General features: G+C 70.8%; 41 protein-coding genes (1 of these 41 running past the window's edge). 26 read left to right on the top strand and 15 right to left on the bottom strand.

The genetic code is table 11. From position 1 onward, the window contains the following. The 11 genes from ACZ60B_RS06015 to ACZ60B_RS06065 all read left to right on the top strand — a co-directional run. A protein-coding gene (locus ACZ60B_RS06015) for an MraY family glycosyltransferase (RefSeq protein ID WP_469384582.1) crosses the window boundary here: on the top strand, positions 1–1,003 show its 3' portion. It extends 410 nt beyond the left edge of the window; 1,003 of the gene's 1,413 nt are visible here — the last part of the coding sequence; its start codon lies beyond the left edge, outside the window; it ends in the stop codon at positions 1,001–1,003. Positions 1,004–1,305: 302 nt separating this feature from the next. Then, positions 1,306–1,752: a hypothetical protein gene (locus tag ACZ60B_RS06020; protein WP_450665032.1), complete on the top strand. Its 447-nt coding sequence runs from the start codon at positions 1,306–1,308 to the stop codon at positions 1,750–1,752. Between the two features lie 210 nt (positions 1,753–1,962). After that, on the top strand, positions 1,963–2,796 hold the full coding sequence (gene atpB / locus ACZ60B_RS06025; RefSeq protein ID WP_469384584.1) for a F0F1 ATP synthase subunit A: 834 nt from the start codon (positions 1,963–1,965) through the stop codon (positions 2,794–2,796). Between the two features lie 71 nt (positions 2,797–2,867). Beyond that, positions 2,868–3,098: an ATP synthase F0 subunit C gene (gene atpE / locus ACZ60B_RS06030; protein ID WP_103780068.1), complete on the top strand. Its 231-nt coding sequence runs from the start codon at positions 2,868–2,870 to the stop codon at positions 3,096–3,098. A gap of 42 nt (positions 3,099–3,140) precedes the next feature. After that, positions 3,141–3,689, top strand: coding sequence for a F0F1 ATP synthase subunit B (locus ACZ60B_RS06035; RefSeq protein WP_351602828.1), 549 nt, complete (start codon positions 3,141–3,143; stop codon positions 3,687–3,689). Then, complete coding sequence (locus ACZ60B_RS06040) at positions 3,686–4,507, top strand: F0F1 ATP synthase subunit delta (protein WP_450665034.1); 822 nt, start codon at positions 3,686–3,688, stop codon at positions 4,505–4,507. The genes ACZ60B_RS06035 and ACZ60B_RS06040 overlap by 4 nt, the downstream gene beginning before the upstream one ends. 142 nt (positions 4,508–4,649) lie before the next feature. Then, positions 4,650–6,242, top strand: a complete 1,593-nt coding sequence (atpA, locus tag ACZ60B_RS06045) for a F0F1 ATP synthase subunit alpha (protein ID WP_469384585.1) — start codon at positions 4,650–4,652, stop codon at positions 6,240–6,242. A 21-nt stretch (positions 6,243–6,263) separates the two neighbouring features. Next, a complete protein-coding gene (locus tag ACZ60B_RS06050) occupies positions 6,264–7,181 on the top strand; it encodes a F0F1 ATP synthase subunit gamma (protein WP_351602832.1) in 918 nt (305 codons plus the stop codon). Further along, positions 7,181–8,617 carry a F0F1 ATP synthase subunit beta gene (atpD, locus tag ACZ60B_RS06055; RefSeq protein ID WP_469384588.1) on the top strand — a complete coding sequence of 479 codons (1,437 nt, stop codon included), beginning with the start codon at positions 7,181–7,183 and terminating at the stop codon, positions 8,615–8,617. Before ACZ60B_RS06050 ends, atpD begins: the two co-directional genes overlap by 1 nt. A gap of 111 nt (positions 8,618–8,728) precedes the next feature. Continuing rightward, entirely contained in the window at positions 8,729–9,103 is a 375-nt protein-coding gene (locus tag ACZ60B_RS06060) for a F0F1 ATP synthase subunit epsilon (protein ID WP_351602836.1), read from the top strand. Between the two features lie 142 nt (positions 9,104–9,245). Continuing rightward, a complete protein-coding gene (locus tag ACZ60B_RS06065; RefSeq protein WP_385526710.1) occupies positions 9,246–9,692 on the top strand; it encodes a DUF2550 domain-containing protein in 447 nt (148 codons plus the stop codon). A gap of 144 nt (positions 9,693–9,836) precedes the next feature. Here ACZ60B_RS06065 and ACZ60B_RS06070 read toward each other — a convergent pair whose 3' ends face one another. Next, positions 9,837–11,663: a glycosyl hydrolase family 18 protein gene (locus tag ACZ60B_RS06070; protein ID WP_469384591.1), complete on the bottom strand. Its 1,827-nt coding sequence runs from the start codon at positions 11,661–11,663 to the stop codon at positions 9,837–9,839. Between the two features lie 241 nt (positions 11,664–11,904). Here ACZ60B_RS06070 and ACZ60B_RS06075 point away from each other — a divergent pair, with 241 nt between their 5' ends. Genes ACZ60B_RS06075 through ACZ60B_RS06090 form a run of 4 tightly spaced genes read left to right on the top strand, consistent with a single transcriptional unit; the run spans position 11,905 to position 14,718 of the window. After that, positions 11,905–12,600 carry a response regulator transcription factor gene (locus tag ACZ60B_RS06075; RefSeq protein WP_469384593.1) on the top strand — a complete coding sequence of 232 codons (696 nt, stop codon included), beginning with the start codon at positions 11,905–11,907 and terminating at the stop codon, positions 12,598–12,600. Next, on the top strand, positions 12,597–14,060 hold the full coding sequence (locus ACZ60B_RS06080; protein WP_469384595.1) for a sensor histidine kinase: 1,464 nt from the start codon (positions 12,597–12,599) through the stop codon (positions 14,058–14,060). The genes ACZ60B_RS06075 and ACZ60B_RS06080 overlap by 4 nt, the downstream gene beginning before the upstream one ends. A gap of 50 nt (positions 14,061–14,110) precedes the next feature. After that, complete coding sequence (locus ACZ60B_RS06085) at positions 14,111–14,518, top strand: hypothetical protein (protein ID WP_469384597.1); 408 nt, start codon at positions 14,111–14,113, stop codon at positions 14,516–14,518. Then, on the top strand, positions 14,518–14,718 hold the full coding sequence (locus tag ACZ60B_RS06090) for a hypothetical protein (protein ID WP_469384598.1): 201 nt from the start codon (positions 14,518–14,520) through the stop codon (positions 14,716–14,718). Before ACZ60B_RS06085 ends, ACZ60B_RS06090 begins: the two co-directional genes overlap by 1 nt. Positions 14,719–14,819: 101 nt before the next feature. Here ACZ60B_RS06090 and ACZ60B_RS06095 read toward each other — a convergent pair whose 3' ends face one another. Then, entirely contained in the window at positions 14,820–15,392 is a 573-nt protein-coding gene (locus tag ACZ60B_RS06095; RefSeq protein ID WP_152892818.1) for a cob(I)yrinic acid a,c-diamide adenosyltransferase, read from the bottom strand. A gap of 241 nt (positions 15,393–15,633) precedes the next feature. Between ACZ60B_RS06095 and ACZ60B_RS06100 the strand changes: the two genes are divergently transcribed. From ACZ60B_RS06100 to ACZ60B_RS06110, 3 genes are all read left to right on the top strand, one after another. Then, complete coding sequence (locus ACZ60B_RS06100; protein ID WP_469384601.1) at positions 15,634–16,482, top strand: 3-hydroxyacyl-CoA dehydrogenase family protein; 849 nt, start codon at positions 15,634–15,636, stop codon at positions 16,480–16,482. Positions 16,483–16,651: 169 nt separating this feature from the next. Then, positions 16,652–16,975, top strand: a complete 324-nt coding sequence (locus ACZ60B_RS06105; protein WP_152892817.1) for an STAS domain-containing protein — start codon at positions 16,652–16,654, stop codon at positions 16,973–16,975. 386 nt (positions 16,976–17,361) lie between these two features. After that, positions 17,362–19,899: an ATP-binding protein gene (locus tag ACZ60B_RS06110; RefSeq protein ID WP_469384603.1), complete on the top strand. Its 2,538-nt coding sequence runs from the start codon at positions 17,362–17,364 to the stop codon at positions 19,897–19,899. A gap of 95 nt (positions 19,900–19,994) precedes the next feature. On the opposite strand, the gene nucS is transcribed toward ACZ60B_RS06110, so the two are convergent. Beyond that, positions 19,995–20,666, bottom strand: coding sequence for an endonuclease NucS (gene nucS, locus ACZ60B_RS06115; RefSeq protein WP_469384604.1), 672 nt, complete (start codon positions 20,664–20,666; stop codon positions 19,995–19,997). Positions 20,667–20,918: 252 nt separating this feature from the next. Between nucS and ACZ60B_RS06120 the strand changes: the two genes are divergently transcribed. After that, positions 20,919–21,311 (top strand): SCO5389 family protein, encoded by a 393-nt coding sequence (locus tag ACZ60B_RS06120; protein WP_384726743.1) that lies wholly within the window; start codon positions 20,919–20,921, stop codon positions 21,309–21,311. An 84-nt stretch (positions 21,312–21,395) separates the two neighbouring features. Here the strand turns inward: ACZ60B_RS06120 and ACZ60B_RS06125 are convergent, their stop codons facing one another. Next, positions 21,396–22,424: an LLM class flavin-dependent oxidoreductase gene (locus ACZ60B_RS06125; RefSeq protein ID WP_469384606.1), complete on the bottom strand. Its 1,029-nt coding sequence runs from the start codon at positions 22,422–22,424 to the stop codon at positions 21,396–21,398. A gap of 221 nt (positions 22,425–22,645) precedes the next feature. On the opposite strand from ACZ60B_RS06125, the gene ACZ60B_RS06130 reads away from it, so the two are divergent. Continuing rightward, complete coding sequence (locus ACZ60B_RS06130; protein ID WP_450665049.1) at positions 22,646–22,975, top strand: ATP/GTP-binding protein; 330 nt, start codon at positions 22,646–22,648, stop codon at positions 22,973–22,975. Positions 22,976–23,047: 72 nt separating this feature from the next. On the opposite strand, the gene ACZ60B_RS06135 is transcribed toward ACZ60B_RS06130, so the two are convergent. The 7 genes from ACZ60B_RS06135 to mce form a co-directional block, all read right to left on the bottom strand. After that, complete coding sequence (locus tag ACZ60B_RS06135; RefSeq protein WP_469384608.1) at positions 23,048–23,917, bottom strand: ABC-2 transporter permease; 870 nt, start codon at positions 23,915–23,917, stop codon at positions 23,048–23,050. Beyond that, entirely contained in the window at positions 23,914–25,227 is a 1,314-nt protein-coding gene (locus ACZ60B_RS06140; RefSeq protein WP_469384609.1) for an ABC transporter ATP-binding protein, read from the bottom strand. Before ACZ60B_RS06140 ends, ACZ60B_RS06135 begins: the two co-directional genes overlap by 4 nt. A 135-nt stretch (positions 25,228–25,362) precedes the next feature. Further along, positions 25,363–26,133 (bottom strand): ABC transporter permease, encoded by a 771-nt coding sequence (locus tag ACZ60B_RS06145; RefSeq protein WP_469384610.1) that lies wholly within the window; start codon positions 26,131–26,133, stop codon positions 25,363–25,365. Between the two features lie 2 nt (positions 26,134–26,135). Next, on the bottom strand, positions 26,136–27,086 hold the full coding sequence (locus ACZ60B_RS06150) for an ABC transporter ATP-binding protein (protein WP_469384611.1): 951 nt from the start codon (positions 27,084–27,086) through the stop codon (positions 26,136–26,138). A gap of 301 nt (positions 27,087–27,387) precedes the next feature. Beyond that, positions 27,388–28,323 carry a coiled-coil domain-containing protein gene (locus ACZ60B_RS06155; RefSeq protein WP_152890884.1) on the bottom strand — a complete coding sequence of 312 codons (936 nt, stop codon included), beginning with the start codon at positions 28,321–28,323 and terminating at the stop codon, positions 27,388–27,390. Between the two features lie 355 nt (positions 28,324–28,678). After that, entirely contained in the window at positions 28,679–32,527 is a 3,849-nt protein-coding gene (scy, locus tag ACZ60B_RS06160) for a polarized growth protein Scy (protein ID WP_469384613.1), read from the bottom strand. Between the two features lie 210 nt (positions 32,528–32,737). Beyond that, a complete protein-coding gene (gene mce, locus ACZ60B_RS06165) occupies positions 32,738–33,178 on the bottom strand; it encodes a methylmalonyl-CoA epimerase (protein WP_152890879.1) in 441 nt (146 codons plus the stop codon). Positions 33,179–33,325: 147 nt separating this feature from the next. Between mce and ACZ60B_RS06170 the strand changes: the two genes are divergently transcribed. Together ACZ60B_RS06170 and meaB are read left to right on the top strand one after the other, a co-directional pair. Then, complete coding sequence (locus tag ACZ60B_RS06170) at positions 33,326–34,525, top strand: acetyl-CoA C-acetyltransferase (RefSeq protein ID WP_469384614.1); 1,200 nt, start codon at positions 33,326–33,328, stop codon at positions 34,523–34,525. A gap of 35 nt (positions 34,526–34,560) precedes the next feature. Then, complete coding sequence (gene meaB, locus ACZ60B_RS06175; RefSeq protein WP_469384616.1) at positions 34,561–35,514, top strand: methylmalonyl Co-A mutase-associated GTPase MeaB; 954 nt, start codon at positions 34,561–34,563, stop codon at positions 35,512–35,514. 75 nt (positions 35,515–35,589) lie between these two features. Here the strand turns inward: meaB and ACZ60B_RS06180 are convergent, their stop codons facing one another. The 4 genes from ACZ60B_RS06180 to ACZ60B_RS06195 form a co-directional block, all read right to left on the bottom strand. Continuing rightward, a complete protein-coding gene (locus ACZ60B_RS06180) occupies positions 35,590–36,066 on the bottom strand; it encodes a MarR family winged helix-turn-helix transcriptional regulator (RefSeq protein ID WP_152890872.1) in 477 nt (158 codons plus the stop codon). 92 nt (positions 36,067–36,158) lie between these two features. Continuing rightward, positions 36,159–36,911 carry an AIM24 family protein gene (locus ACZ60B_RS06185; RefSeq protein ID WP_469384641.1) on the bottom strand — a complete coding sequence of 251 codons (753 nt, stop codon included), beginning with the start codon at positions 36,909–36,911 and terminating at the stop codon, positions 36,159–36,161. 41 nt (positions 36,912–36,952) lie between these two features. Further along, positions 36,953–37,603, bottom strand: coding sequence for an AIM24 family protein (locus tag ACZ60B_RS06190; protein ID WP_469384618.1), 651 nt, complete (start codon positions 37,601–37,603; stop codon positions 36,953–36,955). A 1-nt stretch (position 37,604) separates the two neighbouring features. Continuing rightward, entirely contained in the window at positions 37,605–38,237 is a 633-nt protein-coding gene (locus ACZ60B_RS06195; RefSeq protein ID WP_450665107.1) for an AIM24 family protein, read from the bottom strand. A gap of 191 nt (positions 38,238–38,428) precedes the next feature. Between ACZ60B_RS06195 and ACZ60B_RS06200 the strand changes: the two genes are divergently transcribed. From ACZ60B_RS06200 to ACZ60B_RS06215, 4 genes are all read left to right on the top strand, one after another. Then, entirely contained in the window at positions 38,429–38,773 is a 345-nt protein-coding gene (locus ACZ60B_RS06200) for a DUF3817 domain-containing protein (protein WP_469384620.1), read from the top strand. After that, a complete protein-coding gene (locus ACZ60B_RS06205) occupies positions 38,770–39,063 on the top strand; it encodes an MTH1187 family thiamine-binding protein (RefSeq protein ID WP_392622482.1) in 294 nt (97 codons plus the stop codon). The genes ACZ60B_RS06200 and ACZ60B_RS06205 overlap by 4 nt, the downstream gene beginning before the upstream one ends. Positions 39,064–39,294: 231 nt before the next feature. Beyond that, positions 39,295–40,362 (top strand): right-handed parallel beta-helix repeat-containing protein, encoded by a 1,068-nt coding sequence (locus ACZ60B_RS06210; RefSeq protein ID WP_469384621.1) that lies wholly within the window; start codon positions 39,295–39,297, stop codon positions 40,360–40,362. Positions 40,363–40,417: 55 nt separating this feature from the next. Next, positions 40,418–41,488, top strand: a complete 1,071-nt coding sequence (locus ACZ60B_RS06215) for a methyltransferase (protein ID WP_469384623.1) — start codon at positions 40,418–40,420, stop codon at positions 41,486–41,488. The last annotated feature ends 104 nt before the right edge of the window (positions 41,489–41,592 follow it).

Below are 41,592 nucleotides of genomic sequence, written 5' to 3' on the forward strand. Positions count from 1 at the left end.
GCTGACCCAGTGGCAGGGCACCCTGCTGACGGTGGCGCTGGTCGTCATCACGATCAACGCGGTCAACTTCGTGGACGGTCTCGACGGTCTGGCCGCCGGCATGGTGTGCATCGCGGCGGCCGCGTTCTTCATGTACGCCTACCGCATCTGGTACTCGTACGGCATCGAGGCGGCCGCTCCGGCCACGCTGTTCGCGGCGATCCTGATGGGCATGTGCCTGGGCTTCCTGCCGCACAACGCGCATCCCGCGCGGATCTTCATGGGCGACTCGGGTTCGATGCTGATCGGCCTGGTGCTGGCGGCCGGCGCGATCTCCGTCACCGGGCAGGTCGACCCGGACGTGATGAAGCTGTTCTCCGGGTCCGAGCGCAGCGCCGTGCACCAGATGGTGCCGGTCTACATCCCGCTGCTGATGCCCCTGACCATCATCGCGATCCCGGCCGCGGACCTGGTCCTGGCGATCGTGCGGCGCACCTGGCGCGGCCAGTCGCCGTTCGCCGCGGACCGCGGGCATCTGCACCACCGGCTGCTGGAGATCGGGCACTCGCACAGCCGCGCGGTGCTGATCATGTACTTCTGGTCCGCCCTGATCTCCTTCGGCGCGCTCGCCTACTCCGTGAACGCGGCGTCCATGTGGATCGTGCTCGGCGTGGTCTTCTTCTGCGCGCTGGGCCTGGTGCTGCTCCTGCTGCCGCGGTTCGCGCCGCGCGCCCCGCGCTGGGCCGAGGCGTTCGTGCCGCCGCGCTACCGGCGCCGCAGGACCCGTGTCGTGGCCGAGGGGCAGGGGGCGCCCGGGGCGGCGCGGGAGGAGCGGGAGGAGGAGGCGGCGGACGTCGAGGCCGCTCCGGCCGGGAAGACGCCCGCGGAGGCCGCCTCGGACGAGGACCTGCCTGCCGAGGACGTGCCCGGGGACGGGGAGTTGGCGCCGGTCGCGGCCGGGATGCACGGGGCGTCAGGGGCCAACGGGGCGACCGCCATCGGCGCTCGCGCACGCGTGCGTTGACATCACAAGGTAAGAATCTGACTAGAGCATTGCCAAGTCGTGGGGGAGCAAAGCACCCCAATACCAGACATATTGGCCGTGTTTTTGCACAGACGCGCAGCGTCAGTCTCATGTGTGACAGCGAGCACACCTACCAGGTAAAGACCTCATCAAATAGTTTGTGATACGGTTCACGAGAACCCGGGATGGAGCCGAAGGACCGTAATGCGACGGTCCCTTGGCGGGAGGTCACCAGCACTCGACCCGGGACTACGCTCGTCCATGACGACACCCCTGCCCCCCTTGAAAGCGGAGTTGCCGCCATGCCGTCCAACGACGTCCGGATCCTGGCCCAGGCTGCTGTGCCCACGGCTGCCGTCGGCGCGATCGCCGCCGTCGTCAGCGGTGTGGTCGCGGGCGGCAAGGGTGCGGTCGGGGCGATCGTCGCGACGCTGATCGTGATCCTCTTCATGGGAATCGGGCTCTACGTCCTGCAGCGCACCGCCCGATCGCTTCCGCACCTGTTCCAGGCGATGGGTCTGATGCTCTACGCGGCGCAGATCCTGCTGCTGTTCATCTTCGTCGCGGCCTTCAAGCACACGACGCTGTTCAACCCCCGGGCCTTCGCGCTCACGCTCGTCGCCGGCACCCTCACGTGGATCGCCGCGCAGACGCGTGCTCACATGAAGTCCAAGATTCTCTACGTCGAACCCGATTCGACCACCTCTTCGAAGGGTGACGGGCCCGAAAAGCCGGGTCGCCAGTCGTGAGGGGTAGGGCCGGGATAAAGCCGCACGAGAGATCCTGCTATCGTCCGGTGCCAACTGCGGCATCGCGGGCGCGGGCATCCGAGCTGACGCCTGTTCGATCGCGAGGCGAGATGCCCCTCAGCCGCCCCCACATCCGTTACACCAGTCCCGTGCCGAACCGCGGCCCCGTGCCGCGCCGACACAACGAGGTTGCCGTACCTATGCGCCACGATGAAGGAGCCCGCGGTGAGTGCTGACCCGACGCAGACGCTCGCTTTCGACACGAGCTGTCACCTGTTCGACGGGTGTGGCTTCCCGGCTCCGGGCCTGCACTCGTTCATGTTCGAGCCGCTCTGGGGCGACACCGACGGCCTGTACTTCAACAAGCCGATGCTGCTGGCACTGCTCGGTTCCATCATCGTGGTGGGCTTCTTCTGGGCGGCCTTCGCCAAGCCGAAGCTCGTCCCGGGCAAGCTCCAGATGATCGCCGAGGCCGGCTACGACTTCGTCCGGACCGGCATCGTCTACCAGACGATCGGCAAGCGTGAGGGCGAGAAGTACGTCCCCCTCGCCGTCTCGCTGTTCTTCTTCATCTGGATGATGAACCTCTGGTCGATCATCCCCGTCGCCTCCTTCCCGGTGACCTCGATCATCGCCTACCCGGCGGTGCTCGCCCTGATCGTCTACGTCACCTGGGTCTCGCTGACGTTCAAGCGCCACGGTTTCGTCGGCTTCTTCAAGAACGTCACCGGCTACGACAAGTCGCTCGGCGCGGTGCTGCCGCTGTCGATGACCATCGAGTTCTTCTCGAACCTGCTGGTCCGCCCGTTCACGCACGCCGTCCGACTGTTCGCGAACATGTTCGCCGGCCACACCCTGCTGCTGCTCTTCACGCTCGCCAGCTGGTACATGCTGAACGGCATCGGCATCGCCTACTCGGCCGTCTCGTTCGTGATGGTCATCGTGATGACCGCCTTCGAGCTCTTCATCCAGGCTGTCCAGGCGTACGTCTTCGTCCTCCTGACCTGCACCTTCATCCAGGGCGCGCTCGCCGAGCACCACTGAGTCGCTCCCTCACCCAAGAGACATCCGGTGGCCAACCCCCACCGGTCACTGAAAGAGAAGGAAGAACCGGCATGTCCGCTCTCCAGACCCTCGCTGCGGTTGACGGCAACCTCGGCTCCATCGGTTACGGCCTCGCCGCGATCGGCCCGGGCGTCGGCGTCGGCATCATCTTCGGTAACGGCACCCAGGCCCTCGCCCGCCAGCCCGAGGCGGCCGGTCTGATCCGCGCCAACCAGATCCTCGGCTTCGCTTTCTGTGAGGCGCTGGCCCTCATCGGCCTCGTCATGCCGTTCGTCTACTAAGACGAACGACAGCGACAGCCCCATTCGACGAAAGGCACTGATGTGAACCCCCTGGTTCAGCTGGCGGCCGAGGCGGAGAAGGAGAACCCCCTCATTCCGCCGTGGCCGGAGCTCGTCATCGGCCTGATCGCCTTCGTCATCGTCTTCGGCTTCCTCGCCAAGAAGCTTCTTCCGACCATCAACAAGGTCCTGGAAGAGCGTCGCGAGGCCATCGAGGGCGGTATCGAGAAGGCCGAGGCCGCACAGACCGAGGCCCAGAGCGTCCTTGAGCAGTACAAGGCCCAGCTCGCCGAGGCCCGCCACGAGGCCGCGCGGCTGCGCCAGGAGGCGCAGGAGCAGGGCGCCACGCTCATCGCCGAGATGCGCGCGGAAGGCCAGCGGCAGCGCGAGGAGATCGTCGCCGCCGGTCACTCGCAGATCGAGGCCGACCGCAAGGCCGCCGCGTCCGCGCTCCGGCAGGACGTCGGCAAGCTCGCCACCGACCTGGCCGGCAAGCTGGTCGGCGAGTCCCTCGAGGACCACGCCCGCCAGAGCCGTGTGATCGACCGCTTCCTCGACGAGCTCGAGGAGAAGGCCGAGGCGGCTCGATGACAGCACACGGAGCGAGCCGCGAGGCGTTCGCAGCTGCCCGTGAGCGTCTCGACGCGCTGACGGACTCCACGTCCGTGGACGCGGCCCGGCTCGCCGACGAACTGGCCGCCGTCACCGCGCTGCTCGACCGCGAGGTGTCGCTGCGTCGGGTCCTCACCGACCCGGCGCAGGCCGGTGAGGCCAAGGCCGAGCTGGTCCAGCGCCTGCTCGCCGGCCAGGTCAGCGGCACGACCGCCGACCTGGTGGCAGGCACGGTGCGTTCTCGCTGGTCGCAGCCTCGCGACCTGGTCGACGCGCTGGAGGAGCTGGCGAGCATCGCCGACCTCACCGCCGCGGAGAAGGCGGGCACGCTCGACGACGTCGAGGACGAGCTGTTCCGGTTCGGCCGGATCGTCTCCTCGAACACCGAGCTGCGCGCCGCGCTGACCGACCGCAAGGCCACCGTCGCGGCCAAGACCGAGCTGCTGAACCGGCTGCTCGGCGGCCGGGCGAAGGCCACCACCGAGCGTCTGGTGACGCGCCTGGTGACCGCCGCGCGCGGACGTAGCCTGGAGACGGGACTCGAGTCCCTGTCCACGCTCGCCGCCGAGCGCCGGGACCGCGCCGTCGCCGTCGTGACCTCGGCGGTGCCGCTCAGCGACACGCAGAAGCAGCGCCTGGGCGCCGCCCTCGCGAAGCTCTACGGCCGCAGGATGCACCTCAACCTCGACGTGGACCCCACGGTCGTCGGCGGGATGCGGGTGCAGGTCGGTGACGAGGTCATCAACGGCTCCGTCGCGGACCGTATCGAGGACGCCGGCCGCCGACTGGCGAGCTAGCACCCCCGCGGCAACTCAATAAGCAGTACGTAAGCAATTACGGCCCTGGTTGGGCCGTGCAGAGGATTCACCTCTTTCAGGGGGGAGTCCCCATCCCCCCAAAGTGAAACTTCGGGCCCAACAAGGAGAGCAGGGAACCCAGATGGCGGAGCTCACGATCCGGCCGGAGGAGATCCGGGACGCGCTGGAGAACTTCGTCCAGTCGTACAAGCCGGACGCGGCCTCGCGCGAGGAGGTCGGTACGGTCACCCTTGCCGGCGACGGCATCGCGAAGGTCGAGGGTCTCCCCTCGGCCATGGCCAACGAACTGCTGAAGTTCGAGGACGGCACCCTCGGCCTCGCGCTCAACCTGGAAGAGCGCGAGATCGGCGCCATCGTCCTCGGTGAGTTCAGCGGCATCGAGGAGGGTCAGCCGGTGCACCGCACCGGTGAGGTGCTCTCCGTGGCCGTCGGCGAGGGATACCTCGGCCGCGTCGTCGACCCGCTCGGCAACGCGATCGACGGCCTCGGCGAGATCGAGACGTCCGGCCGCCGCGCCCTGGAGCTTCAGGCTCCGGGCGTCATGGCCCGTAAGTCGGTGCACGAGCCGATGGAGACCGGCTACAAGGCCGTCGACGCGATGACCCCGGTCGGCCGCGGTCAGCGTCAGCTGATCATCGGCGACCGCCAGACCGGCAAGACCGCCCTGGCCGTCGACACGATCATCAACCAGCGCGACAACTGGCGCTCGGGCGACCCGAAGAAGCAGGTCCGCTGCGTCTACGTCGCCATCGGCCAGAAGGGCTCGACCATCGCCTCCGTGCGTGGCGCCCTCGAAGAGGCCGGCGCGCTGGAGTACACGACCATCGTCGCCGCCCCGGCGTCCGACCCGGCCGGCTTCAAGTACCTGGCGCCGTACACCGGTTCGGCCATCGGTCAGCAGTGGATGTACGAGGGCAAGCACGTCCTCATCATCTTCGACGACCTCTCGAAGCAGGCCGACGCCTACCGCGCCGTGTCCCTGCTGCTGCGTCGCCCGCCGGGCCGCGAGGCCTACCCCGGTGACGTCTTCTACCTGCACTCCCGTCTGCTGGAGCGCTGCGCGAAGCTCTCCGACGAGCTGGGCGCCGGTTCGATGACGGGTCTGCCGATCGTCGAGACGAAGGCCAACGACGTCTCGGCGTTCATCCCGACCAACGTCATCTCCATCACCGACGGCCAGTGCTTCCTGGAGTCGGACCTGTTCAACGCCGGTCAGCGCCCCGCGCTGAACGTCGGTATCTCCGTCTCCCGAGTCGGTGGTTCCGCGCAGCACAAGGCGATGAAGCAGGTCTCCGGCCGTCTGCGCCTCGACCTGGCCCAGTACCGCGAGCTGGAGGCGTTCGCCGCCTTCGGTTCCGACCTGGACGCCGCGTCGAAGTCGCAGCTGGAGCGCGGTCAGCGTCTGGTCGAGCTGCTCAAGCAGGCTCAGTACCAGCCGATGCCGACCGAGGACCAGGTCGTCTCCGTGTGGGCCGGCACCACCGGCAAGATGGACGACGTCCCGGTCGCCGACATCCGCCGCTTCGAGAAGGAGCTGCTGGAGTACCTGCACCGCAAGGAGCAGGGTCTCATGACCTCCATCAAGGAGGGCGGCAAGATGTCGGACGACACGCTGACCGCCGTCGCGGACGCGATCGCGGCCTTCAAGAAGCAGTTCGAGACCTCCGACGGCAAGCTGCTCGGCGAGGACGCTCCGGCCGCTGCCGCCAAGTGACGTAAGGAAGGGACCTGACTCATGGGAGCCCAGCTCCGGGTCTACAAGCGTCGCATCCGATCCGTCACCGCGACCAAGAAGATCACGAAGGCGATGGAGATGATCGCCGCCTCGCGTGTCGTCAAGGCACAGCGCAAGGTGGCGGCCTCCACGCCGTACGCGACCGAGCTCACCCGCGCGGTCACGGCGGTCGGTACCGGCTCGAACACGAAGCACCCGCTGACCACGCAGGCCGAGACGGTCGTGCGGTCCGCGGTGCTGCTCCTGACGAGCGACCGCGGTCTCGCAGGCGCGTTCAACTCCAACGCCATCAAGGCCGCGGAGAAGCTGACCGCGCGCCTGGAGGCCGAGGGCAAGCAGGTCGACACGTACATCGTCGGCCGGCGCGGTCTGGCCCACTACAACTTCCGCGAGCGCAAGGTCGTGGAGTCGTGGTCGGGCTTCACCGACGAGCCCTCGTACGCGGACGCCAAGAAGGTCGCGGCTCCGCTGATCGAGGCCATCGAGAAGGACACGGCCGACGGCGGCGTGGATGAACTCCACATCGTCTTCACCGAGTTCGTGTCGATGATGACGCAGACGGCGCTCGACGACCGTCTGCTCCCGCTCAGCCTCGAAGAGGTCGCGCAGGAGGCGGCGCCGCAGGGCGAGATCCTCCCGCTCTACGACTTCGAGCCCTCGGCGGAGGACGTCCTCGACGCCCTGCTGCCGCGCTACGTCGAGAGCCGTATCTACAACGCGCTGCTCCAGTCGGCTGCTTCCAAGCACGCCGCCACGCGCCGCGCGATGAAGTCGGCGACCGACAACGCGGGCGAGCTGATCAACACGCTCTCCCGTCTTGCCAACGCGGCCCGCCAGGCCGAAATCACCCAGGAAATCAGCGAGATCGTCGGTGGCGCCAGCGCCCTTGCCGACGCGACCGCGGGGAGTGACAAGTAATGACGACGACTTCTGAGACGGCCGTTGCCACGGGCCGCGTCGCCCGGGTCATCGGCCCGGTCGTCGACGTGGAGTTCCCCGTCGACGCGATGCCGGAGATCTACAACGCCCTGCACGTCGAGGTCGCAGACCCGGCGAACGCGGGCGAGAAGAAGACGCTGACCCTGGAGGTCGCCCAGCACCTGGGTGACGGCCTGGTCCGCACCATCTCGATGCAGCCCACCGACGGTCTGGTCCGCCAGGCCCCGGTGACCGACACCGGCACGGGCATCACCGTCCCGGTCGGCGACTTCACCAAGGGCAAGGTGTTCAACACCCTCGGCGAGGTGCTGAACGTCGACGAGAAGTACGACGGCGAGCGCTGGTCCATCCACCGCAAGGCCCCGAACTTCGACGAGCTCGAGTCGAAGACCGAGATGTTCGAGACCGGCGTCAAGGTCATCGACCTTCTCACCCCGTACGTCAAGGGTGGAAAGATCGGTCTGTTCGGTGGTGCCGGCGTCGGCAAGACGGTGCTCATCCAGGAGATGATCTACCGCGTCGCCAACAACCACGACGGTGTCTCCGTGTTCGCCGGTGTCGGTGAGCGCACCCGTGAGGGCAACGACCTCATCGAGGAGATGGCCGACTCGGGCGTCATCGACAAGACCGCCCTCGTCTTCGGCCAGATGGACGAGCCCCCGGGCACCCGTCTGCGCGTGGCCCTGGCCGGTCTGACCATGGCGGAGTACTTCCGCGATGTGCAGAAGCAGGACGTGCTGTTCTTCATCGACAACATCTTCCGCTTCACCCAGGCCGGTTCCGAGGTCTCGACCCTGCTCGGCCGTATGCCCTCCGCGGTGGGTTACCAGCCGAACCTGGCCGACGAGATGGGTCTCCTCCAGGAGCGCATCACCTCGACCCGTGGTCACTCGATCACCTCGATGCAGGCGATCTACGTCCCCGCGGACGACCTGACCGACCCGGCCCCGGCCACCACGTTCGCCCACCTCGACGCGACGACGGTTCTCTCCCGTCCGATCTCCGAGAAGGGCATCTACCCGGCCGTGGACCCGCTGGACTCCACGTCCCGCATCCTGGACCCGCGCTACATCGCGGCGGACCACTACAACACCGCCATGCGTGTGAAGACGGTCCTCCAGAAGTACAAGGACCTCCAGGACATCATCGCGATCCTCGGTATCGACGAGCTCGGCGAGGAGGACAAGCTCGTCGTCCACCGTGCCCGTCGCGTGGAGCGCTTCCTGTCCCAGAACACCCACGTCGCCAAGCAGTTCACCGGCGTCGACGGGTCGGACGTGCCGCTGGACGAGTCGATCGCCGCGTTCAACGCGATCATCGACGGCGACTACGACCACTTCCCGGAGCAGGCGTTCTTCCTCTGCGGTGGCATTGAGGACCTCAAGGCCAACGCCAAGGAGCTGGGCGTCTCCTGAGCCTCGCGCTCTTGACGAGGGGGCGGGCGCGTCCCGCCCCCTTCGTCACGCCCACTAGACTTGTAACCAACACCCGGCAGACCCGCCGGGTGGTGACCCGAGGAGCCAACCTTGGCTGCTGAGCTGCACGTCGCGTTGGTCGCGGCCGACCGAGAGGTCTGGACCGGCGAGGCGACCCTGGTCGTCGCGCGCACCACGTCCGGCGACATCGGCGTCATGCCCGGTCACCAGCCGCTGCTCGGTGTGCTGGAGTCGGGCCCGGTGACCATCCGTACGCGTGAGGGGGGAACGGTCGTCGCCGCGGTGCACGGCGGTTTCATCTCGTTCGCGGACAACAAGCTGTCGCTGCTGGCCGAGATCGCCGAGCTTTCGGACGAGATCGACGTCCAGCGCGTGGAGCGTGAGCTGGAGCGCGCGAAGGCGGAGGGCGACGCCCACGCCGAGCGCCGTGCGGACGTACGACTGCGCGCGGCGGCAGCGCGTTAGCAGGCGCGCTGTGCGATGACGTCCCTCAGCCGCGGCTGGGACCGGAGCGATCCGGTGCCGGTCGCGGCTGAGGCAGATCTGGATGTTTTTTCCGTTCCGTTATCTATTTACGGTTCTCTAGGAGACGAGGAGGTCGGTGCCGATGGTCCTCGCTCTGACTGTGTGCGCAATCGTCGTCGCCCTGGTGGTGGTGGGGCTGTTCGTCTTCGGACTGCGGCGCAGACTCATCCAGCGCTCGGGCGGCACCTTCGACTGCAGCCTGCGCTGGGACGTCCCCGAGAAGTCCGACACCAGCGGCAAGGGCTGGAGCTACGGCGTCGCCCGCTACAACGGCGACCGCATCGAGTGGTACCGGGTCTTCTCCTACGCCCCCCGCCCGCGTCGCATCCTGGAGCGCTCGTCGATCGAGGTCGCCGGCCGCCGGCTGCCCGACGGCGAGGAGGAGCTGGCGCTGCTGTCCGACTCGGTGATCCTCGCGTGTCTGCACCGCGGCACCCGGCTGGAACTGGCGATGAGCGAGGACGCGCTGACCGGTTTTCTCGCCTGGCTGGAGGCGGCCCCGCCCGGCCAGCGGGTGAACGTCGCGTAGCGACGTTCAGGGCCCCGCTGGGTGGGGGTCCCCCCGGCCCCGCTGGGTGGGGGAGGGTGAACGTCGCCTGACGCTCCCCCCATACGACGACGCTCCCCTGGACCAGGTCCAGGGGAGCGTCGGTCTTTCAGCCTCCGAACTGTTCTACGACAGTCCGCTGTTGAGGGCGCTCACCAGCTCACCGTTGCTGGTGTCGCCGCTGAACTCCCAGAAGAAGGCGCCGCCGAGACCCTGCGACTTGGCCCAGGCCATCTTGGTGCCGATGGTGGCCGGGGTGTCGTAGGACCACCAGTTGTTGCCGCAGAAGGCGTACGCCGTGCCGGCGACGAGGCCGGTGGACGGGCAGGACGTCTTGAGCACCTTGTAGTCCTCGATGCCCTGCTCGTACGTACCGGCGGCCGGGCCGGTCGCCGTGCCGCCGGGCGCCGCCTGGGTGACACCGGTCCAGCCGCGGCCGTAGAAGCCGATGCCGACGAGCAGCTTGCTCGCGGGCACGCCCTTCGCCTTGAACTTGGCGATCGCGTCGGCGGTGGTGAAGCCGGGCGTCGGGATGCCGCTGTACGAGGTGAGCGGGGAGTGCGGAGCGGTCGGGCCCTGGGCGTTGAACGCGCCGAAGAAGTCGTACGACATCACGTTGTACCAGTCGACGTACGCCGAGGCGCCCGCGTAGTCGGCCGCGTCGATCTTGCCGCCGGAGGTGCCGTCGGCCGTGGTGGCCGCGGTGACCAGGTTGTTCGAGCCGAACTTGGCGCGCAGGGCCTGCATCAGGTTCTTGTAGGCCGCGGCGCCGCTGCTGTCACAGGACAGACCGCAGGCGTTCGGGTACTCCCAGTCGATGTCGATGCCGTCGAAGACGTCGGCCCAGCGCGGGTCCTCGACCAGGTTGTAGCAGGAGTTGGCGAAGGCGGTCGGGTTGGCCGCCGCCTGGGCGAAGCCGCCGGACCAGGTCCAGCCGCCGAAGGACCACAGCACCTTGATGTTCGGGTACTTGGCCTTCAGCTCACGGAGCTGGTTGAAGTTGCCGCGCAGCGGCTGGTCCCAGGTGTCGGCGACGCCGCTGACCGACTGGTCGGCGGTGAAGGCCTTGTCGTAGTCGGCGTAGGAGTCGCCGATCGCGCACTGGCCGTTGGTGACGTTGCCGAAGGCGTAGTTGATGTGCGTGATCTTGGCGGCCGAGCCCGACGTCACCAGGTTCTTGACGTTGTAGTTGCGGCCGTAGATGCCCCACTCGGTGAAGTAGCCGAGGCGGACCTTGTTGCCGGTGGGCGGGGGAGTGGTGGTGCCACCGGTGGTGTGCACCGAGACGGCGCCGCTGACCGGACCGGTCTGGTCGGCGGTGTCACGGGCCTGGACGGTGTACGAGTAGTCGGTGCCGGCGGTGAGACCGGTGTCCGTGTACGAGGTCGTCGTCACGGTCGCGACCTTGGTGCCGCCGCGCAGCACGTCGTAGTTCTTGACGCCCTTGTCGTCGGTGGCGGCGCTCCAGGAGAGCTTCACCGAGGTGTCGGCGATGCTGGAGGCGGTCGGAGTGCCCGGCGCGGTGGGGGCGCTGTCACCGGGGACCGTGGTGTCGCCGTCGCAACTGCCGCCGTTGAGCTTGCAGTTGGAGGGCGAGCCGGTTCCGGCGCCGTTGAAGCCGAAGGAGACGGAGGCGCCGGCGGCGAGGGCGCCGTTGTAGGACTTGTTCTTGGCCGTCCAGTGGGTGCCGGAGGACGTGACGTCGGCGTCCCAGGCGGAGGTGACGGACGTGCCGGAGGGGAAGTCCCACTCGATCGTCCAGGAACTGATGGCCGTGGTGCCGGTGTTCTTCACCGTCCACCTGCCCTCGAAGCCGGTGCCCCAGTCCTGGGTCTTGGCGTAGGTGGCGGTGGCGGTGGTCGCGGCCTGGGCGGGGCTCGCGAGGCCGACCAGACCGGCCAGGGGGAGCAGCAGAGTGGCGAGCCCTGCCGTCGCTCGTTGTCCGAAGCGCATTCCGCGCCTCCTCAGGGGGAGTTGGAGGGGGATGGGCGTAACTGAGCCTTCACGCCCACGGTGCCCGTGAGAATAGAAAGGTCTGGACCATAGGTCAATAGGTCTGGACCACTATGGCAGTTGCGTAATGGAGTCCCCAACTCCGGCGCGAGGATAGTCTGTTGTCCCAGCAGCCCCAGAAGCACCCTGTATGCACAACCGTCCCGCACCTTCGCCGGTCCGCGCGCCGTACGCTGACCGCATGAGCGACAGGGGCCGCCCGGGGGCGGTGCTGGTGGTGGACGACGACCCGGCCATCCGGCGCTCGCTGGAGCGCGGACTGCGGCTGAGCGGCTTCTCCGTGCGGACGGCGGACAGCGGGCGGGCCGCCCTGGACGCCGTCCGCGAGGCGCCGCCCGATGTGCTCGTCCTCGATGTGTCGATGCCCGGCACGAGCGGCATCGAGGTGTGCGCGCGGCTGCGCGCCGACGGCCAGGACCTCCCCGTGCTCATGCTCTCGGCGCTGGACGAGACCGCCGACCGGATAGCCGGGCTCCAGGCGGGCGGGGACGACTATCTGGTGAAGCCGTTCGCCCTCCAGGAACTGGTGCTGCGCCTGCGGGCGCTGCTGCGGCGCAGACCGCCGGCGGGGGACGTGCTGCGGGTGGCGGGCCTGGTCGTCGACCCGGCGGCCCGTACGGCGGAGCGGGACGGGCGGTGCCTGGAACTGACCCGGCGCGAGTTCGAGCTCCTGGAGGTGCTCGCCCGCAACGCCGGACTGGTCCTCACCCGCGACCAGCTCCTGGAGCGGGTCTGGGGCTACGACGTCGACGTCCGCACCGACGCCGTCGACACCTTCGTCAGCTATCTGCGGCGCAAACTGGAGGCCGACGGGCAGCGGCGGCTGGTGCACACCGTGCGCGGAGTGGGCTTCGTCCTGCGGGGCGAGCCGTCGTGAGGCTGTCGACCCGGATCGGGCTCGCGGTCGGGGTGACCGTGCCGCTGCTGGTGCTGGCCTCCGGCTGGCTGCTGCTCCAGCTCGTCTCCCGCGATCTGCACCGGGCCGAGGACGACCATCTGCGGGCCCGCGCCGCCGCCGTGGTGCCGGACGCCCGCGCCCTGCTGCGGGTCTCCGCCGCCGACCGGCCCAAGGCGGCCGACACCCGGGAGCGGCGGCTGTACAGCGCGGTCCTCGACGTCGGCGTACGGGTCGTGGGGCCGGGCGGCACCTTCAGCGGCGGGCCGCAGCCGGACGCCTCGGTCGCACTGCCGGAGCGGACCCCGGGACCGGTCACCGTGCGGGCAGGCGGCACCAGTTGGCGCGCGCTGTCGGTGCCGCTCACCACCGTGCGCGGTTCCGGCACCCTGTGGGTCTTCTCGCCCGACACCGCCGACCGCGCCCAACTCCGCCTGGTCAGACGGCGGGTGGCCGTGACGTCGCTGCTCGCCGCACCCCTGTCCGGCCTGCTGGCCTGGGGCATCGCCTCCGGCGCGGCCGGTCCGCTCACGCGCCTGGGCCGCCGTACGGCCGGACTCGACCCGCGGACCAGCACCGCCCGGCTGCCGGACGAGCCGACCGGGATCACCGAGGTCGACGAACTCGCGGCCACCCTGCGCACGGTCCTGGCCCGCTACGACGAGCAGGCCGCCCGCACCGCCGAGGCGCTCGACACGGCCCGCTCCTTCTCCGCGGCCGCCTCCCACGAACTGCGCACCCCGCTCATGAGCATGGGCACCAACCTCGACATCCTCACCGGCCACCCCGATCTCCCGGAGCCGGACCGCACGGAGGTGCTGGCCGACCTGCGCGGCGAACACGCCCGGCTGCTGAGCCTGTTGGTGATGCTGCGGGAGCTGGGCCGCGGGGACCTGGTGGAGGCGGAGGCGCTGCGCGACGTGGACGTGACGGAGGCGGCGGACGCCTCGGTGGCCCAGGCCCGGCGGCGGGCTCCCGACGCGCGGATCACCCTCGACGCGGCGCCCGGGCTGACGGTCCACGGCTGGGAGCCGGGACTGCGGCTGCTCCTGGACAACCTGCTGGCCAACGCGCTGGCCCACGGACGCGACGCACGGGGCCGGGCGACGGTGGCGGTCGCGGTGCGGCGCGCCGGGGAGCAGGTCGTGGTCACGGTCGACGACCAGGGACCGGGGGTGCCGCCGCAGGACCGCGCCCGGGTCTTCGAGCGCTTCCGGCGGGGTCCCGGCAGCTCCGGGTCCGGACTCGGTCTGACGCTGGTGGCCCAGCAGACCGCGCTGCACCGGGGGACCGCGAGCGTGACCGAGGGCCCGGCGGGGTCGGGGGCGCGCTTCGAGGTACGGCTGCCGTCGACCGGCGGGAGCCTGCCGGGCCGCCGTGACTGGCTGATCGGCACAGCCGGGGCAAACCGGTCACAGAGTTTCCCCAAAGAGACTTCCTAACCTCCGACGCGTCGGACGGCCACGGCGGCCGTCCGGGAACGGAGGAGGACATGTACGCACGGCGAAGGCGCCTGTTCGTGGGGCTCGCCACGGCGGCCCTGCTGGCGGGCGGCACGACGGCGGCGACCGCCCTCACCACCCCCGCGCCGGTCCCGACGGGCGACGGCGCGCAGGCGCTCTGCAAGCGGCTGCCGAAGCTCGACGACCGGATCGACCGGGCCCTGACGCGGCTGGACGCGGACGCCGGCACCCGCGGTTCGGTCGCCCGCCTCCAGCAGCGCGTGGACAACGCGCGATCGGCCGGGCACCAGGCCGTCGAGACGTTCCTCCAGGACCGGCTCACCTTCCGCAAGTCCCTGGTCACGACGCTCCGGCAGCGTCAGAAGGACCTGGCCGACGTGAAGACGTGGTGCCAGGACAACGACAACGGCAAGGGCGACGGCGGGGGGCGGAGCTGATGCGCCGCACGGCCCTGGCGGCGGCCGCCGTCGCCCTGCTCATGGGTCTCACCGTCGGCTGTAGCGGACACGGCGGCACGGCGGGCGAGGCGCCCGCCACCCCCGCCGGTTACAGCGGGATGCGGCAGAAGGTGGACGCCGCCGAGTCGGCGCTCGCCCGGGCGGACCGGGACGCCGCCCGGGACGACACCGACCGCTGAGCGCGGCGGGCCGGGGGCGCCGCGCTCGCGCGGTGGGCGCTGCGATCGGCGCTCCCCGCCCGGGCCCCGCAGGTCGGCGCCTCCTGGCCGGGCCCCGCAGGTCAGCGCTCCCCGCCCGGGACCCAGAGCACGTCCCCGACCGCCTTGTTCGCCGTACGGGCCAGGATGAACAGCAGGTCCGACAGTCGGTTGAGGTAGGTCGCGGTGAGCGGGTTCATCACCTCGCCGTGCGTCTCCAGGGCCGCCCAGGTCGAGCGCTCGGCCCGGCGCACGACCGTGCACGCCTGGTGCAGCAGGGCCGCGCCCGGGGTGCCCCCCGGCAGGATGAACGACCGCAGCTTCTCCAGCTCCGCGTTGAAGCGGTCGCAGTCCGCCTCCAGCCGGTCGACGTAGGACTGCTCCACCCGCAGCGGCGGGAACTCCGGGTCCGCGACGACCGGCGTCGACAGATCCGCGCCCACGTCGAACAGGTCGTTCTGGACGCGGCCGAGGACCGTGACGATCTCCTCGTCCAGAGCGCCCAGCGCGATCGCGACGCCGATCACGGCGTTCGCCTCGTTGGCGTCGGCGTACGCCGAGATCCGCGGGTCCGTCTTGGCGACCCGGCTCATGTCGCCGAGGGCGGTGGTGCCCTGGTCGCCGGTCCTGGTGTAGATGCGTGTCAGATTGACCATGAGGCCAGCGTAGTTACGCTCCGGCGGCGCGGAACACCCGTGTGCCCGCCGTCACGGCTGGGGCGAGGCGCCCGACTACGCCGTCCGGGGCGGGCGCCGACGCCTGCCGGTGTGATGTCCGTCAGATGAGACGTGACGCGCGTTACTAACCGGTCACACAGCGGCGCGCGAGCGCTAGGGTCCGCCGGAGAGTAAGACATGAACAGCGTGTTGGTCACGGTTGCAGTAGGGGAGTCGCACAGTGGCACGGAAGCTTGCCGTCATCGGAGCCGGCCTCATGGGTTCCGGCATCGCCCAGGTCTCCGCGCAGGCGGGCTGGGACGTCGTCCTGCGTGACGTCACCGACGAGGCGCTGAAGCGTGGCACCGACGGGATCAAGGCGTCGTACGACAAGTTCGTCGCCAAGGGCAGGATCGAGGCGCAGGACGCCGAGGCCGCGCTCGCCCGTATCACCGCGACCACCGACCTGGACGCCGTCGCCGACGCCGACGTCGTCGTCGAGGCCGTCTTCGAGAAGCTGGAGGTCAAGCACGAGATCTTCCGCGCGCTCGACAAGATCGTGCGCGAGGACGCCGTGCTCGCCTCCAACACCTCCGCCATCCCGATCACCAAGATCGCGGCGGCGACCGAGCGCCCCGAGCGGGTCGTCGGGGTGCACTTCTTCTCGCCGGTGCCGATGATGCAGCTCGTCGAGCTCGTCCGCGGCTACAAGACCAGCGACGAAGCCCTCGCCACCGCCCGGGAGTTCGCCGAGTCCGTCGGCAAGACCTGCATCGTCGTCAACCGCGACGTGGCCGGCTTCGTGACCACCCGCCTGATCTCGGCGCTCGTGGTCGAGGCGACCAAGCTGTACGAGTCGGGCGTCGCCTCCGCCGAGGACATCGACCTCGCCTGCAAGCTGGGCTTCGGCCACGCCATGGGCCCGCTGGCCACCGCGGACCTCACCGGCGTCGACATCCTGCTGCACGCCACCGGCAACATCTACACCGAGTGCCAGGACGAGAAGTTCGCGCCGCCGGAGCTGATGCGCCGGATGGTTGACGCCGGTGACATCGGGCGCAAGAGCGGGCAGGGCTTCTACACGTACTGATCGCCACGTACGTATCGGCGCCGAAACCGCACACACCCCGGGGGTATCACTCCCGGGGGTGAATTCGGTATCGGTTCGCTTACAGACGGCAACCAGCCGGCTGCTGAAGCAGTCAAAGGTTGCACAGTCATCGTCACGGAGTTCGCCACCGCACTCTCGGGGAGCGCATATGTACATCAGGGGCGACCACGCCGAGCTGGTCGTCGGGGGCCGCCTCGACGTCCGCAGCGCGGCGGACGCCCGTACGGTCCTGCACTCGGCCGTCGACGACGGGGTCGGCGATCTCGTGCTCGACCTGTCCGGACTCGACTCCTGGGACGCCACCGGACTCGGGGTGATCATGGGGGTCCACCGGCGGGCCGGCCGCATCGGCCGGCGCCTGGTGCTGCGCGGTGTACCGCCGCAGATGCAGCGCCTGCTGGTGGCCACCCGGCTGCACCGGATCCTGGCGATCGAGGGCGGCATCGGAGTGGAGTCCCTGCCCCGGGTGTGATGTCCGGCGCGACGGCGCGCGGACCCGCGCGGGCGTGCCCGGGCCGGTGAGGTGGCGCAGGCGCGCGGACCGGTGGATGCGACCGGAGCGGCGCGGGTGTGCCGAGGGCGGGCCGGAGGTGCCGGGGAGAGGGCGAGTGGGCCCGGGCGGACGGGGGAGACCCGGCCGGCTTCCGGCGGAACGCCTGACGCGCGCAATCCTCACGAGACCGTGACGTCTCGGACGGCGCGGTACCCCGGGCTGTCGGAGATACTGTGCGAAGGTTTAGGGTTCGGCTGCCCGCTGACCTCGTAACCCTCTAGTGGGCCCGGACCAGAAGCGACGCGCGGTGTGCGACAAGGCCGGGAGGGGCTTTCGGCACTCGACGCTTTTGGGGGCTTGAACCTATGGACCCGATCGACCGGGGACCCGAGGAGTACGGCCATGACGGTGACAGTCGCGCGCCGCGGCCACGCCCGGCCAGGGATGCCCTCACCCCCGACTTCTCGCAGCACAAGCCGACCCTGGCCCGTACGGTCCAGGTGGTCACCGGCGACCTGCTGCTCACCGTCAACCCCGTGGACGGCAGCGAGATAGAGGCCTGCCCGCCCGGCGCCGCGCGCCCCGGCCGGCCCGAGAAGCTCGACGCCGCCGCCCGCGCCGAGGCCGAACGCGCCGCCCAGCCGCCCGTCCCGGCCGGTCCCGCCCAGCCGGAACTCCCCCTGCTCGGCCGCCAGGACGAGCGCGAACGCCTGGTCAGACTGCTCGCCCGCGGTCGCTCCGTCCGCCTCACCGGCCCGGCAGGCTCCGGCCGCACCAGCCTTCTCGACGTCGTCGCCGAGGACTGCACGGACCTCGCCCCCGACGGCGTGGTCCGCCTCAACGGCGCCCGCCGCACCGCGAGCGACCTGCTGTACGGCCTGTTCCACGCCGTGTACGACGCGCCCCTGCACCGCCCGGACCACGACGAGCTGATCGGGCACGTCCGGGAGATCGGCGCGGTCGTCGTCCTCGACGACGCCGAGATCGGCGGTGCCGAACTCGACGAACTGCTCGACGCCACCCCCGAGTGCGCCTTCGTGATCGCCGCCACCCCCGAGGTGCCCGCCCCGTCCGCCGAGGCGGCCCTGGAGGAGGTCTTCCTCGGCGGTCTCGACCGCGCGGGCGGTGTCGACCTCATCGAGCGTGCCGTCGGCCGTGTGCTCACGGAGGAGGAGAGCAACTGGGCCGGCGACCTCTGGTTCGAGTCCGAGGGCCTGCCGCTGCGCTTCGTCCAGGCGGGCGCCCTGCTGCGCCAGCGCGACCGGCTGCGGGCCGACGTCGGGGCCGTCGACGAGTTCGGCGTCTTCGCGGACGAACTGCCCGAGGACGCCGACTTCGACGCCGAGTCGACCGAGGAGGTGCCGCTGCCCTCCCTCGCCGAGGCGGCCGCGCCCGCCCCGCTGCTCGCCTCCCGGCTGAGCACCTCGGCCCGGGCCGCGCTGCGCTTCGCCGTCGCGCTCGGCGGCGAGGTGCCGCACCAGGCGCACCTGCCCGCGCTGGTCGGCGACACCCACGCGGACGCCGCGCTCGGCGAGCTCGCGGCCTGTGGTCTGGTCTCCCCGGTCGGCCCCCGTTACCGGCTGGCCGCCGGGGTCCTGACCCAGCTGGAGGCCGCCGGCTACGACGACGACGTCGAGGACGGCGCCCTGACCGCCGCCCAGCACTACGCCTGGTGGGCCGGCCATCCCTCCGTCACCCCCGGCAGGGTGTGCGCCGAGGCCGACGCCGTGCTCACCGCCCTCGCGGTACTGGCGCCGACGGTGACCCCGTCCGACCGCGTCGAGGACGAGGACGGGACCGAGGGCGAGGCCGAGGCCGAGGCCGAGGAGAACATCGTCGTCCGGCTGGCCCGCGCCGCCGCGCCCGCCTTCGCCGCCGGACTGCACTGGGGCGCCTGGGAGCAGGCGCTGCGGGTCGGCGTCGAGGCTGCCCGGACCGTCGGTGATGTCTCCGAACAGGCCTATTTCCAGCACGAGTTGGGTATTCTCGCGCTCTGCTGCGGCCAGTACGACGTGGCGCGCGCCGAGCTGGAGGCGGCCATAGGGCTGCGCGGCGCGGCCGCCGACAAGCGCGGCACGGTCGTCGGCCGCCGGGCCCTCGCCCTGGTCGCCGACCGCACGGGCGACGTGCCCGGGATGCGGGCGACGGCGGGCGAGGAGGTGCCCGACGCACGCTCCGAGCAGTCGGCCTCACCGCCCGGCGGGATCCCCACGGTCCGTCAGCCGCTCGCCCTGGACACCGCCGATCTGGTCACCTACCGGTCCGTGGCCGAAGGCGGCCACAAGGAGCGCGGCGGTCTGCGGGGCATGGCCCGGCGCAACCTCGTCGCGGCCGGGGCGGGCGCCCTGCTCGTCGCCGTGCTGGGCACGGTCGTGACGCTCGGCGCCACCTCCGACAAGAACGACGCCAACATCCCCTCCGACCGGGTCGGCGTCAGCCCGTCGGCCGACCAGGACCTGGACGACGGCAGCCTGGACGCCGACCAGCCCAAGAGCGACACCGGCAGGACCGGCACCGGTACCGGCGCCCCGTCCGCCACACCGACCGACCCGGGCCCCGACGGCACCTACGGCACCTCCGACGACCCGACGCCGACGGGCGAGGCGCGGCCCTCCGACGACCCGACCGGGACGAAGGGCTCGGGCGGCGCCTCCGGATCGCCGACCAGGAAGCCGACGGGCTCGGCAACCCCGAAGCCGTCGCCGAAGCCGACGAAGTCGTCCACGCCGCCGCCGTCGTCGACCCCGCCCGCCACGCCGACCACGTCCGAGCCTCCCGAGTCGCCCACCGCCAGCCCGACCACCACGGACACGGCCGGTGGCGCCGCGTCCGCCAGCGCCTCCATGAGCGCCTCGGAGGACGCCGGGTCCGGCACGCCCGGCGAGACGGCACCGGTGATCTGAGACCGCTCGCGCACGAGGGGCCGCTCGCGTACGAGAGGGCCGGGCCCGCTTCGGCGGACCCGGCCCTCTTCCGTACCCGTACCCGTGCGGGCCGCTCAGAACAGCCGCAGCTTGTCGTCCTCGATGCCCCGCAGCGCGTCGTAGTCCAGGACGTGGCAGTCGATGCCGCGGTCGGTCGCCAGCACGCGGGCCTGCGGCTTGATCTCCTGGGCCGCGAAGACACCGCGCACCGGAGCCAGGTGCGGGTCACGGTTGAGCAGGTCCAGATAGCGGGTGAGCTGCTCGACACCGTCGATCTCGCCCCGCCGCTTGATCTCGATGGCGACGGTCCCGCCCTCGGCGTCCCGGCACAGGATGTCGACGGGCCCGATGGCGGTCATGTACTCGCGCCGGATCAGCGTGTAGCCCTCGCCGAGGGTGTCGATGCGGTCGGCGAGCAGTTCCTGGAGGTGTGCTTCCACGCCGTCCTTGATCAGGCCGGGATCGACGCCGAGTTCGTGCGAGGAGTCGTGGAGCACCTCCTCCATCGTGATGATGAGCTTCTCGCCCGCCTTGTTGACGACCGTCCAGACGCCGGCCTCGTCGCCGCTGCCTTCCTTCAGCGTGCAGGGCGGCGACATCCAGTTCAGGGGCTTGTAGGCCCGGTCGTCGGCGTGGATGGAGACACTGCCGTCCGCCTTCACCAGAATCAGGCGGGGCGCGGAGGGGAGGTGGGCGGTGAGCCGGCCCGCGTAGTCGACGGAACACCGGGCGATGACGAGACGCATGGTCCGCAACGCTACTCGACGGGCGGCGGTACACGCGATTCGCCCAGGATGACGTGGGTTCACGGGTGGCCGATTGTGTGCTTACTGGGAGTTCCCTAAGTGTGCAATCTCCTGGTGCCGCCCCCGGCGGTTGCCTACCGTAGTAAACGGGAGGTCGCGATGCGTGTACGCAGCGTGCTCGGTGTTCCGGCGTGCGAACTTCCCTTCCCTGTCCGGCAACCCCTGCGTCTCGGGGGTGCGAGAGGAGAACCCATGTCGCTCGACGTCTCACCGGCCCTACTCGAACAGGCCGAGCGAGGCGAGGTCGACGAAGCAGAATTCGTCGACTGCGTCCGGACCTCCCTGCCCTACGCGTGGGAGATGATCAGTTCCCTGGTGGCTCAGCTGAAGGTCGACGGCGGCCCGTTCGCCGACAACCAGACGCCCCCGCCGGACGAGCAGGCCCGCGGTCAGCTGTTGCGCGCACTCGCGAGCGACGCGATCCGCGGCGCCCTCCAGCGACACTTCGGTGTGCGTCTGGCCTTTCAGAACTGCCACCGGGTAGCGGTGTTCCCGCTGGACGCCTCCGTCGAGGAGTCGCTGGCCCGTTTCACCTCGGTTCGCAGTCAGGTGTTGAACCAGTCCCCCGAGTTCCGGGACTGCTGACGCAGTGAGCCGCCTGCTTGCCGCTCCGTCCGCGGGAGGTGCAGTCAGTGCCGGAGCGGCAAGCTCCCCGTGCGGCTGGGGTGTTCAGCCGAGGTGCGGGAGCACCTCGGCGCCCAGCCGCCGTACGTTCTCCTCGGTCGCCACCAGGTCGCCGGAGCCCTCGACCAGCAGGGCGAAGCGGTCGATGCCGGTCCGCTCGCTGGTCGCCGCGAGCCGGTCGGCGCACAGCCGTGGCGTGCCCACCGGGTGCAGTCCGCAGAGCAGTTCGGTGTACGCCAGCGGGTCCCGCATCTGCCGGGCGCGGCCGTCCACCGTCACATGGGCGTCGAGCCCCTGCTTCAGCCAGCCCGGCATCGCCTTCGTCAGCGCCTCCACCGCGTCCGTACGCCGGTCCGCGATCTGGCAGACCCCGGCCGAGACATGGGCCGCGCCGTGGACCTCCTGCGCCGGGCGCCCGGCCGCGCGCGCGTGCTGCCGCCACAGCGCCACCATCTCCGCCTTCTCCTCGTCCCCGATGTGCATGCCGAGCAGCATCGGCAGTCCGCGCTCGGCCGCCAGCCGGACGCTCGCCGGCGAGGTGCAGGCGACGACCACCTCGGGGCCCGTGCCGTCCGTCAGGGACTCCGACGGCCGGGGCACCACCGGGACTTCACGGAAGGAGAAGCGTCCGCCGGACGCCCCCACCGAGGGCTCGCGCAGCCAGCGCACCAGCAGATCGAGCGACTCCGGGAACCCGCTCTCGTACGCCTTCAGACCGGCACCGAACACCTCCAGGTCCACCCAGGGCCCGCCGCGCCCCACGCCCAGCGAGAACCGGCCGCCGCTGGTCACATGGAGCAGGGCGGCCTGCTCGCCGAGGGCGACGGGATGGACGGTGGGCAGTACGCTGACCGCGGTGCCCACCCGGATACGTCGGGTGCGGCCCAGCAGCAGCGCCGCCAGGGTGACCGCCGACGGACAGGTTCCGTACGGTACGAAGTGGTGCTCGGCCAGCCAGACCGTGTCGAGCCCCGCTTCCTCGGCGACCTCGGCGGTGCGGACCGCGCGGTGCAGTGCCTCTCCCTGTCCCTGTCCGGGGAACTGGGCCGCCAACACGAAACTTCCTACACGCATTGCACTTTCCTGCTTCCTTGGCTCCGACATGGAGCTCCCCCACCCGGCATAACCGTCCGACACATGCCTAGGTCACGGCCTGACGGGGAGATTTGCCGATTGTCTGGAGAATCGGTCCCAGGAGAGGGGGACTTGTGAGGTTTGACGCCCTACGCGTACCCCGGTCCGCGGCGCGTAGGCTGGACACGGTCCGTGCTTCCTGTAGAGCCGTGAGGTGTTCCGTGTCCCCGCGTCGCAACCGTCCCAAGGGCTCCGGCTCCGAACGGAGCGCGGAGGACGACTCCTCCGGCCGCTACGGCGGCTGGCAGTCCACGACCAGTTGGCAGGGCGAGGAGTGGAACGTGCGCCATGTGGCCGGAGCGAGCGCGCAGGGCAAGTCCTACCGCTGCCCGGGCTGCGACCAGAACATCCCCGACGGGGTGCCGCACGTGGTGGCCTGGCCCGAGCACTCGGGCGTCGACGAGCGCCGGCACTGGCACAAGGCGTGCTGGAACGCACGGGACCGCCGCACCACGCGGGTGCAGCGGTCCCGTAACGCGCCCAGATTCTGAGTCCGGCCCGGCCGCCGGAGCGAGCAGGGCCGGACCCGGGCCGGGGTGGCGGTCCCCCGGCCGGGGCGGAGGTCAGACGTCCCGCTTCTCCAGCAGCGCGAAGGCGCAGCCGAACGCGACGGCCGTGACGCCCAGCGCGATCCACAGCGGGTCCCAGCCGGACGGACCGGACTCGCTGAGCGAGGTCGAGTAGAAGACGCTGAGCTGGTTGGGGATCGAGTACTCGAAGAGCGCCTCGCGGACCTTCTCCAGCGACGAGGAGAACATGAAGAGCGCGATGACCAGCGGGGCCAGCAGCACACCGATCATGATGGTGATGGCGCCCGCCGAGTGCCGGATGATCGAGCCGAGCACCAGCGACAGCAGGCCGAGCAGCGCCATGTAGAACGAGACGCCGACCGTGGCCTTGAACCACTCGCCGCCCGACGGCTGCCGCGCCCCGTTCAGGATGGACACGTCCGCGAGGGCCACGAGGGACGCCGACACCAGCGTGACCACGAAGGCGACGAGGAAGAACACGATCGCCTTCGCCGTCAGCACCCGGCCGCGCGAGGGGCACGCGGTCATCGTGGTCCGGATCATGCCGGTGCCGTACTCCGAGGCCGTGGTCAGCACGCCCAGCGTGATGATGCACATGCTGCCGATGAGCAGTCCGAAGAAGCCGAAGGACAGCGGGTTCTCGCCGGACAGGTCCGACTCGTTCGCGTTGGCGGAGATGACCAGGGCGGCCAGCAGCCCGATGCCCACGACGAGCAGCACGAACACGCCCAGCGTCCACATCGTGGAGCGCACCGACCTGATCTTCGTCCACTCGGAGGCGACGGCGTGCCCGAGGTGCGTGCGCACGACGGGGATCGGCGAGGTGTAGGTGGGGTACGCGGAACCGGCCGCAGCCTGCCAGTCGGGCGCGGCCTGCGGCATCGGGGGCTGGGGCGTGCTCATCGGGCGTCCTCGGGCTTGGTCGGAGCGTCGGTGGCGGATGCGGGCGTTGCCTCTGCTGCCGGGGCTGCCGGGGCTGCCGGGGCTGCCGGAGCCGCCGGGGCGGCGGGCGCGACCGGCGGTGCGGCCGCGGCGGGCGGTGCGGCGACCGGCGGCGCGGTGACCGGAGGCGCGGTGGGCGCCGCGTACGGGTTGGCCGCGACGGGAGCGCCGTAACCGCCGTACGGGCCCGCGGGGACCTGACCGGGCGCCGGGGGCTGCATCGCGAACGGCTGGCCGCCCTGCTGGGGCGGCGGCGGGGCGTACCAGCCCGGCTGGCCCTGCCCGGGTATCGGCATCGGCATCGGCGGCTGCGCGCCGGGCGGCAGCGGCTGCATCAGCCCGGCCTTCTGGTCGACCGTCGAGCGGTAGTCGACCGCGCCCTGCGTCATCCGCATGTACGCCTCCTCCAGCGAGGCCTGGTGCGGCGACAGCTCCCACAGCCGTACCTCGGCCTCGTGCGCGATGTCGCTGATGCGCGGCAGCGGCAGCCCCGTCACCCGCAGCGCGCCGTCCTGCTCGGGCAGCACGTGCCCGCCCGCCTCGGCGAGCGCGGACGTGAGCTTCTCGCGCAGCTGGGGCTCGGTGTCCGGGGTGCGGACGCGCGCGAAGTCGGCGGAGTTGGCCGAGATGAAGTCGCGCACGCTCATGTCGGCGAGCAGCTGACCGCGGCCGATGACGATGAGGTGGTCGGCGGTCAGCGCCATCTCGCTCATCAGGTGGCTGGAGACGAACACGGTCCGTCCCTCCGCCGCCAGGGTCTTCATCAGGTTGCGCACCCAGAGGATGCCCTCGGGGTCGAGGCCGTTGACCGGCTCGTCGAAGAGCAGCACCTGGGGGTCGCCGAGCAGCGCGGCGGCGATGCCGAGCCGCTGCCCCATGCCGAGCGAGAACCCCTTGGAGCGCCGCCGCGCCACGTCCTGGAGCCCGACCACGCCGAGCACCTCGTCCACGCGCCGGGCCGGGATGCCCGAGAGCTGGGCCAGGGACAGCAGGTGGTTCCGGGCGTGCCGGCCGCCGTGGACGGCCTTGGCGTCGAGCAGGGCGCCGACCTGGCGCGCGGCGTTCGGGAGCCGGCGGTACGGGTAGCCGCCGATCGTCACCGAGCCCGCAGTGGGGTTGTCCAGGCCGAGGATCATCCGCATGGTCGTCGACTTGCCCGAGCCGTTGGGCCCGAGGAAGCCGGTGACGGCACCCGGTCGTACCTGGAAGGAAAGGTTGTACACGGCGGTCTTGTCGCCGTAGCGCTTGGTCAGGCCGACAGCCTCGATCATGCTCCGCACCCATCGAGAGGATCAGGACAGCGGGGCACACGCCCCCCGTAAGGGTAAGGAGCCTATCGGTGTGCTGACGGTTCCGCTCAAGGGAAGGTAAAACAACGTGCAGGTCAGCGCGGGTCGGGACGGTCACTAGGCGTCGCGGTTGCGCAGCACCAGGTAACCGCCCGCGAGCGAGGCGAGCACCCACAGCACCATGATCCCGAGCCCGCCCCACGGTCCGTAAGGGGTGTCGTCGTCGATTCTCGCGACCACCCGCATGATCCTGCCGCCGGCCTGGTCGGGCAGGAACCGGCCGATCCGCTTGGTCGCGTCGACGTTGGCGAGGATGTTGGAGATCAGGAAGAAGAACGGCATCAGGATGCCCAGCGACAGCATCGGCGAGCGCAGCATCGTGGCGACGCCCATCGAGAACATCGCGATCAGGGTCATGTAGAGGCCGCCGCCGATCACCGCGCGCAGGACGCCGGGTTCGCCGATCTCCGTGCGCAGCGAGCCGAGCATGGCCTGGCCGAGGAAGAAGGCGGCGAAGCTGGTGATCATGCCGACGACCAGGGCGAGCCCGGTCGCCACCGCGATCTTGCTGAACAGGAAGGTGCCGCGCTGCGGCACGGCGGCCAGCGAGGTGCGGATCATGCCGGTGCTGTACTCGTTGGACACCACCAGCACGCCGAACACGATCATCGCCAGCTGGCCCAGGGTCATCCCGGCGAAGCTGACCAGGGTCGGGTCGAAGGAGAGCCGCTCCCGGACGGGCATCCGGTCGAACTGGCTCCGCGACAGCGCCGAGATCAGCATGCCGAGGGCGATCGTGACGACCACGGCGAGGGAGAGCGTCCACACCGTGGACGCGACGGAGCGGATCTTCGTCCACTCGGACCTGACGACCTGCGTCGCCGCCATGCTCAGCCCCTCTCCCAGCCGTCGCCCCACTGCCGGGGCAGGGCGGTGTCGGCATGCGCGTGGTACTCCACCGACTCCGCGGTCAACTGCATGAACGCCTCCTCCAGGGAGGCCTGCTGGGGGCTCAGTTCGTGCAGCACGATCTGGTGCTGCGCGGCCAGTTCCCCGATCCGCTCGGGCTTCCCGGCGTCCACCTCCAGCACACCGCTGCCGCTCTCCACGACCGTGATGCCGGCCCCGCGCAGCACGTCGAGCAGCCGCTCGCGCTGCGGGGTGCGGATGCGGACGTAGGCGCGCGAGTTCTGCCGGATGAAGTCGGCCATGGAGGTGTCGGCGAGCAGCCGCCCCTGCCCGATGACCACCAGATGATCGGCGGTCAGCGCCATCTCGCTCATGAGGTGGCTGGAGACGAACACCGTCCGGCCCTGCGCGGCCAGCGATTTCATGAGGTTGCGGATCCAGTGGATGCCCTCGGGGTCCAGCCCGTTGACCGGCTCGTCGAACATCAGGATCCGCGGGTCGCCGAGCAGCGCCCCCGCGATCCCGAGCCGCTGCCCCATGCCGAGCGAGAACCCCTTGGCCTTCTTCTTTGCGACCGCGGACAGCCCGACGGTGTCGAGCACCTCGTGGACCCGGCTCTTCGGGATGCCGTTGCTCTGCGCGAGGCACAGCAGGTGGTGGTAGGCGCTGCGGCCGCCGTGCACGGCCTTGGCGTCCAGCAGGGCGCCGATGTACTTCAGCGGGTCCTTGAGGTCGGCGTAGTGCCGGCCGTCGATGCGGACGTCGCCTGCCGTCGGCCGGTCGAGGCCGAGCATCATGCGCATGGTCGTCGACTTGCCCGCGCCGTTGGGTCCGAGGAAGCCCGTGACGATGCCCGGTCTGACGGTGAATGTCAGGCTGCTGACCGCCACCTTCTCGCCGTACCGCTTGCTCAGCCCCTCGAGCTCGATCATGCCGCCCACGCTAGGGCGGCCGTTGGGCGGCTGCCACCCGGGCGGGCAAACAGTGTCCGACCGCGCGACGAAGGCCGTACGACGTCGGTCGAAAGGCCGTACGGCAGCGACCGAAAGGCTGTACGGGGGCGCCCGAAGAGCCGTACGGAAACGCCCGGGAGGCCGCCCGACGGTGACCGGACCGCGTGGTGGCGGCGGCCCTGGGGCGGGTCCGGACGGGTCTCCGGCCAAGGCCCGAGGACGGTACGACGAAGGCCCGCGCCCCCGGGGGAGGGTACGGGCCTTTGCTGTCGTGAAGGACTTACCGGGTCTGCTGGGCCGGGACCCCGCGGGAGATCGGCTCGTCGTCGGCCGGGCTGCCGGCGGCGGCCACCGCGGCACCCGTGAGGGTGGCGAGCATCTCGCGGACGTTCGTGAGCTGAGCGTTGATCGAGTCGCGGCGGTTGGTCAGCGCGGCCAGCTCACGCTCGGATTCCGAACGGATGCGGTCGGCCTTGGCGTTCGCGTCCGCCACGATGTCCTCGGCCTGACGCTGGGCCGTCTCCACCGTCTGGCGAGCCCGGCGCTCGGCGTCCGTGCGCAGCTTCTCGGCCTCCAGGCGCAGCTGCTCGGCGCGGTGCTCGATCTCCGCCAGGCGCTTCTCGGCCTTCTGCTGACGCGAGGCCAGGTCGCGCTCGGACTGCTCGCGACGCTTGGCCAGGTTCGTCTCGAAGTCGGCGGCGGCCTGCGCGGCCTTGGCGCGGGTCTCCTCGAAGAGGGCGTCGGCCTCCTCACGCTTGGACTGCGCGTCCTTCTGAGCCTCGGCCCGCAGCTGCGAGGCGTCGCTCTTGGCCTTCTCGACGATCCGGACGCCCTCGTCCTCGGCCTTGGACTTGCGCTCGGCGGCGAACGACTCCGCGTCGTTGCGAACCTGCTGGGCGGCCGACTCGGCGAGCTCGCGGTGCTGCTCGGCCGCGCGGCGGGCCTCCTCGCGCAGGTCCTTGGCCTCCTCCTCGGCGAGGCGGAGGATCTTCTCGACACGCGCGCCGAGGCCGGCGTACGACGGCTCGGCGTCGCTCACCTGAGCCTGGGCGTTCTGCGTCTCGAGGTGGAGCTCCTCGATGCGCTTCTCGAGAGCGGTGATGCGGGCCAGAGCGCTGTCGCGGTCGGAGACGAGCTTCGAGATGCGTTCGTCCACCTGAGCGCGGTCGTACCCACGCCGCACAAGCTCGAAGCCGTAGGGGGAAGTGTCGCTCATGGGGTTCCTGTCGAATGAGACCGGTGAGGTGATAGGTGGAATCCTAGGGGCCTAAGCGGTGTGTCATCGAGCGGATACGTGTTTGATCTGGAGAATGACACCCCTTTTGGGTGGCTCACCGCAGGACAGCTTGCAAAAAACCAGGTCAAAGACCCCAGACCTTAACGGAACTCTCACGATCCGCCGAGGGACTCTCAGGCCTCACGGCCCTCACCGTCGATTGCGTCACACCAGACCGACGACACCGCCGACGCACCGGCACCGGACCGGCACCGCACCGGCACGAGAACGCGAGAACGGTCGAGGTCCGCCCCGAAAGGCGGACCTCGACCGAACGCTCCGGCTCTCCGGCCGTCTAGCTCTCCGACGGCTTGCCGCCCGGACGGGGTGCGCCCACGGTCGCGCCCGCCTTCACCGCCCCGTCCTTGCCGGCGCCCGGAGTCTCGAACGACTCCAGCGCCTCCAGCACGTCCTGGACCCGGGAGATCTCGGCGTTGATGTCCTCGCGGCGGCGCACCAGCACCTCCAGCTCGCGCTTGCCCTCCTCGACGGTGGCACGCGCCTCGCGGATCGCCTCCGCCTTGAGCTCCTCGGCCTCGCGCACCAGCGAGGCCTTCTTCTGCTCGGCCTCCTTCAGGAGCAACTCCGCCTTCTTCACGGCGGCGATGCGCACCTTGCCCGCCTCGGAGCTGGCCTCCGACAGCAGATCCTTGGCCTTCGACTGCGCCTTGCCGAGCTGTTCCTCGGAGGCCTTGATGAGCGCGTCGCAGCGGTCACCGGTCGACTTCATCGTCTCCGACGCCTCACGGCGGGCCCGCTCGTGCAGGTCCTCGATCTCGGACGTGATGCGGTCGCGCAGCTCCTGCGCGCGCTCGCGGATCGCCGTCGCGTCCCGGCGGGCGCCGACGAGCAGCTCGTCCGCGTCCGCACGGGCCTTCTCCACCAGCCCGTTGCCCTCGATCGTCGCCTCGGACACCAGCCGCTCGGCCTCGCTGCGGGCCGCGCCGACCATCGTGTCCGCCTGGGACTCGGCGTCCGCCGTGGCCTTCAGCGCCTGCTGCTGGGCCTCGGTGAGCAGCTTGTCGGCCTCGGCCGTGGTCTCCGTGATGAGCGTGTCGACCTGCTCGGCCGCCTCCGAACGCCGCTTGTTGGCTTCCTTGCGGGCCTCGTCCAGGGTGCGCTCGCTCTCCTCGCGGGCCTGGGACACCAGCCGCTCGGCCTCCGCGGCCGCGGCGGTGCGTACCCGCTCGGCCTCGGCGCGCGTGCGCTCGGCGTGCCGCTGCGCGGAACCGACCGTCTCGGCGGCACCGGCACGCAGCCGCTCCGCGTCGCCCTTCGCGTCCCCGATCAGCTTCTCGGCCTTGGCGACCGCCTCGGCCCGGACCCGCTCGGTCTCCGCGGCCGTCTCCGCCTGGAGACGTTCCGTCTCCGCCGTGACCTCGGTGACGAGGGTGTCCGCCTGGGCCGCCGCCTCCGAACGGATCCGGTTGGCGTCCTCCCGGGCCTCCGCCCGGGTGCGCGAGGCGTCCTGCTCGGCCTTCGCCGTCACCTCGGAGGCCTCGGTGCGCACGTTCTGGGCGTGCGCGGCCGCGTCCGAACGCAGCCGCTCGGCCTCGGCGATCGCCTCCGTCGTGGTGCGCTCGGCGAGCGCCTTGGCGGCCTCGGCCTCCTCGTGCGCCTCGCGCCGGAGCCGCGCGGCGTCCTCGGCGGCCCGCTCCCGCTCGGCGTAGGCGTCGGAGCGGACCCGGTCCGCCTCCTCCTCGGCCTCCCGGCGGGTACGGTCCGCCACGTGCTCGGCGGCGGAGCGCAGCCCCGTGATCTCCTCCTGCGCCTGCTCGTGCAGACCGGTGACGGAGTCGCGCACCTGCTGGGCGTGCTGCTCGGCGGCCGACACCAGCTCGCCGGCGCGCCGCTCGGCCTCCTCGACCAGGCGCACGGCCTCGGTCTGCGCGTCCTCGACCCGCTTGCGTGCCGAGGCCAGCAGCTCCTCGCTCTGCTCGCGGGCCCGCTCGCGCTCCTGGTCGGCCTCCTGGCGGGCGGAGCCGAGGAGTTCCTCGGCCTCGCGGCGCCGGCGGGCGGCCTCCTCCTGGGCGGCGGCCAGCGTCTCCGACGCCTCCGTGGCCAGCCGTTCGGCGGCGGCCTGCGCCTCCGAACGCATCCGGTCGGCGGTCTCCTGGGCCTCCGTCTTCAGCCGCTCGGCCTCGGCCGCGGCCTCCGAACGCAGCCGTACGGCGACGGTCTCGCCCTCGGCACGGGAGGCGGCCGCGTCGGCGGCGGCCTCGTCGCGCAGCCGCTCGGCCTCCGCCTCGGCCTGTGCCTGGAGGGTGCGGATGCGCTCGGCGGACTCGGCGCGCAGCCGGTCGGTCTCCTCGCCGGCCTCGCGGCGGATCCGTACGGCCTCCTCGCGGGCCTCGGTCAGCGCCTGCTCGGCCGAGGCGATGCGCTCCTCGGCCTCGGTGTGCAGCCGGGCCAGCCCGTCGGCCGCCTCGGCCTGCCGGGCCGCTATGGCGCGCTCGGTGTCCTCGCGCAGTCCGGCCGCGGCCCGCTCGGCGTCGGCCTTGATGCCCTCGGCCTGCTCGGTGGCCTCGTCGCGCTGCTCCTCGGCCTCCTTGCGGGTGCGCTCCAGGGTCTCCTCGGCCTGCCGGCGCAGCGCGGTGGCGCGCTCGATGGCCTCGGTGCGGACCTTCTCGCTGTCCGTCGTGGCGCTCTGGCGCAGCTCGTCCGCGTCCGCCTTCGCCTTGCCGAGCAGTTCCTCGGCGGTCTTGGCCGCCTCCTCGATCTGCTGGACGGCCTCCCGCCGGGCCTCGGCGCGGATCTTCTCGCCCTCGCCGACCGCCTCGGAGCGCAGCTGCTCGGCCTCGCCGCGCAGCCGTCGCGCCTCCTCCTGGAGCTCGACGGTCTTGGCGCGGTACTCCTTGGTGTCGTCCTTCGCCGTGCCCTTGAGCTGCTCGGCGATGTCGTGCGCCTCGGCGCGCAGCCGGTCGGCCTCGGCCTCCGCCTCGGTGCGGATCCGCTCGGCCTCCTCGGTGGCGGCCCGGGTGGTGTTGCGCGCGTCCTCCTCCGCCCGGTTGAGGACGTCCTCGGCGGTGCGCGCGGCCTTGCCCAGCTGGGAGGCGGTCTCCTCGGCGGTGGCGCTGCGGGCCTTCTCGGCTGCCTCGGCGAGGACCTTCTCGGCCTCCGCGCGGGCGTCCGCGACGATCTGGTCGGCGCTCGACTTGGTGGCCTCGGCCTCCTTGGTGGCCTCGCTGACCAGCCGGGCGACCTGCTCCTTGGCGGTCCGGGTGCGCTGCTCGTTGGTGGACTCGGCCGTGGCGAGCGCCTTGGCGGCGGCCTCCTTGGCCTCGGCGAGCACCTTCTCGGCCTCGGCGCGGGCCTCGCGCAGGGCCGTGTCGGCCTCGGCGATGCGCTGCTCGGCGGCGCGGCTCAGCTCGGTGGCCTGGCGGCGGGCGGAGTCGGACTCGTTCGCCGTCGAGGTGCGCAGCGCCTCGGCGTGGTCGGTGGCCTCCTGGGCCTGGGTGGAGGCGGCGTTCAGCAGGCGTTCGGCGTCCGTACGGGCACGGCGCAGGAGCTGGTCGGCCTCGGCGCGGGCCGCGTCGGCCTCGGCCTGGAGCCGCTGCCGGGTCTCCGCGGTGACCCGCTCGGCCTCCGCGCGGGCGGCGGCCAGGGCCTGGTCGACCTCGCCGCGGGAGTCGTCGAGGAGACGACGGGCCTGCGACTCGCTGCGGGCGCGCAACTGCTCCGCCCACGCCACGTTCTCGTTGACGTGCGACTCGACGGTCTGCCGGCGCTCCGCCAGCTCCTGGTCGAGCTGCTGACGCCGGGTGACGGCCTCCTGGTGCAGCTCGGCCTGGAGCCGCGCGGCCTGCTCGGCGTGCTCCTGGAGGAGACGCTGGGTCTGCGCGCGGGCCTGGCTGATCTCGCGCTCGGCCTCCTGGCGCAGCTGGTCCGCCTGCATCTGCGCGTTGCGCAGCATCTGCTCGGCCTGGTACCCGATGTCGCCGCCGTCGAAGGCGGGCCGGGACATGATGGTGCGACGCGCCTCGTGCAACTTGGCGCGCAGCACCTCGACCTGGTAGCCGAGGTCCTCGGCATGCTGGATCGCCTTTTCCCGCTCGGTCTTCAGCCGCTTCATCTCGGCTTCGAATCGAGAGAGGTGATCGACGTCAGCCGCCGGCTCTCGCTCCTGGCTCTCGTAGCCCCGCACTGCGCGGTCCCATCCGTCCCCTGGTCGCAAGCTTCTCCAACGAGCTCCGTCCATCCGCCGAACGGGGCCCCCGGGGGAATGGTGTCAGATCAACGACGGAGCATGGGCTGCTGCCCCGACGCTCGTCCCCCGAAACCCGGACCCCGGAATGCGGTCGCCCTGGTGTGAGCGACGACCGCCCCCAACCCTACCGGCCCATATGTACGAGGGTCAGTGCTCAGGTGACTCAACCGCCGCCGAAGTGACCAGTTCTGTCAGTACACCGTGGCAGTCCTTGGGGTGCAGGAAGGTGATTCGCGACCCCATGGAGCCGCGTCGTGGCTCCTCGTACAGGACGCGTACGCCCTTGTCCTTGATGTCGGCTGCGTCCGTGTCCACGTCCGCCGTACCGAAAGCGATGTGATGGACACCCTCGCCGTTCTTGTCGAGCCACTTCGCGACCGTGGAATCCGGACGGGTGGGCTCCAGGAGCTGGAGGTACGAGGCGCCGCCGTCGGACGTATCGTTGATCTTGAGCATGGCCTCGCGCACGCCCTGTTCCTCGTTGACCTCGGAGTGGAACACCTCGAAGCCGTACGTCGCACGGTAGAACTCGACGGTCTTGTCGAGGTCGAAACAGGCGATCCCGATGTGGTCGATTCGCGTCAGCATGTTGTCAGTGCAGCGCGTCGGAAGTGGTTACGCAACGTGCGCGCGATCACACCGACAGCCGGATGACGGGTGGACTACCGCTCAGTACATTCGAGTAAACCCTCGTTCACTCCTCGGCTGTGCAGGCCGGTAAGGGGATCGCAGCTCATGTCTTCTGGAACGAACAGCTCGGTGATCGTCGCGGGGGCGCGTACGCCCATGGGACGGCTGCTGGGCTCGCTGAAGTCCTTCTCGGGCGCCGACCTCGGCGGCTTCGCGATCAAGGCCGCCCTCGACCGTGCGGGCATCGGCGGCGACCAGGTGCAGTACGTGATCATGGGGCAGGTGCTCCAGGCCGGGGCGGGGCAGATCCCGGCCCGCCAGGCCGCCGTCAAGGCCGGCATCCCGATGAACGTGCCGGCGCTGACGATCAACAAGGTCTGCCTGTCCGGCCTCGACGCGATCGCGCTGGCCGACCAGCTGATCCGCGCGGGCGAGTTCGACATCGTCGTGGCGGGCGGCCAGGAGTCCATGACCAACGCCCCCCACCTCCTGCCGAAGTCCCGCGAGGGCTACAAGTACGGCGCGGTGGAACTGCTCGACGCGATGGCGTACGACGGTCTGACCGACGCCTTCGAGAACATCGCCATGGGCGAGTCCACCGAGAAGCACAACACCCGCCTGGGCATCGCCCGTCCGGAGCAGGACGAGATCGCCGCGCTGTCCCACCAGCGCGCGGCCGCCGCCCAGAAGAACGGCGTCTTCGAGGCCGAGATCACCCCGGTCGAGATCCCGCAGCGCAAGGGCGAGCCGGTCGTCTTCAGCAAGGACGAGGGCATCCGCGGCGACACCACCGCCGAGTCGCTGGGCAAGCTGCGTCCGGCGTTCACCCGGGACGGCACGATCACCGCCGGTTCCTCCTCGCAGATCTCCGACGGCGCGGCGGCCGTGGTCGTGATGAGCAAGGCCAAGGCGCAGGAGCTCGGCCTGGAGTGGATCGCCGAGATCGGCGCCCACGGCAATGTGGCCGGTCCGGACAACTCGCTCCAGTCGCAGCCGTCCAACGCGATCCTGCACGCCCTGAAGAAGGAGGGCCTGGAGGTCTCCGACCTCGATCTGATCGAGATCAACGAGGCCTTCGCCGCCGTCGCGGTGCAGTCAATGAAGGACCTCGGGGTGTCCACGGAAAAGGTGAACGTCAACGGCGGCGCCATCGCCCTGGGCCACCCGATCGGCATGTCCGGCGCCCGGCTGGTGCTGCACCTGGCGCTGGAGCTGAAGCGCCGCGGCGGCGGGGTCGGCGCGGCCGCGCTGTGCGGCGGCGGCGGCCAGGGCGACGCCCTGATCGTGCGGGTGCCCAAGGCTTGAGTTCCGCTGTACGACCTCTCGCGAACGGAGCTGTGATGCAGGACGTCTCCTCTCTGGTGACCCAGGCCAGGGAAGGCCGGCCGCGGGCCGTGGCCCGGCTGATCTCCCTGGTGGAGGGGGCGTCCCCGCAGCTGCGGGAGGTCATGGCGGCGCTGGCCCCGCTCACCGGCAACGCCTACGTCGTCGGGCTGACCGGCTCGCCGGGCGTCGGCAAGTCGACGTCCACCTCGGCGCTGGTGTCCGCGTACCGCAGGCAGGGCAGGAGGGTCGGTGTGCTGGCCGTCGACCCGTCCTCGCCGTTCTCCGGCGGGGCCCTGCTGGGCGACCGGGTGCGGATGTCGGACCACTCCTCCGACCCCGGCGTCTACATCCGCTCCATGGCGACCCGCGGCCATCTGGGCGGGCTCGCCTGGTCCGCGCCGCAGGCGATCCGGGTCCTGGACGCGGCCGGCTGCGACGTGGTCCTGGTGGAGACGGTCGGCGTCGGCCAGTCGGAGGTGGAGATCGCCTCCCAGGCGGACACCTCGGTCGTCCTGCTGGCCCCGGGCATGGGCGACGGCATCCAGGCCGCCAAGGCCGGGATCCTGGAGATCGGCGACGTCTACGTCGTCAACAAGGCGGACCGGGACGGAGCCGACGCCACCGCGCGCGAGCTGAACCACATGCTCGGCCTCGGCGAGTCCCGAGCCCCCGGCGACTGGCGCCCCCCGATCGTCAAGACGGTCGCGGCGCGGGGCGAGGGGATCGACGAGGTCGTCGAGGCCCTGGAGAAGCACCGGGCCTGGATGGAGGAGCGGGGCGTCCTGACCGAACGCCGCCGGGCCCGCGCCGCCCGCGAGGTCGAGACGATCGCCGTCACGACGCTGCGCGAACGCATCGCCGACCTGCACGGCGACCGCCGCCTGAGCGCGCTGGCGGAGCGGATCGTGGCAGGCGAACTGGACCCGTACCGCGCGGCGGACGAACTGGTGACAGGCCTGACGGCCTGACGGCCTGCCCCGGAGCCGAGGCGGGCGGGACCCGGTTCGGGGTCCCGCCCGCCTCGGCTCGCGCGGAGCGTGCCGTCAGGGGCGTCCGCGTTGCCCGCGAAGGTGCTGGGCGATGGGCTTGAGGGCCTTGTCGAGCTCTGCCAGGGCCTCGGGCGAGACGAGGTCGATGAAGTGACTCCGCACGGACGCCACATGGTGGGGCGCGACCTTCTGCATGGTCTCCAGGCCGTGCTCGGTGAGGACCGCGTACAGTCCGCGACGGTCGGACTCGCAGTTCTCCCGGCGGACCAGGTCCGCGTTCTCCATGCGGGTGATCTGGTGGGAGAGCCGGCTCTTGGACTGGAGCGTGGCGGAAGCCAGGTCGCTCATCCGCATCCTGACGTCCTCCGACTCGGAGAGATTCACCAGGATCTCGTAGTCGTTCATTGTCAGGCCGAACGGCTGGAGGTCCTTTTCGAGCTGGTAACTCAACAGCCTGTTGACCTCCAGGTGGGTGCGCCAGGCGCACTGCTCCGCATCGGTCAGCCAGCGCGTGGCCGTTTCGGTCTCCATGAATGAAGTCTACCTAAAAGGTTGAAAGGCGAACTAGTGAGGGTGGTGTGACGGTGCGCACGCGTTCGATGTCACACTCCGCAGACTACCGCTCACAGCCCGAAGCGACGCTGGAGGTCTCCCAGCTGTCCGGGAAGGCGCGGTGCCCCGGACGGCTGCCCCTGACCACCGGGGACGCCGCCGCCGGGCACGCCCGCCGTGTGCGGAACCGCCCCCGTGGCCTGCTCGGCCATGAGGGTCTCGGTCGACTGGAGCAGCACCGTGCCGGCGCCCACGAACTCGAACTGATGCTCCTCCCCGGAGGCCCCGCCCAGGCCCGTCATCGCACGTAGACCGCCCATCACGCCGGTCATGTACGCATGGTCGTAGTGATGGCACGGCGACGGGCAGTCGGCCCAGCCGACGAGCGCCTGCGGGTCCACCCGGATCGGAGGCTCCATGAACACCACCGGCCCGTTAGATGCGGCCACAAACTTGCCGGTTCCGATAAGGGTCAGAAAACCCGGCACGATCGACTGCTTGAGCGCGAGACTTGGCTGAAAAGCGAGCAGATTGCCCGAGCGAATGGTCAGGTTGCCGTCGTCGAGGTCGTACGAATTCACATCGAAGGCCCGGTCGGCGAGGAGCATCTTGCCGGAGCCCTCCGCCACGACCCACTCGGCGGCGTGCAGAGGCGAATGAAACGCCGTGCGGACAAGTCGGTCCAATCGGCCGTGCCCGACGCCGTTGAAGTCGATCGACCCGTAGTAGGCGATCATCTTCCCCTTCTGGAGGAACCACTGGCTCCCCTTGAGCTCCACGCAGAAGGTGTAGGCGTTGACGTTGTCGTCCACGGGCAGCGTCATCGGGTCGTGCACCACCGGGCCGCCCGCCGTCACGTACCCGCTCACAGCTTCTCCTCCGACGCCTGGACGTAGACCGTGCCGCTGCCGCTCAGCTCGAGTTGGAACGCCTCCCCGGAGCCGCGGCCCACCATGTCGCGCCAGCCGAGCGCCGTGGACAGCCTGTTGCGCACGTCGCCGTGATGGGCGACGTACGCCTGCGGGTCGACGTGCACCGGCCGCTGCGGGGTGATCGGGATCTCGAAGACCCCGCCGTGGGCCATCACCGCCACCGCGCCGTGCCCCTCGAGGGTGGTCGTGAACAGTCCCTGGCCGGTGACCTGTCCGCGGACCATGCCCATGACGCCGCCCTGCGCGCCCATGAACATCGTGCCCTGCCGGAGCGTGCCCTCGAAGGCGAGCAGCCGGTCCGCCTCGACGTACAGCGTGTCGCCGGTGAGGCGCACGACCTGGACGTGGTGGCCGCCGTGCCCGAACAGGACCGTGCCGCTGCCCTCGACGGACATCAGCGGGGTGGCCTCGCCCGCGACCCGGCGCCCGATCATCGACATGATCCCGCCCTGGCCACCCTGGAGGTCGGGGGTGAAGGACACCTCGCCCTTGTAGGCGAGCATCGCGCCGCGCTGACTGAACAGCCGCTGCCCCGGGACGACGGTCGCCTCGACCATCTTGGAGTTGATCTCACGGAAGGCCATCTCAGAGATCCCCCGCCACCGTGTTCCGCTCGCTCGGCTGCACGTACACCAGTCCGTCCCCCTCGAAGCGGATCTGGAAGGCCTCGCCGCCGCCCTCCCCGAGGAACGTGCGGAACGTCACACCGGACTGGAAGGACTGCCGGACGTTCCCCTGGTGCGCGATGTACGCGCCCGGGTCGACGGTCAGCGGGTACTGCGGGCTGACCCGGAGCACCACCGCGGGTCCGTCCGAGGTGATCGCCGCCTGGCCGTGCCCCTCGACGGTCGTCGTGAACAGCCCGTTGCCCTGCGCGGCGCCGCGCAGCCCGGTGAACGTGGTGCCGGTGCGCAGCCCGGCGTCCGTCGCGAGCAGGTTGCTCGACTCCACGTACAGCGTGTCCCCCTGGAGGCGGACGAGGTTGATCTCGCTCGCGCGGTCCGCGAACCAGCAGGTCCCCTGGCCTCTGACCTCCATCACCGTCATCTGTTCACCGGTGAGCCGCCGGGTCACCATCCCCCGCAGCCCCTCGCCGCCGCCACTGAGCTTCTTGAAGGCCATCTGCCCGTCGTACGCGACCATCGAGCCGTTCTTCGCCTTCACGGCATCCCCGGTCATGTCGACGGCGAGCACCTTGCTGCCCTGCATTCGGAACATCGCCACGCTGCGAAGGTAGCCGCCACTCCGTCGCCCGCACAGGTCCCCGGGGTGGAGAACGCCCCTGAATGCACCCCTAGGGGAACCGTGGCCCCCCTCCCGGACGGCGCCGGCCCGTTTGTCACAATGGGCGGACGCTTGTGCGCGCGTTCACAAACCGTGACGCCCTCATCTCCCACCGAAGGTGCCCCGTGGACCTCAAAACCGCCACCGCCCTCCGCCGCCTCCGCCTGGTCTCGGCCCCCGAGGCCGTCTCCTTCCTGCTGCTGCTCGTCTGCTCGGTGCTCAAGCGGACCACCGACTTCAACGCGGTGCCCGTGATGGGAGCGGTCCACGGCGTCCTGTTCATCCTCTACGTGATCTTCTGGGCGGACGCCTGGAACCGCGCCAAGTGGCCGCTGGGCACCGCCGCGCTCTACTTCGTCCTGTCGGTCCTGCCGACCGGCGGCTTCTTCGCCGAGCGCCGGCTGCGCCGCGAGGCCGAGGACGCGGTGATCGCCTCCCGGGCCCGCAAGGAAGGAGTGGCGAGCGCATGATCGTCGCCTTTTCCGTCACCCCGCTCGGGGTCGGCGAGGAGGTCGGCGAGTACGTCGCCGACGCCGTCCGGGTGGTCCGCGCGTCCGGACTGCCCCACCGCACCGACGCCATGTTCACCTCGATCGAAGGCGAGTGGGACGAGGTGATGGACGTCGTCCGGCGCGCGGTCGCCGCCGTCGAGGCGCGGGCGCCGCGGGTGTCCCTGGTCCTCAAGGCGGACATCCGGCCCGGTGTGACCGACGGGCTGACCTCGAAGGTGGAGACGGTGGAGCGCCACCTCTCCGCGTAGCACACGAGTCGCGGCACGCGGCACGCGACACGGAACACGGACACGGAAAAGCCCCGGCCCTCGACGGCCGGGGCTTTTCCGTGCCCGTGGCACGCAAGGAGTTTCACGGCCCCTCGGCAGTCCCCGCCGACACCGCCTTTCGGGTACGGGATTGCGCCGTCCGTGCTCCGAACGCGGTAAAAGAGGTGGGTGAACCTGGCGAGTCGGAAATGCGGACCATAGCTTCGACCCATGAAAAGAAAGCACATCGGATACCTCGGGTGCGCCGCACTGGTGACCGCATCGGGACTGGCCGGTATTCCCACGGCCGGTGCCGCTTCGTCGGTCCATGTGGTGCGTCCGGGGCAATCGATCCAGAAGGCGGTCGACGTCGCGAGGTCCGGTGACGTCATCTACATCAGGCCCGGCACCTATCGGGAGAGCGTCCGCATCACGAAGTCCCACCTCGTCCTGCGTGGTTCGGGCGCGCTGACCGTGCTGAAGCCGGCCTCGAACAAGAAGAGGGCGGCCAACAGCTGCGCGGCCGCCGGCAACGGCATCTGCGTGGAGGGCACCGCCGCCAGGCCCGTCGTCGGCACCCGTATCCGAGGGCTCGTGCTGACCGGCTTCAAGAAGAACGGTCTGTGGGCCTCGGGCACCGACCGGCTGTCCGTGCGCCATGTGACCTCCGAGAAGAACGGCACCTGGGGCTTCGCCGAGGAGCTCTCGGTCCGCAGCCTGTTCGCGCACAACGTCGCCAGGAGGAACGGCGAGTCGGGTCTCTTCCTCTCCAACACGGTCCGCGCCGAGGCGGGCGCCGTCGACACGCGCGGCACCGTCGTCCGCAACAACCGGCTGACCGGCAACCGCATCGGCATCACGGTCCGGCGGCTGCGCAACGTCACGGTCAGGAACAACGACGTGGACCGCAACTGTGCCGGCATGTTCGTGGTCGGCGACGAGAACAAGCCGCGCACCGGCAACATCCTCGTACGCAGGAACTACGTCCACGACAACAACGCGTACTGCCCGAAGACCGCTCGGCTGCCCTTCATCCAGGGCGCCGGAATCGTCCTCACCGGAATCGAGAAGTCGGTCGTCGAGCGCAACCAGATCCACCACAACGTGGGGAAGTCCCCGTTCTCCGGCGGAGTGGTCCTCTTCAAGAGCGTCGTGGGCGCGCCGAACCAGAACAACATCGTCCGGCGCAACGTGCTGACCGGTAATTCGCCGGCCGACCTGGTCAATCGGGACACCGGAAAGGGAAACAAGTTCACCCGTAACACGTGCCGGCGCTCACTGCCCGCCGGAATGTGCTGACCGGATCACCCGTGTCCTTGCCGCATCAAGCGAACCAAGCGAATCGAGACGGTACATGACCACTGTGAGTCCCGCCCCCGCGCAGGCTCCGCCCGCCCCGGCCACGGCCCCGCAGCAGCCCGCCCCGGCCATGCGGCTGAGGGAGCTCGTCTTCGGCGCCGCCTGCGCCGCGGCCGTGCGGGCGGCGGCCAAGCTCGGCGTCGCCGACGCCCTCGGCGAGGAGCCGACCGGCGCGGAGCAGCTCGCGGCCCGGCTCGGCACCGAGCCCCGGCCCCTGCTGCGCCTGCTGCGCGCCCTGACCTGCTACGGCGTCTTCGCGCAGAACGAGGACGGACGGTTCGTCCACACCAGCATGTCCCGACTGCTGCGCGAGGACGACCCGCACAGCCTCCGGTACATCGCCCTGTGGTGCACCGAGCCCTGGACCTGGGACGCCTGGCCGCTGCTCGACGAGGCGGTGCGCTCGGGCGACAGCGTCTTCCACGAGCTCTACGGAAAGGGGTTCTTCGACTACCTGCACGAGGACGCGCAGGACTCCGCGCACGTCTTCAACCAGGCCATGACGACGTCCAGCGAGCAGTCGGCGCGGGACGTCGCGGAACTGCTCGACCTCACCGGCGTGACGACGGTCGCCGACATCGGCGGCGGCCAGGGACACGTGCTGGCCAGCCTGCTGGAGAAGCACCCGGACGTACGCGGCACCCTGCTCGATCTGCCGCGGGTGGTGGAGAAGGCGGACGCCCGGCTGCGGGTGGGCGGCGCGCTCGCCGAGCGGGCCCGGATCGTCGGCGGGGACTGCCGTGAGGACATCCCGGTCGAGGCCGACCTGTACATCATCAAGAACATCCTGGAATGGGACGACGACAGCACCCGCAGGACGCTGCGCAACGTGATGGCGAAGGCTCGCCCCGGGACCCGGGTCGTCATCATCGAGAACCTCGTCGACGACACCCCGTCGATGAAGTTCACCACCTCCATGGACCTGCTGCTGCTCCTCAACGTCGGGGGAGCCAAGCACACCAAGGAGAGCCTGGTCGCCCGCATGACGGAGGCCGGGCTGACCGTCGCCGAGATCCAGCCGGTCAACGCGTATCTGCACGCGTTCGAGTGCGTCGTACCCGCCTGATCCCGGCGTGGGGCGGGGGGGGGCCCCCCCGGGGGGGGGGGGGGGGCCGGGGGCGGCCCGGGGGGGGCGGGGCCGGCGCGGCCGCGGCGCCCCAGCGGGGGGGA

The sequence above is a fragment of the Streptomyces sp. NPDC104096 genome (assembly GCF_055584385.1).

Coding starts and splice junctions, on each gene's coding strand:
- ACZ60B_RS06020 (WP_450665032.1), top strand. CDS start 1,306: ATGCCGTCCAACGACGTCCGGATCCTGGCCCAGGCTGCTGTGCCCACG.
- atpB (WP_469384584.1), top strand. CDS start 1,963: ATGAAGGAGCCCGCGGTGAGTGCTGACCCGACGCAGACGCTCGCTTTC.
- atpE (WP_103780068.1), top strand. CDS start 2,868: ATGTCCGCTCTCCAGACCCTCGCTGCGGTTGACGGCAACCTCGGCTCC.
- ACZ60B_RS06040 (WP_450665034.1), top strand. CDS start 3,686: ATGACAGCACACGGAGCGAGCCGCGAGGCGTTCGCAGCTGCCCGTGAG.
- atpA (WP_469384585.1), top strand. CDS start 4,650: ATGGCGGAGCTCACGATCCGGCCGGAGGAGATCCGGGACGCGCTGGAG.
- ACZ60B_RS06050 (WP_351602832.1), top strand. CDS start 6,264: ATGGGAGCCCAGCTCCGGGTCTACAAGCGTCGCATCCGATCCGTCACC.
- atpD (WP_469384588.1), top strand. CDS start 7,181: ATGACGACGACTTCTGAGACGGCCGTTGCCACGGGCCGCGTCGCCCGG.
- ACZ60B_RS06065 (WP_385526710.1), top strand. CDS start 9,246: ATGGTCCTCGCTCTGACTGTGTGCGCAATCGTCGTCGCCCTGGTGGTG.
- ACZ60B_RS06070 (WP_469384591.1), bottom strand. CDS start 11,663: ATGCGCTTCGGACAACGAGCGACGGCAGGGCTCGCCACTCTGCTGCTC.
- ACZ60B_RS06075 (WP_469384593.1), top strand. CDS start 11,905: ATGAGCGACAGGGGCCGCCCGGGGGCGGTGCTGGTGGTGGACGACGAC.
- ACZ60B_RS06085 (WP_469384597.1), top strand. CDS start 14,111: ATGTACGCACGGCGAAGGCGCCTGTTCGTGGGGCTCGCCACGGCGGCC.
- ACZ60B_RS06090 (WP_469384598.1), top strand. CDS start 14,518: ATGCGCCGCACGGCCCTGGCGGCGGCCGCCGTCGCCCTGCTCATGGGT.
- ACZ60B_RS06095 (WP_152892818.1), bottom strand. CDS start 15,392: ATGGTCAATCTGACACGCATCTACACCAGGACCGGCGACCAGGGCACC.
- ACZ60B_RS06105 (WP_152892817.1), top strand. CDS start 16,652: ATGTACATCAGGGGCGACCACGCCGAGCTGGTCGTCGGGGGCCGCCTC.
- ACZ60B_RS06110 (WP_469384603.1), top strand. CDS start 17,362: ATGGACCCGATCGACCGGGGACCCGAGGAGTACGGCCATGACGGTGAC.
- nucS (WP_469384604.1), bottom strand. CDS start 20,666: ATGCGTCTCGTCATCGCCCGGTGTTCCGTCGACTACGCGGGCCGGCTC.
- ACZ60B_RS06120 (WP_384726743.1), top strand. CDS start 20,919: ATGTCGCTCGACGTCTCACCGGCCCTACTCGAACAGGCCGAGCGAGGC.
- ACZ60B_RS06125 (WP_469384606.1), bottom strand. CDS start 22,424: ATGCGTGTAGGAAGTTTCGTGTTGGCGGCCCAGTTCCCCGGACAGGGA.
- ACZ60B_RS06135 (WP_469384608.1), bottom strand. CDS start 23,917: ATGAGCACGCCCCAGCCCCCGATGCCGCAGGCCGCGCCCGACTGGCAG.
- ACZ60B_RS06140 (WP_469384609.1), bottom strand. CDS start 25,227: ATGATCGAGGCTGTCGGCCTGACCAAGCGCTACGGCGACAAGACCGCC.
- ACZ60B_RS06145 (WP_469384610.1), bottom strand. CDS start 26,133: ATGGCGGCGACGCAGGTCGTCAGGTCCGAGTGGACGAAGATCCGCTCC.
- ACZ60B_RS06150 (WP_469384611.1), bottom strand. CDS start 27,086: ATGATCGAGCTCGAGGGGCTGAGCAAGCGGTACGGCGAGAAGGTGGCG.
- ACZ60B_RS06155 (WP_152890884.1), bottom strand. CDS start 28,323: ATGAGCGACACTTCCCCCTACGGCTTCGAGCTTGTGCGGCGTGGGTAC.
- mce (WP_152890879.1), bottom strand. CDS start 33,178: ATGCTGACGCGAATCGACCACATCGGGATCGCCTGTTTCGACCTCGAC.
- ACZ60B_RS06170 (WP_469384614.1), top strand. CDS start 33,326: ATGTCTTCTGGAACGAACAGCTCGGTGATCGTCGCGGGGGCGCGTACG.
- meaB (WP_469384616.1), top strand. CDS start 34,561: ATGCAGGACGTCTCCTCTCTGGTGACCCAGGCCAGGGAAGGCCGGCCG.
- ACZ60B_RS06180 (WP_152890872.1), bottom strand. CDS start 36,066: ATGGAGACCGAAACGGCCACGCGCTGGCTGACCGATGCGGAGCAGTGC.
- ACZ60B_RS06185 (WP_469384641.1), bottom strand. CDS start 36,911: ATGACGCTGCCCGTGGACGACAACGTCAACGCCTACACCTTCTGCGTG.
- ACZ60B_RS06190 (WP_469384618.1), bottom strand. CDS start 37,603: ATGGCCTTCCGTGAGATCAACTCCAAGATGGTCGAGGCGACCGTCGTC.
- ACZ60B_RS06195 (WP_450665107.1), bottom strand. CDS start 38,237: ATGTTCCGAATGCAGGGCAGCAAGGTGCTCGCCGTCGACATGACCGGG.
- ACZ60B_RS06205 (WP_392622482.1), top strand. CDS start 38,770: ATGATCGTCGCCTTTTCCGTCACCCCGCTCGGGGTCGGCGAGGAGGTC.
- ACZ60B_RS06210 (WP_469384621.1), top strand. CDS start 39,295: ATGAAAAGAAAGCACATCGGATACCTCGGGTGCGCCGCACTGGTGACC.
- ACZ60B_RS06215 (WP_469384623.1), top strand. CDS start 40,418: ATGACCACTGTGAGTCCCGCCCCCGCGCAGGCTCCGCCCGCCCCGGCC.